Here is a 43,592-nt window from a genome sequence, read left to right as displayed (position 1 = left end):
CTACAATCGCAACCGAATTCACTCAGCGCTTGGCTATAAAACACCCCAGCAGATGGAGGATCTATTGTCTGCGTCAGTTGCGTAAAATAGTTCTTCGATTTGTGTCCAGTAACTTGACAGAGGTCCACCCCGTTGCTAAAAAGGATGGAGGAAAAGGGTTGGATTACGAGGGAACGGTCACGAATCGACGAACGTGTTGTGAACGTGTCTGTCACGGAAGCAGGAAAAGCGTTGTACGCGGAGTCAGAATGCATACCTGCTGAACTGATGGAGCGAATTGGGTTTAACGAACCAGAATACCAATTATTATTGTCTCAATTACACACTCTTTTACAACATCTAAGCTCAGTGTCTTCAGAGGATTAAGAGATCCTTGCTTGAGATTCATGAGATTGAAGTACCGCTAACAAAATCAACGTGAATGGAAGTGGTATGAAACAACTGCAAATCTACGTGATCCTGTTGACGTATCGCTGATCTTCATGCATGAAGGGATAAAGTCTTTTTTAAGATCAGCCCTCTTGAGTTTAACAAAGGGGACCTGTCTAAGGAAAAAGTAAATCACTGGTAGTATATACTTATTTTATAGGAATCTCAGACTGAACAGCGACTACATTGCCTTCTGAATCTGAAAAAAACGCCATTATAATCGTGTGATCACCCAATTTACCTATTTCATGCGGCGGTCCTTTAAAAACAACCCCTCGTGAAACTAGGTCATGATAAGCTCCATTAATGTCGTCCACCTTGTAATAAACTACTGAACTAGGATGCTCAAATTCAGAGTTCTCTGGTACAGCAAGCATCAAACGTACTTCACCACACTGAAAGAACGCCATTCCGTTAGTTTCCCATATGTATTCGAGTTCCAAAACATCACGATAAAATGTAATGGCTCTTGATAAATCACGAACAGTGACAGACATCTGTCCTACATTGCGTATGTTTCCCATGTCATATGTGCCTCCTTAGGCGATAAGTTATGATGTCAATTATCGAAACCCATCTTGAAGAATATACAAATATTTCCTTATAATCATCTATCCTATTTGCATACAGTTTCAAGTCGCGGGATTCGCCTTTTGCAAATAAGTGCTGTCTTAGTATCCCTTCGAACTTCATATTTACTTTCTCCATCACACGCCATAATCCAATATTGGGAATCTCATCCCATACTTTAATTCTATTGAGAACTACCTGTGGTTTATCACTGTTCAAAGTGATTCTGCTCTTGTACCGAAGGCCTGATCACTGCTTCGAATATGATGCGACAGGTCGGAAAGCCGTTCGTCTCTTCCCAATGCTCGATGGTTTTACATGGTATTTCTCGCATGATGAGAAGTTGAACGATATAACGAAAAACAACTCGATCATATGCATGTGCAAACATGTAGCCTGCGTCGTCTTTAGTAATTCTCCATAGAATAAGTCGTTCTGATTCCAAAGTTAGCATATACGCATCGCTATGCATGAGACTCTTCCTACAAGATCATTCTAGTTCTGTTATTCTTTTGCTTGTGTCGTTATACCGCTCGTAAAAGTAGAGCAAAAAGTATTCTCTGCAATGTACATCATCATACCACTATCGTCCGTCTGAAATGTGTAGAAATGCTATTGGAACCAATAGCTCTAATCATGATAAAATTGGAAGTTGGCAAAGATAGTAGGTTTGGATGTGACACTCACTCCTCTCCACCCAAAGGGGTCAAATGTACTTCTCAAGTTCAAGTTCATCATGAATTGGGATTTCGTAATACCCAACTTGAGGTATCGTCGGCTTCTTCTTACGTGCCTCGTCAATTGCGTTTGAATATACGGCGATTATTCGATAGCCACGTCGTTGATAAAACCGCAATGCATCTAAGTTATCATTCGAAGTGATCAACCACATACGACCTATACCAACTTTTTGTACAGCTTGTTCAATTGATGAAATTAATGCACTGCCCACCCCTAATCCTTCAACTGTAGCATTAATACTCAGCAATTCACATCCATCGGTATCCAAATGATACGTTGCCGCCCCTACTCGAATCCCGTCAACCCAAGCAACCACCGAATTTAAATTTCGAAAGTGATAGGTTGTACCTTTAGACACCATGGTTTCTCCGCCCCACTCACTAAGCCACAAGTTCATCATCCAATTGTGATCATCTTCAGTCAGTGGTGGAGCTACTTTCACATTCTTATTCAAATCCATACTTAACTCCCCTATTTTTCTTGAATCACTCTCAACTTTTTTGACCAACAGCTCAAGAGGCACAAGCTTGTCACTGATGCATATTCATGAACTGAACGCGTACTATCCTTCACGGATTTCGTCCCAGGCCATGGTAAGTTGACTAATGATACGATCATCAAATCTTCATTTCTGCAAACTGCTCCATAGGTTGTACTGCTTTTTGTTCATATCTTGATCCAAATGAATTTGGATCGTTCTTTCATGCTGGCAACCGAGCAACCTGATACATCTGCGCGTCGGATTCATCCAATAAACGAATATTTATAGTCATTATTTATAGATACGGCATCGTGAGCAATTCAAGAATGTCCTTGATGGCGCGTCCACGCTGCGCAGGGTGACGCATAGGCAGTTCCTGGTGAATTTCATAACGGTTCTTTCGGCCGTCCCGAAAGCGACTAATGTATCCAGCATTCTCTAGATCATCAAGAATACGTTGCACCGCCCGCTCAGTGATGCCTACAATCTCAGCAATTTCCCTAGCCGTTAAACGACCATTACGAAAAATACATAGCAAAACCTGAGCGTGATTAGTGAGAAACGTCCACTCTGACATAGCAACTGCCTCCACAATCTACTTACATGATAACTCCCATTTTATGATATACCAATCTAGGGTTTCGCGCTCGATGTGATAGGTGAAACTACGAGCTGCACGGTATCATGTAAAAACTCCCAGCACCGCATGGATAGCGCTAGGAGCTTTTACAAGCTTCATTCGGTCACGTAGTAGCGACGCCACTGTTTATCGATACCACGACGATTCAGGTTACCATTTTCGTCAATCTGGAAAAGGTGTATCCATGCATTCTCAACCAATTCCCTAACCATCTCATGGTTATCTATCACGACATCAATGGCACACTGCGGCGCCTCGATCAACACCTGGAGACGAATTGGCTCGTGCACCCACCGTGCGCCGTCGTGCAGAGACTGTAAAGCCAAGCCTACTCTCAAGTCTCCGCCATTGCCTTCAAGTACGCCGATCGAACCTCCCACCACGTTGTGCAGGACCTTGTTACCACTGCCGAATTGGATATTATCGACCATTGAACCGTAGTATTGCATATTGATCCAGTTGGCCACAATCATAGGTGCAGTCATAATCAGTTGTAATGTCTCAAAGTTGACGTCGTTGTGCCAATTGTACTCATGCAAAAACACGCGGCCAGCCAGATCGCAGTGCGCAGTGCGGATTCGCGGAGCTGCTATAAAAGCGGCATTACCGGCCAATGCCCATTCTGGGCGCAACTGCGCCCAGTCGCGAGTGCGTCTACGCATATCCGCGCGGATCGTCGGCATAGGCAAATCGCCAATTCCCAAAAGAGTTGCACGCTCCATACGGGTCATCTGTCCTGCAGCTTCCAACCACTGGCGTAATTGAACCAAATCCTGAGTGTGCGAAGACGGCGCATGCTCGGTGTTAAACAAAAATAGCTCATCAGTGGTTGTATCATGCAAACCAGCTATGAAATATGTGTCTGCAGGAATTTCGATACCCCTTTGCGAAAGACCGCGACGAGTCAATGGATCATTTAGCAATGCGACTGCGATACGAGCACTGGCCTCCCCTGACTGACCAGCGCAGGCGCCACAATCAAGTCCAGTAGCCTGTGGGTTGTTAACGGTGGTACTACCATGCCCAACAAACAACACCAACCGTGCAAAGTCTCGGATCATCCCCATATTCCGCAAGACCAACTCCGCCACTGCAGGGCGATCAGACTCGGGAATCCCCGTTGAACTGCCATCTGAGCACGTTCTTGACCCCACTGCCTCAGTTGTCAGCCCTGGGCCTAAACGATCATACACTCCAGCATGTAGACCCTTGTGATCTGGGTTCGGTACTGGGCGGGTCCATCCCATGCTGTCACTTACGAGCTTCGTGGCAGACAATAAACCAACTGCCTCGACGAACGAAAAACAGGATGACGCTGAGGTTTTAAAGGTTTTCCAGGCACTGGCCACGCGTAATCGTGTGTGACGCTGATCAATCAGTTTATTCGTCTCCCGCTCATCTGCACTATCTAGTCGCTCGCAGATACGATAGGCGGGATTGAACAATATGGGAAGATGTCTATGGCCCTCAACAGCTCCAAAAGGAACATATTCCATCATGATACCAAAAAATCCAGCGAAACCGAGTGTTTCAACTCTTGGGGCAACCGTTTCAAATGCGCGTCGGTACACCTCCGACCGCACGTCAATACAAAATACCGCCTGCACGTCGGCTCGCCCGTTCCTTTGCGATGTACCGTCAGCAACGATCAATGACGCCGCCAATTGTCTTCGATAGCCTGCCTCAAATGCTGTTTGTAACACAGCATCAATCTGGTTCCCGACATCTTCATCATGACCTACAGGCCTTGTGGTCGCCTCTATTGCCTGATGCCAATGCGTCTTAAGCGCTTCACTGTAGCACAACTTATAAAGCAAGGCGTCCCACGCAAGACGTATGGCAAGCAAATCGCGTATCGATTCGTCGTGACTTTTTTTAAGTTCCGCCTGCCAGCTTAAGTAGCGAGTCCATCCCGCCCAACCGCCTACGCTTAATAACGTCGCATATAGATAATCATCGATTGCAAAAGGCGGTATGGCGAGTTCTTGCAACGCCCAAACAATGGTGCCTTGTGCGGTATCCGGCAAAGCCTTCGTCGCATCGCCCATACCTCGTACGCCCATCGTCCAGGGACTCTTATCGATGCGCATAAATTCTAGCCAGCCGCTATAAAGCGACTTGTCACGCCAAGGCATGGACCACAGCGCTTGCCCCTCGTCAAAATAGGCGGCACAATATTGACTGATTCGATCGACGACAAAATTTGACCAGTCTTGCTCGTCCAATTCTTTGAGCACGTCCGTAAGAAGAGAGAGTGGCGACACCGACAGTGGGGTCTCATGAGCAAGTACCTGCTCAAAGTCTAAGACGTCCCATGAGCTTCCTAATTCCTGTAGCGCCGCCGCCAAATCGGCGCTTGTGATACGCCCGTTCGCCATCTGCTCGATGTAATAAGCACGGGGCATACACAATCCTACACCAGTCATTCGCTCAAGTGTTTTGTGTGCCTGCCAAAACGATTGATCACTTAGTCCAACATAAGGGTTAACAGCCACAAAATGTTTGGCCGGCCACAAAGGTGCGATCCGTTGGCAGACCGCCTCCACCTTATTCATCAGATTGGTTCCCTGTGCGTTCATCACGTTCATGATTTCACCTCCTGTGCACGACCTTTGCTTGTAGCCTGAAATGGTGCGGACGTGCGGACTGGCCAGAAACTCCGTACCATCCGTGTAATGAACATATCAATATAGAGGTCGTTGTAGAGATGCACATAAGTTGCCTGCCAAAATGGATGATTCATCATCCTAGGTAGCATCTGCTGGATAAGTAAGAGGCCCATAAATACAGCGATAATCAGTCCTAAGAGTGCGTCCTGTAAGACGCCTACTGCTTCTTTGGCGGTAGGCAAGCTCCCACTAAGCACTGTTGTAGACAGCGAATCAAGGCCAAAATAGGCAAGGGAAACTAGTGTACTGAGACCGATCATTGTCAATAGTAATTTGCTTTTCCCAAATTCATCTATATTCAAAGCTTGCAACAGCAATTGAGAGATGGCCACGGTCAAAATGAATCCCATGACAATCAGCGCAGGTTGTTCTAGCAATGGCATTCCAAAAATTGATCCTATAGCTATGGCTAACGGCGTTGAAACTGCAAGACTTTGAATCACTTGCCATACTGTCGCAAAGCGGGATATCGCAGGTAACTTAGGTGATCGATAATAATCGACCACGCTGCCAGACGATAAGAAAGCATGCGCCTTGTAGACTGAATGCGAGACAATATGCAGGACCGCAAGGCTATACAGACCAAGACCACATTCCATCAGCATGAAACCCATCTGCGCGCTGGTTGAATAGGCAAGTGACCCCTTAATATTGGTTGACGTCATCATCATGAGAGAAGCAACCATTATGGAGATCAATCCCACTAGAATCAGTTCATCCCCTGCCCATCTCACCCGTGATATGATAGGAATCATGCGCAGAATCAAAAATGCACCAGTGTAAATGATGCCAGCATGTAATAACGCTGATACTGGTGTCGGTGCTTCCATGACCTGAATAAGCCAGCCGTGAAATGGAAATTGCGCACTCTTTAGGACTGCACTCAAAACGATAAGACCACTTGCGATCTGCAAGGTTTCCGGTAGCTGTCCGTGAGTTGCTGCGAGTGCCTGTGCGATGCTGGCGAATTGCGACGTATGAAGTGTCCGAATGATGAGCATGAAGCCTACGCCAAGGCTTGCATCCGCAATCCGGTGAAGCAGGTATTTCTTACGAGCGGCAAGCACCGCGATAGGGCGTTCTCCATAAAATGCCAGCAACGCGTGCAGAAACAGACTCGTGACAACCCAGGAGATCCAAAAACCCCATATATTACCTGAAAGAATCAGTGTTAAAAATGCCCCCAACGTGAGACTCAGCCACCGGTGGAAACGCCCTTCATGTGTATCGCCATCCATATAGGTATACGAATATCGAGCGACAATCAGGCCGACAAAGGAAACAAGCAAAAGCATAATCACCGTCAAATCGTTGACGTCGACGCTAATCGCTAGTTGACCCATACTCGCTGGCATCTTCATAGAGAAAAAAGTTACGGATTGATTCTTTCCCAATGAATAGGTCACTGCCGCCAAAAACGCACACACCAAAGCGAACCACGCGGCACCCCTTGTCCATCTTCTCATCAGACGGACGTGGCGGTCAGCACCAATTCCAACCACAAGACCAACCATGAAAAGTGGCCAAGGCGATACCAGCATGAGTATGGCTGTTATCATAGTGGGAACAGCTTGCATAGTAATAACCCCTTATCTATTTGCTATTAACTGTGGAGCACCAAACCAAGGACTAGTCGCTTTTCATAACTGATTGTCACTAAGACTACAATTACTCCGAAAATGGTTGTGACATCAAGGTAACGAAGTTCGCTAAAAAGTTTTCATCATATACCTACTATCGTTTCAGATAAACATACGACATTTATATCGTGATTTATAATTCCAATTTATTATACGAGACATCTTGCAAAGATGCAACGTAAGTTACCATGAACGAGGCAACGACTCCTATAATCTCATTGCTCACCCATATAAAATCAGATATACTCTCTAAAGTAGATCATTTTGGAAAGGAGCGAGGGCAAAATGCGTGACTTACAAACGATTTCTCAAAAAACACAAGTATTGTTTGTGCATTCATTTGCCCGCGCCATCCGGTTGCAGTTGACACGGTAAACTCTTACCGACCAGCCGTGGGGCAATCGTCCCTCCGGCTTATAGTTCAGGTCGCAGGGACATCCCTGCGACTTTTTTGTACGCTGCCCCGGATCCGCGCGGGTCCGAGGAGAGACACCTATGTTTAGAACTTTGCACAGAAATATAAAAATTCGCCTGTTTGTCGGTTTCCTATTCAGTATCGCACAAGCGACAACCATGCCATTCATGGCCATCTACTTTGCCAGCACCATCGGAGAAGCAGTTGCTGGTCTACTACTGGCGATCGCAACTATGGGTAGTCTCCTAGCCAGTTTTGTCAGTGGGTACTATTGCGACAAAATTGGACGCAGACCCATTATGCTCTTTGGCGAAGTGGTTTTCTTCGCCTCGTATGTACTGATGGCCGCGGCCAATAGCCCCTGGTGGAGTTCGCCTTGGGCAACGTTTATGGCGTTCCTAACAAGCACCATTTGCTTCGGTCTATATGTTCCTGCGGATGACGCCATGCTTCTTGACGTCACCGATGTTGCTGACCGACCTGTCGTTTACGGCATGTTCTATTGGATGTACAATTTGACTCTTGCGATTGGATCGAGCGTGGGAGCTTTTCTTTTCGAAGGGCATAGGATGCTCCTATTCACTATAACCGGTGTAGCGATTCTCATCACCCTTTTCACTACGATCTTCTTCATTCAAGAAACGCACCCAGTGACGGACGCACATTCATTAACCCATCCTGTTCACGCAACATCTTTATTCCATGTCTACCGTCGCGTATTTAACGACCGACGCTTTGTGCTCTATCTGATTGGTGGACTATGCGCGGCAACGCTCGAAGCTCAATTGAACAACTACATCGGTATACATCTAGCTAAAAACATGACAACAACAACCATCACGACTCTGCACCATATCTCCTTGCGCGTAGATGGCCTGAAAATGGTTGGACTGCTTCAAACCGAAAATACCATCCTTGTTGTCTTACTTGCCACTTTAGCCATCCGCTTTGTAACAAGACGAGACAGACGGCGTACACTTTTCGCCGGACTCGCACTAAACGCCATTGGCTATGTCCTGATGGTTGTCTTCACCAATCCATATATTCTCCTTGGCACGATGCTTGTGGCTACCATTGGAGAAGTGATCAACACGCCCATTCGACAAGCATACTTGGGCGAACTCGCACCAGAAGAAATGCGTAGCTCTTACGCCGCGATGAATGGTGTGTCCTTTACTGCAGCGCGGCTTGTCGCATCACTCGCCGTTGTCCTTGGCGCCATAGTTCCACATTGGACTATGGTTGGCATTACTGCACTGTTCGGCTTCACCGGTATCATGCTACTTAGGATCGTCGCCAACCAACTGCCCCGCTTTCAGCCGCGTGATCCATTCACAGACAACATTCCCACGACTACATCTTCCCAAACATGACATGCATAAAAAACGCCGCTAGAGACCCAGTGTCTCTGCGGCGATGATTCAGATCAACATCATACCGATCGTCCTCAACTGCGATTGTTATCGCGTATCGATGAAAGCGCATGATTCATAGCTTGGATGACATCATCACACCACATATCAAACGCATCATCCTCGACTTGGTACTCAGGATGGGCCAGGATGTTGGCAACCGTTTGGTTTATCCCTTGATTGAATCGAGTTGTTGCGACAAACTGTGGAACAAGTCTCTTCAACTTAGAAAGATCAAAAACCACAGAATTCGCCTTATCACCAAGCAACGTACCACTAAAGTCTACTGGGCTGCAGCCAGCCAAAAATTCCGATGGGACATGAACTGCATTCAATTTCACGCCAAGGGCATCGGCAATGATTTCGTATATTTGATTCCACGTCAACGTTTCATCAGACGTGATGTGAACTGATTCGCCGATGGCATGGCTGTTGCCCATCAATCCAATAAAACCTTTAGCAAAGTCACTATTGTGTGTCATGGTCCACAATGAAGTTCCATCGCCATGAATGATGACAGGTTTGCCCTCTAGCATTCGTTTCGCTACCTGCCAAGATCCCCGTTTGCCATGAACGCCAAGCGGAATGGAACGATCATCATAGGTATGGCTTGGCCGTACAATTGTAATCGGAAATCCGTTCTCTCGATACTGTTTTAACAAGTAGTCTTCACAGGCAATTTTGTTCCTCGAATATTGCCAATATGGATTGGATAAAGGCGTTCCTTCTGTAATTCTATAATCAGACAAAGGGGTCTGATATGCAGATGCGGAACTGATAAAGATAAATTGTTTCGTCTTCCCATGAAACAAGCGGAAGTCTCTTTCCACATGAGCGGTCTCAAATGCAATAAAATCCACAACCACATCAAATTGCATATTTTCAATTAGTTTCGATACGCTTGCTTCATCGTGAATATCAGCTTGCATGTTAATGCTGCCAACTGACACGGAATCACTTCGATTCCCACGATTTAAAAGATACAGTTCACATCCTTTTGCTAACAATTGCTTCGTAATAGCAGAACTAATCGTCCCTGTTCCTCCAATAAATAGCGCTCTCATAATTCCCCTCCATGATTGTTACCTATCTATTTCATCAAACCATTTTCGATAGATGTCGTCAAATGAAAGAGTGTTTCAGAGATGATGAATGTAGCACTATGTCAGCTAGCCGTGAAGGGAATGAAACCCTACTTGTCGAAAGAAGTACAAGGTATCAATGAATACATATTATGCAAACCTTGAAACAACCGCATGTATCTACGCTACTAAGGAGAATATCATGGAATCTAATTTTTCCCTACTAGAAGCATTTAAACAAACTCAACACCAGGTAACTCATCACGGCAAGAGGAATATTCAAGTACTACAAGATGTATTGAGTCATTTAGACGGTCAACTCGAGAGTGATATATACGGAAAAGGAACGATTATTGAAGACTTCCAGACCAAAATAGCTACCTATTTAGGAAAAGAAGCTGCCGTATTCTTCCCCTCAGGGACTATGGCGCAGCAAATTGCACTACGAATTTGGTGCGATATGAGTGGGAGTAAGAAAGTTGCATATCATCCGTTGTGCCACATGGAAATTCATGAGGAAAACGGATTAAAAACATTGCATAACATTGAGTCCGTTCTTTTAGCTAATAAAGATAGATTGATCGACTTACATGACGTTTTAGAGATGGAGGACGATGTAACTGCTCTACTACTTGAACTACCTCAACGCGAGATTGGAGGACAATTACCCGACTATACAACACTTGAATCCATTTCTACATTATGCCATCAAAAAGGAATCAAGCTTCACTTAGACGGTGCAAGATTATTTGAAATCCTACCTTATTATCAAAAGACGGCCGCTGAAGTTTGTGATCTCTTTGATAGTGTCTATGTTTCATTTTACAAAGGCATCGGCGGAATTGCCGGAGCCATACTTGCAGGTGAACAAACCTTTATCACACAATCCATAGTTTGGAAGCGTCGCCACGGTGGGGATCTCATCAGTCTCTACCCTTATATCCTTAGTGCTGATCATTATTTTGAACAGAGAGTACATAAGATGACTCAGTATTATGAAGGGGCAAAGGAACTAGCTGCTTATTTTAATCATTGCCACGGTATATCTACGCGGCCTTTAGTACCTGTTAGCAATATGTTTCATGTTCATTTTGGCTTTAAAAGAGAGCAAATAGAACCACTACTCATTAAAATATACTCGTTAACAAGCATCGGCTTTACAGGTAAACTTAATGAAATAAGCAATAATGAATGCTCCTTTGAAGTAAGCATTGGTGACCAATACGATAATATTTCTAAAGAAGCATTACGCACAGTGTTTGACATGTTGGCTACAGAAATGACATTGTTGCAATCATTGTAGCTGTCTCGTCTCTTTGCACTACAATGATTTAACTCCATTACCATTCAGCATATTCCAGCAATAAGCGGGTAATAGGATGGGCTTGTCCTCCCATCCCAACTCGTCTTTTGACCTTTATGATTCTTATGAATTTATAGTCATGACAGGCACATATTGAATATAGCACATGAAAAATGGTGGACTGTCTCCAGCCCACCATTTTTCATGTGCTATAAAACTTATGTATGGTCGGAGTTACAGGATTCGAACCTGTGACCTCCTGCTCCCAAGGCAGGCGCGCTACCAAGCTGCGCTAAACTCCGATAATAAAAGATCAAATTCATGGTGCGGGTGAAGGGACTCGAACCCCCACGGTTACCCGCCAGATCCTAAGTCTGGTGCGTCTGCCAATTCCGCCACACCCGCATCTATATCTGATGAGCCATGCTGGACTCGAACCAGCGACACCCTGATTAAAAGTCAGGTGCTCTACCAACTGAGCTAATGGCTCAGATTCCATGAAGCCATCTGGCTGGGGAGGAAGGGATCGAACCTTCGAATGACGGAGTCAAAGTCCGTTGCCTTACCACTTGGCTACTCCCCAATTTGGGGTGAGCGATGGGGTTCGAACCCACGAGTGCCGGAGCCACAATCCGGTGCGTTGACCACTTCGCCACGCCCACCACATCATATCAACTGGCAGGGGCGGCAGGATTCGAACCCACGACATGCGGTTTTGGAGACCGCCGTTCTACCAGCTGAACTACGCCCCTATGTATTTCGTCGCATCACTGTGAAATAATGCTCCATCAATATACACTGACAGCACTACAAAAGTCAAGCAAGTACAAGCAAAAAAATAAATGGTTTTTTAATACAAAAAACCAACGCCCATGATCCATGTCTATTTTCACAGATTATCCATTCGTCTCTCCATAAGTAGTCAACTATTGCATTGACGTTTCGCTATCTGATTCAATATAATGAATAAGATTACTCAAAAAAATTATTTCCAAGCCTAGGGGGCAACCTTCTTGTCCGCCGACTTCATTGATTTAATTGCATTTTCTCTTTCGTTTGCTTTGGTGTATATATTAGTTCCTTTCATGCGCCAACTAGCACTACAAACAGGATTTGTTGATATGCCAACGGAACGAAAAGTTCATAGCACCCCACTCCCCATGTTAGGTGGAGCAGCTATGATCATAGGATTTATTACCGTGACTATTGTCGGTCATCACTTCCTTTTCGCATTACGGCTAGATAAGCCGTTTATAGGTATGATTATCGGTGCATCTCTTATGTTTTTAATTGGCATGGTGGATGACTACGCCAAGACCAGAAAACATGATTTTCCAGCTTGGCCTAAGTTTCTTGTACAAATCATAGCCGCTGGTTTACTCGTATACTGCGGCGGTGTAATTCGCGGTATACAAGACCCAATTCACCCAGCGTATTATCTTACATTTCCAGTGTGGATTGCAGATTTCCTAACAATCTTTTGGATAATTGGTATTGTAAATGTCTTTAATTTTTTAGATGGTTTAGATGGTCTGGCAGGCGGTATTGCCATCTTTGCAAGTGCCACTATGCTTATTGCATCATTAGTTAAAGGAGATGTCTCTTCGGCACTCTCAGCCGCTTCCCTCATTGGCGTTATATTAGCCTTTTTGCGCTTTAATTTCTATCCGGCACGCATTATCATGGGTGATGCAGGCTCAACATTTATCGGCTATGTTTTAGCAGCTATTGCAGTTACAGGCGCGTTTAAATCAGCAACAGCAATCTCAATTTTTGTTCCTGTACTCGCATTAGGGGTTCCTATTTTTGATGCCATTTACGTGGTCATCCGTCGAATGCTAGAACATCGTCCTGTATATAAAGCAGATCGTAGCCACGGCCATTATCGTCTCATGGCAGCCGGTTTCAGTCAGTTGCAAACAGTCAGCTTAATATACTTAGTATCTTTAGCTTTCTCTGTCGTCTCCGTAGCTCTTGTGTTATTTGCTCGCTAAAAGATCGAGAAGTAATGGCAGATGTGTCTAAGTATAAATAAAAGAAGCTAATCATGTAGATGATTAGCTTCTTTTATTTATACTTAGAATCGTTCATAACTAGTGGAGGGGGTAGGATTCGAACCTACGAAGCTTTCGCAACGGATTTACAGTCCGCCCCAGTTGGCCACTTTGGTACCCCTCCGCATGGAGCCAGCGACAGGAATCGAACCTGCGACCTACTGATTACAAGTCAGTTGCTCTACCATCTGAGCTACGCTGGCATTTCAATCACGACAAGACATAATATATCATAATACAAGTTCTAAGTCAACATGATTACATCAATTACACAGCACGTTATTGTAGCAATGTCTCTATAGCAACAACGTACTGTGTACTTCTGATGTCCTATCACACGTGCAATTTTTTGCAAATACGATATTCACTCAGCATTCATAAAGTTACCTTACGATTGAATTTCTGTTTCATATCGAACGTTGCGAGTGGGTGTAAAGGTGGAGACAGCATGTTTATAGATGAGCTGTTGCTTGCCTTCTGACTCAATAACTACTGTAAAATTGTCAAACGCTTTAACTAGTCCCCGTATTTGAAACCCATTCACCAGGTAAACAACAACTGGAATGCTTTCTTTGCGGATCTGATTTAAAAAGTTATCCTGAATATTAATGATCTTATTTGTCGACACAAAGTTGCCCCCCAGATGCACAAATATATCTTATTCATACGTAGGTTTTTTTCTGATACCATCCCTATTTATGGACTCAAGGATAGTAGATACCACACTTATCTTATCATCATTTGGCCAATTATACCACGAAATACGCGGATCAGCCCGGAACCAAGATAACTGTCGTTTAGCATACCGTCGACTTGCTTGTTTAATTCTTATAACCGCATCAGAAAAACTAACGTGACCTTCAATATAATTGACCAATTCTTTGTAACCAATAGCCTGCATAGACGTGTGTTGTGCAGTACATCCCTTTTTTATGAGGGTCTGTACTTCAAAAAGTAATCCTTCATCAATCATCTGATCTACTCTCTGATCTATACGTGCATACAGTACTTCACGCTCCATATTTAAACCGATAACTAAGGGTACAAATGGCGATAAAGAGTTTGTGCTACGGTGATTCTCGGCAACAGGCTTCCCTGTCAAAAGATTAATTTCAAGTGCTCTAATCAATCTTTTTTGGTCATTAGGATGAATTCGCATAGCTGATACAGGATCAAGTTGTTGTAACCATTCATGTAAAACCTGTATGCCATGCTCTACTGTTTCTAACTCAAGTGTACTTCGCAATGCCTCATCACGAGTAGCCGGTGTAAAGTCCAAATCATCCAGAACAGATCTAAAATAAAGACCTGTACCACCCACCATAAACGGAACTTTCCCTCGACTCGCAATATCCCTGATGATCGGACGAGCCATCCTCGCGTAATCATACGCTGTAAAAGTTTCTGTGGGGTCCACCACATCAATCATATAATGTGGCACACCTTCACGTTCTATAAATGGTAACTTGGCCGTACCAATATCCATTCCCCGATATACCTGCATCGAGTCAGCCGAAATTATTTCACCATCTAAACGATGTGAGAGTTCTAAACTAAGACCTGTCTTACCCACTGCTGTAGGACCTACGATACACACGATAGGGATCTGTGCATATTCCTCCATCTACCTGCCCCCTTCTTACCATACGTGGTATCTCTAAAGTGTTCGCTTAAATTCCTTTTCAAGTTGACTACGCGTAATTCGAATAGCAGTAGGACGTCCATGTGGACAAGTAAAAGGATTATCTAACTTTTGCATGGCTTCAAGTAAAGCATCCATTTCTTGTCGATCCATAGTTGAATTAGCCTTTATGGCAGCCTTACAAGCTCGTAAGATGACTTTATCCTCAAGTTCACTACGAAATACAGAAGTAGTTCGATCTTCCAGCACATCAAAAATAACATCATGAGCTAATTGCTCTATATCTAAACCCTCCCAAATAGAGGGCACATGTGTAATGCGAATGACATTTTCTCCAAAAGGTTCAATCACGAGCCCAAAAGAAGTCCATTGTGCTTGATGTTGAAAGAGCAATTCAATCTTAATCACATTTAATTCAAGCGTGATTGGAACCAGTAATTCCATTGCATAATGATCCTGTTCCCTCATTTTTTTACGAAATTTCTCATAAAGCACCCGTTCATGTGCCGCATGTTGATCAATCAGGTAAATATCTTCTCCATCTTCTGCAACAATCACAAGCTTTAACACCTGCGCTACCGCGCGAAGTTGTGCAACAGGAGTAACCACTTCTTGAGGATATCCCTCACTAGCAAATAAGTTCAGTGCTACTTGCGTCACAACATCCATTGAAGCCGCATCTCTTTTATCTAAAGGTATTGGTGCCTTCGTAGCATTGGTGTAGGCAGTACCATAAGTACTTGGTGTGCGATTTGTCCCAAGCAAGCTTCTTCCAGACATGGATGGTGAAGTTTCCGCTACTTGTACACTTAGAGATGCATTTTCACTTAACGTTGGTAGTGCATGATGGTTGTGTAATGATGTCTCTACGCCTTTCCCACTAGCAGACAAACTCTGAACAAGACCATCTTGTTCAGTAATCGTACCCTTACTCAAACTCTGCACAACGGGTGAGCCTGACGCAACCTTTAAGGACTGTTTGACAGCTTCCGTAAGCAGTACACAAATATCACGCTCTTCACTAAATCGCACTTCCGTTTTACTAGGATGCACATTGACATCCACCAGAGTAGGAGTCATAGACAAAGCTAAAGCCACAACAGGAAATCGCCCTTTAGGTACCAATGTATAATATCCATCAAGAACGGCATTGCCTAATGCAATATTGCGAATTGGCCTGCCATTCACAGAAAACCACATCGCATTTCGCGATTTACGTGCAAATTCAGGTGCAACAAGTAAACCAGCAATAGCGTAATCTGGCGATTCAATACATAAACCAAACGTGGATTTAGCTAAACTGAGTCCATAGATGGATGCGAAAGCAGATAATAGTTGACCATCACCTGGTGTTTGTATAGCTACACGATCGTCAATTTGCAAACGAAAGGAGATATCAGGTCGTGCCATAGCTGCCCGCGAAACAACATCTACAATATGTGTATTTTCTGTTTGTAATGAGCGCACAAATTTTAAACGCGCTGGCGTATTATAAAATAAATCTTGCACTGTAATACGCGTACCTTGAGAACAGCCGATAAACTTTCGTTCTAACAATTGTCCTGCTTCGTAGTGAAGCAGTTGCCCCTCTTCAGAGTGAGCTGTACGCGTCCGTACTGTCACTTTACTGACCGCTGCAATGGATGGCAGTGCTTCTCCCCGAAAACCAAGTGAACGCATTTTTGTCAAATCTGTCAACTCACGCAATTTACTTGTGGCGTGACGTAAAAATGCTGTTTCTACGTCTTCTGGTTCTATCCCAACACCATCATCTTGCACTTCGATTAGTGTTAATCCGCCATCGCGCGTTCCAATGTGAATTTTTTTAGAACCCGCATCAATCGCATTCTCCATCAACTCTTTAACAGCCGCGGCAGGACGCTCAACCACTTCTCCTGCCGCAATCTGGTTGGCAACTAAATCATCTAGTACGTGGATCAATCCCATGGTCGATTCCCTTTCTGATACGCTCCTGTAGTTCATATAAATAAATCAACGCTTGTTTAGGGGTGAATTCGTCTAATTGTAAATCCATTACTTCATTCAAATATTCCTTATACAAAGCCTGTTTCACATCTTGCATATCAGGAAATGCAAACTCCATCTGTTGAGTTGTAGAAGCTATTTCTTGGACACCACGCTCAAGTTCAGTCAATATTGTTCTAGCGCGTGCTGTTACAGACTCCGGTAACCCCGCTTTTTGCGCTACTTGTATGCCGTATGAACGATCTGCAAAACGCTCAACGACTCGGTGTAAAAACACGATCTGATGGTCATCCTCTTTTACAGCCACTGATAAATTAAATACTCTTGGTAATCTTCGTGGAAGCTCAGTTAATTCATGATAATGAGTTGCAAATAATGACCGCGCACCAATCCGATCATGCACATACTCTACGATGGCTTCCGCGATACTCATGCCATCATACGTCGCAGTGCCACGTCCGATCTCATCAAAAATGAGCAGACTATGATCAGTTGCCTCATGTAAAATCTCAGCGCTTTCAGTCATCTCCACCATAAATGTACTTAAACCAGCAGAAACATCATCCGAAGCACCAATTCGAGTAAATAACTTATCTACAATGCCGATTTGCGCAAAAGCAGCAGGAACAAAACTTCCTATTTGTGCCATGATTACAATCAACGCTGTCTGTCTCATATAGGTGCTTTTTCCACCCATATTGGGTCCAGTAATTAAAGCAATTTGCCTCTTGTCATTAGATAACAGAACATCATTTTCAATAAATCCATCGACAGCATGCCTTTCTACAACAGGATGCCGTCCACCCTCTATTTTCATGTTACAGCTATGGTCTACGATCGGTCGCGTATAGTGATATGAAATAGCTGCTTTTGCAAGTCCTACAAGTGCATCAAGCTGGCCCAATGCATCTGCGGTCTCTTGGATCTGACGCAACTGTGCACGCGCCACATCCACGATTTCATCAATTAAAGCAAGTTCAAGTTCCGCTAATTTTTCATTTGCTAGTACAATCTCGTACTCTCTTTCACGCAACTCTTTGGTCACATAGCGTTCTGCAGACGTCAATGTTTGTTTGCGTTCATAGTCGTCTGGAACCAGATGAGCATTTGCACTAGTAACCTCGATGTAATAGCCAAAAACGCGATTATATCCGACCTTTAACGATTTTATTCCCGTACGGACACGCTCTGCTTGTTCTATCGATAGAATATGCGCGCGTCCACCTTGAACAATCGCACGAAGCTCGTCAATCGTTGTGTTAGCCCCCTGTTTGATGATCGCTCCATTCTTATTGTTGTCTAAGACCTCTTCCGATAGAATCGAACCAATCATTTGCGCAAGCTCTTGGCATTCATGTAGATGTTGAATAATTCCAGCAAATATTTCACTTACTGAGTCTGTTGCTTGTATATTTTTTTTCAAAACCGCCACCACTTGCAAAGACTGTGCCAAATACCATAGATCACGTGGAGACACTTGTCCAAATGAAATCCGAGAAACAATTCGCGTCAAATCATACATTTCCTTTAATCCATTTTGTAGTTCACCTTGTAACAGAGGGTTTTTCACTAAATGCTCTATCATATCTAGCCGTTGCGTAATGATGGAGAGATCATATAACGGATGCTCCAACATTTCGCGCAAATACCGACGCCCCATCGCATTTGAAGTGAAATTTAACGTATCAAATAATGTCGCATCTTTTCGACCTTCTGTCGCTGGTCGAATGACTTCTAAGTGGCGGATTGTACTTGCTGTCAATTCCATAAATCGATCTTTACCCATAGCCTCTGGAAGCTTCATATGATCAAGAGAACGTTTACTTGTATGTTCGAGATAGGTCACAAGCAGCTGACTAGCAGAATAAGATTCAAATGAATGATCTGCATCTTCGTGTGCAGGTACCTGTGAATAAGCTATATTGGCTCGAACAGAATACTCCTTTAGATGCTTTGCGCAAGTTGCATATAACTTATCATCAGCTACTACTTCCGAAACTTGCATCCGTTCAAACCAATTGGTTAATGCAAGATAATCTCCTTGTTTGATCCATACATTCCCTGTTAATGCGTCCGCAATCGCACCTTCCACTATACCCTCTGTTAATTCCACAAAAGTCGCAATAAGCGGTCGATACGTATCTTGTCGAACAAATTCATGTGCAGTTCCAGGTGTGATTAACCTGATGATCTCACGCCGCACAAGACCTTTTGTTTCTTTTGGATCTTCCACTTGCTCACAAATAGCCACTTTAAAGCCTTTTGCCACAAGTCTACTAATATAATTGTCTGCTGCATGGTAGGGCACCCCGCACATGGGCATTCTCTGATCCCCGGATCCACGCCCCGTTAGAGTCAAATCCAGAATCGAGCTTGCAATTTTCGCATCTTCATAAAACAACTCATAAAAATCTCCTAAACGAAAGAAAAGCAGCGCGTCTTCACACGTCTGCTTGATCGTTTCATACTGCTCCATCATTGGAGTGCGCTTCGCCAATCGCATCGCTTCCCCTCACATCTAAAGTGCAATCTCTATCTATCCGACGGATCTTAGTCCATTATGCCGTAATCACTTGTGGTGAAACGATCGTTCCACGTAGCGTCCAGGTTTGAGCGCCATCAATACGCACCCATACCGTTTCATGAATGAGCTCTTTAGGTGCATCAAGTAAAACAATTTTATTCGTACGCGTACGGCCTGCAAGGACATGTTCATTTGTTCGACTGACGCCTTCAATCATCACTTCAACCATGTGCCCTAGTAATTTTTCATTATGCATACGAGAGATTTCATTTTGAAGATTCATCAACCGATTCAAACGTTCTTTTTTAATCTCTGCGGAAATCGGATCCTCATAGCGTGCTGCGGGTGTTCCAGGACGTGGAGAATAAATGAATGTATACGCCGTGTCATATGACATTTCTTGTACAAGAGCTAACGTCTGCTCAAAATCAGCCTCTGTTTCTGTTGGAAACCCAACAATCAAATCTGTTGTTAAAGAAACATGAGGAATGGCAGTGCGGATTTTTTCTACTAACTTGGCGTAATATTCCCTGGTATATCCTCGATTCATTTTACGCAAGACATCATTACTTCCTGACTGTACAGGAAGATGAATGTGCTCACACACTGTTTTTGTCTCAGCAATAGCTGCAATCACTCGATCAGAAAAATTCCAAGGATTTGAAGTCGTAAATCGCACACGTTCTACCCCATCCACACCGCCAACTGCTCGCAAGAGATCAGAAAAGTCTGCGTCGCCAAGATCAATCCCATAGTCATTTACGTTTTGGCCAAGAACAGTGATTTCTTTATAACCAGAATCAACAAGCCCTTTTACTTCTTCCACGATGCTAGAGAGCGTACGACTCCGTTCACGTCCCCGCGTGTAAGGCACGATGCAATACGTGCAGAATTTATTACATCCGTATTGAATATTTACCCATGCATGAATTCCATCCTTACGAGCTTTAGGCAGATCATCCAATATATATTGAGCTTTATCCCATACTTCCAGCACGGTTTCCTGACTTGCGCGCGCCGTTTCAATCAACTCTGGTAAGCGATGGAGGTTATGTGTCCCAAAGGCTAAATCAATCCACGGATACGTTTTTTGGATTTTTTCCTGAACAGCTTTTTCTTGTGGCATACAACCGCATACCCCAATAAGTAATTCTGGATTTAGATGTTTAAGCGGTCTTACGCGCCCGACTTCGCCAAAAACCTTGTTCTCCGCATTTTCTCTTACTGCGCAAGTATTAAATAAAATAAGATCTGCTAGAGTCTCGTCATGAGTCGGTTCATAGCCCATCGTTTCTAGTAACCCTGCCATCACTTCAGTGTCATGTGCATTCATTTGGCAACCGTACGTACGAATCATATAGCGTTTTCCTTTGTAACTACCCACTAACTCTTTACGGACAGCATCAGTCATAGCTCGTAAGTCAGTCTTTTCAATCACTGGACGCGTTACTTGAATGGCTAACTGATCCAGCTCTTCGATATGGTTACTCACTCTCACACTTCCTTATCGCGCGATTCTTCATATCACCTATTGTACACAAAGCAATAGAATGCGGCAATTTATACACAACAAAGGAGAGAGCCTAGCCCTCTCCATCTAATCGTTATAGATCTTACTACAAGCATATCCATTTTATCAATCATCAGCACCCGCATGTGCCGTATGGAACGAGTGTTTTATGAACCCGCTCTCGCAGGTGGGCGACTAGCATGTCGGTATTTGACTTCCCTTCAAGAGGGCTTGCCAGCACGAGATGGAATCTGTCTCCCCTTAAAACACATACGGTTCAAAACAAAGGTCCCGAATACGAACACTGCAGGTGATGATTATCATAACAAGAGTATGCCCAGTAAGCAACCCGTAAAATACTCCATTTTTAAGCTAAATGATGTAAACACTGGATCAACCGTTTCTTCGCGAGTCGTTCAATAGAAGGCTCATCAAACTTCATCGGCTTTGCATTTGCCTCAAAAAGAACTGGACTTCCATCTTTCATGAGTCCCATATCAATAGATAGTTCTGACCAAATACCAGGAGATGTTGCAATAGCATCTGCAGCTTTCACAGCAACATCACTGGCCTGGTACAAAACGTACTCGGCACGTTTGCCATATAGGTCTTTTAATACATCTTGTGGTTTTGCAATTTCTCCGCCATTGGGTACGTGAGTAGTAATTCCTCGTGCGGGTCCAATTCTTACACCTGCCCCAGTCAAAGCAAAAGATGCATTCGAATCTTTATGCAAAAGTAACCGCAGATCAAACCGCCGTCCACGGTAGTGTTCTACGGCTGCCTCTTCTTGCAAAAGATAATGCTGGCCCCATCTGCGCGTTAGAATCCAGTCAGACAATTCTTTGTAAGTAAAAAGGCCATGACGCACACGCCTTCCCTTTTGTTGTTCAAGCACTTCAAAATGTTGTCCGTGTTTAGCCATGTGGAAAATTCCAATTCCTGCTTTCCCTGAAATGGGTTTAAGATAAAGCCCATCATACTCACCAGTGCTTACAAAGTCCAAAATATCTTCCGCATGTCTGACCACATGACTTCGAGGAGTACATGCTGCTAGATCTGTTCTGGAATCCCATAGAGCAGCAATCTCATCTTTACGTAGAAAATGCGGATTGGTGATCTTCCTCCCCTGACGCTCCAACTCATGTATGGTCTTCTTTACAACATCCTGATTTTCTAACACCCGAGTTGGAATCCTGTTATATAAAACTTTTGGGAATCCAACGAAACTTTCTTTTTTAAGAGACCCTTGTTGGGAATACCGATAGACCGTTACTTCTCGCGGACATACATTATAGATCGCGCAAGAAATATCCTGACTATGTGCCGCTTGAATGATTCGCCTAAAATTAGATACATTCCCACCAAGTACATCAGGTTTACGACTTGCCGTTAAAATACCGATTGGATCCTTTACTGTCTTTCCAATCATCGTAGTACACCTGCCATAGATTGATGCATCACAAGCCATCTGGCATAGAGTAAAATAGCTTTGCGAGACCATTGCCCAGCACTTCGCAAAGATGGATGTGAAAAAATAGAGCGCCCCGGTTTTGCATTTGCCTCAAAAAGCACCATTCTACCATCCGTAGCAATCCCCATATCGAGCCCCAATTCTCCTAACGAAACATCAAGTCCACTTGACAACTTTTGACTTATAAGACTAGCTGTCTGCTCAATTTCATTACGCACTGCATCTACGCGATCACCATACCAACTGCGCAATACAAAATCTCCATCTTCCACTCGTCCCCCACTGTGTACATGAGTGGTAATACCTTCTGGATGACCGACTTTTGCTCCAATACCCGCCACTTTCCATTCATGATCTGTTAACCTATGGATATGAACGCGAAAATCAGTTTTACACCCTTCATATTTAGCCAATGGAATCGCTTCTTGCACAATAAATGGCATATTCCCCATGCGTGTACGACAAGCTTCTACACAGTCTTCTGGCCTCATGAACGTAAGAGCATGTAGGCCAGATCCATCACGCGTTTCCAGCTGGTAGTGACCATTTACTTTAGTAGCTCTGCAAATCCCTTCACCAAAACTCCCACCGATAGGCTTGATAAAAACACCTTCGTACTGTTCCAACCACCGAAGAACAGTATTCGGTTCCCAAAGAGTCAACGTATTAGGTAAAAAAGATGTAAGTTCATCATCCGTTCGCAAAATCTGATCCATTTCGCGTTTATTAAAAAATCTTTGATTAAAATAGGGTATTCCTTGTTCCCTTAGCCAATGCTTCGCCAACTTCGTTTCTTCAGCCGACTCCTCTTTACGCGTAGGTATTCGATTGTAAACAACATCAGGCAAAACATTTTTACGATCCATGAGTAGTTGCCGTGGCGTCATAGAATAGGCAGTCACATCCATCGCTTGCGCGGTGCGCAACAATGCCCTGATATATGGAGAGCGCGTATTATGCTCTCCCGTTAAAATGGCGAATACGAAGTTTGACGACCTATTCATGTAGTCACTCCCCCTCTCACAGATGAAGACGCTTGCTTTTTTTTACGCTGTGTTTGCTTTCGCACTGTAGATTCAGGCATAGCAATCTGCCATGCCTTTCGCACATCAATGGATTCATCCCACACTTCATCATTGCGAATCATAGTAAAGATCAAGTCAATGGGTTCACGATATCTGACATAACTTGCGGTTCTCTTCACATTTGCATAGACCTCTTCCGCTATAGGAAGCAAATAATCACGATCATTTCGATAAAATGCCTTCATGCGCATGGCATCGTGTAAATCAATATAAGGAAGTTCTGCATGGTGGTGTGCAACTACATAAGCGAGCGCAAGAGCCCCGAGTGCAATATTTGGATCTACAAGAAAACTAGCAGGCGTTCGATACTCAAATCCGCCATATGATTTGTGCCGAATATCCCCTAAAAACCCATACTTAGGACGCCTTCTTAGTGCACTGACAGGGTCTTCAATCAACATTAGCGGCATACCAACATAAGCATCTAAACAATTGACAAAGCGCGCTGTAAAAGGAATTCCACTAAAATGGATATGTCCACCAATCGGAAATCGTTCAAATGGTGCACTTCCGGCTACCCATACTGGATAAGGTGTTGCAGACAAAGAAATAGCATCTTTTAATACACGCTCTATGTTTTGACATAATCCCTCTGGTGTGGGTGATGGAAGAGGACGGATTTCACCTAATGGGCGACGAGACCGATCGCCATTTAAAGTTCGATCATCACAGCCCACCTTACCCTTCAAAGGAAAGTATCTAGATGCTGGTATTAACTTGCCATGACGTGATTTCAACATGAATTCCAGATCAGTTCCTAGCAATACTCGGTCTACTTCCGCACGATTATTGCGTTCCTCTTGTGTCATAAACTCATTGATTGCCTGGGCGTAAAGTTGTAGTAGACGACCTTTACAAACCGGAGAGGGTGACACATCTAACACAATAGGGCGACCTTTTGGTCCAATCCCAATACTCACAAGACCGAACTCCAGTCCCACAGCATGCATTGCCCTGACAGCTAACAAACTCACTCTTCTTGCCTCATCATCAGAATCAAAAACCACTTCTGTATAATGATCTTGAATTTGATGAATTCGTTTGCTAAGCCAAACGGATTTTCCTTCTGTTCGAAAACACGCTAGCGCCCGCAAATTAAATACAGGAACACGATAGGTTTTAATTAATTGATTCTTTGTTTCTGTTTCTTCATCGCGGTTTGTAAATCTCGGACAATTCACGCCAGCTCTTCGTAAAGTTTTAAGAAGCGTTCTCCGTGAATCTGCGATAAATAGTGCCTCACGGCGATTAATCGTCCATTTTCCCCGATCCTGATCTTCCGTGTTGCCAAAGCGGATGACTGTGTCATCCGCACCTACACGCCTGATTTCTTCAATTGGCACTAGTCTTGGCACTTGGACGGCCAAACGCTCTGCAGACATTTGACCGCTGTGTAGCAAATAGTACGTCACAGTGCATGGCGCCTCCCTTCACCTCTGTCTGGCACTCGCAAGTCCCAGCGCGAAGCGAATCGGTCGCAGGAATGATAAATCAACGAGTTGTTCAGAGCCGGAGCTGGTCATCGGTGTCTTCCAGGGTTTTGAATTGACTTCAATTACATAAATTTCTCCTGTTTCACTGACTCCAAGGTCGATTCCCATTTCACCAAGTATGCGACCCGATTGTTCTTCAATGCATGCAGGAATCAATTTTTCCAATTGGCGAATGGTTTGTTTTATATCTGAAAGTGAAACATCTTGATCAAAAGTTAGCGCAGATAGTGGAAGTGCTTGACCTCCAGTCGCCAAATTTGATGTAAAATCCCCTTTGGCAGCCACACGAATATACATTTTTGTGCGCTTCCAGTGACCTTGTCGATTCTTTTGCACCAATAAGCGAATGTCAAAGGGACGTTCTTCAAATTGAGCAAGTGCAATTCCTTGCTGTACGATATGCGGATTACGCGTTAAGCGCGCCCTAAAGTGCTGATAGATTGATTTTGCATCATGTACTTCTACAGTCGTTCCCAAACCTTGCTTCGTTCGTAAAACAGCCTGCCAGAGTTCTCCCACACGCTGTACTCGAATAATCCCAATCCCTAAACTGCCATGAATGGGCTTAATAAAAACCGTTTCATGTTTTTGTAGAAAGATTCGCAAGGTTTCAGGTCCTGTAACTAATGCCGTATGAGGTACATGCATCCTTAATTTAGGAACCATTGCAAGCCAGGAATGCACTTCCCATTTGTCAAAATAGCCATCATTAAAAATGACTGAAACCTGTTTTAAATACTCTCTGGCTTGTGTGAACGTTTTAGAACGATCGTAACTTCTTGAAATAATTTGATCATAGATGACCGGAGGAATAGCTAGATCTGCTAGGGCAACGAGACGTTGCCCCTCCGTTGTACGATTAGCTAAGATATACCCGCGTAGACGTTTGCGTTGTACATCAATGTTCGCTGGATCAAATACACAGGCAAATGCACCTTCCCGAGCTGCTGCCTCAAGATACCTCAAGAGCAATGGACCCTGTTTCCCTTGAAAGATGCCACTTACAACACGCGGTCTAGCCATGACCCCTATCTGTGGTACTCGAAGTTGTCGAGTCAACCCACAAAGCGATAATAAAGGTTCTGACGTCACTGCTGGTCAGCCTCCTTTACGCCGCGCAAAAAATCAGTACTGAACACAGCATATTCAAGAACACGTTGAAGTGACAAACGTCGCAACTCAGGATCGATACGCCGATACATTTGTCTTCCAGGACATGGATTAACTTCAAGAATAAACGCTCTACCTTGTCGATCGACTGCAATATCTACGCCTAGTTCCACGAGTGCCACATGTTGATTAGCAATAGCGTGAAAAGCGGCAATAGCAGCTGTTTGACCACGTTCTATTGCTTGTAAAAGCAAAGCCACACGATGGTCCGGCATGCGCTTTAGCAAGTCTTCAATCGACAACGGAATAGCTCCTGTATGCAAATTTGTGGTTACCGATTCACTCGGTGCTACGCGAGCAACAATGGCTGTGCATACAGCTGAATCCACCCCTTCTGCACTAGCTTGAATCAGGTATCGCAAGTCAAATGGTTCATTGCTCATCGTCCTCATCATGTGTACTGTACGCTGGGCGATAAATGGAGTTGACATCGTCAAACGCACAAATCGCCGCAACAGATCTTGATCAGTCGCAAGTACTTCTCCATGCGCATAATTAAAACGATCAGAATTTGCCCGTGTGACGATATATCTTGAATTTTCTTCAACAATCCTTACAATTTGTTGACCTTGTGTACCCCGCACAGGTTTCACATAGACATCGCCTAACTGATGAACAGCTTTAATGAGGTCATAAGGAGATTGAATTAGAGTGACAGGTAATAAGAACGGTAACACCGCTTGTGATTTGCTTAACATCGTATGCAACAACCATTTTTCACTTTGGGTCCGCGGCAAAGTACCAATCACTGATTTGTTCGTTAAAATCATTTCATCAACGTCCATTTGCTTTCGAAAGCGAAGAGGACGTTGCACAGCACGTCTCCATACAAAATCTGGCCACGGACAGATTTCTAGACGCCATCTACGCTTTGAAGGATAGTACCGATATCCAAGCGTCTGACGCTGTTCATACTGTAAATGACCAGGAGTCACAACAAATAAGTCCACACCTTGATTTTTTGCGATCAATGCCATTTCGCGAAATAAATTGGTTTGTGGTCCAAATAAACTCCGTTTCCCAGGTAGAGCGTAAATAGCTATACTGGGACCAAAATATAACGCACTTCCACGCCTTTGCTTTCTTACACAATAGTCAGGTAAATGCAAGAAACGCTCTGCCTTTTTAGAAAAAGCAGGGCGTATAAGCGTGTTTTGTTTCACTTTCAGCGAGCGCAATCCATAAGTGATAGTCTGTAATTGTTGTGATTTCGGTATATTTTGCGGGATCACATTCCACGCTCGACGACGTACAACAGCCTTTCTCGGTGTTTTTTTAGCTAGCCCTGTCATCAGACCGCACCTCACACAAAAAGGGGCGCACTGCGCCCCACAAGTTAATTACTATTGGATGTGCGGGCGATCTACAACCCAGACTCGTCTTCGAGTGAACTTTCATCGTCGAAGCTCTCTTTTTTGTCAGTAGGTTCACACGTTAGCACCCAAATTTTCGTTTGGCCAACCACTTCAACTGATAATTCAAGTTCAACACGCACAGCGATTTCTGCCCCGTCATCGACGATCGTCGCATCCAAGCAATTCGGCTGTTGAACCATTTGAACGGAGACCACCAGGTCGTCGCGGAAACAGTTTGGATCTAATTCTTGCAGGGCGATATGTTCAACATAGGGCACAGTATCCTTGGCAACCGCCGTCTCACTGTTACCGTTATAGGAATACCATACGTTAATATCAAATCGTCCATGAACTTCAATCGTATCTCCTGCCAATGTTGCTTCGCAGGAATGATTCATCACCCAGCAACCGCCAATCGTCGTGGGGCGATTAGCAGGGCGAATCGTATACGTGGACTGGGCGTATTTGCTCCCTTTTCCACATACGGCGCTGGTGATAATCTCGCGGCATCCGGTATCTTTGGCGAGCATCACTCTGTGACCTCCTCTGAATTGTTGCATCATTACCATTGGGCGAGAGTACAACCGTGATAACAGTCTAGCCCGTTTCTGTACTTCCAACAGTATGCCGGCTGACCCTTTTTGGTGAGAACGTGTAGGTTCTCACCTGCGCCCACAGTCAACACATCGTATGCATAATGGAACCTTCCCGACACGAAAAAAGCGCCCATTTCGGGCGCTTTATCAACCTATAGCTTTATTTATACAATTTTTTGACGACATCTGCCTTGTTAACTGTGTGGAAGCACCTGAGAATATACCCGAAGCCAATTCTCTCCTGCCACCTTAGCTAACACCCTAGAGCCATAATTTCGCTCGATTTTTTGCAATAAATGAGGGTAATCAGACCCATTTCGCAGATCCCTTAAGGTCGTCTCTATACCATCAAAATCAGAACCCAATGCAACTGCATCCTCCCCAGCCACATTGAGCAGATGATCTATGTGTTTTAGTAAATCGTCTGTTGTTAACACTTCTGAAGAACCAATGAAACTGGGTACAAATGTAGCACCAATTACTCCACCAGAAGCTGCAATCGCACGGATTTGATCATCAGTCAAATTGCGGCGATGTGCAAAAACTGCCATCGCGTTACTATGAGATGCGACTACAGGTCCCTGATAAAGATCGAGAACATCCCAAACTCCACGTGGAGCAAGATGTGAAACATCCACAACCATACCTAATGTACGCATCGTTTTAACAACGTCTCGCCCAAATTGGGTCAACCCTGCACCGCGCGACTCGCCAACTCCATCTGCAACACAATTAGATCCATTCCAAGTGAGTCCAATGAGTCTTACGCCCAGTTGAAATAATGTGTATAACACACTCATCCGACCATTTAGAGCATCTGCACCCTCTAAGGATAAAATAGCGCCCTTCATCTCACTGTGCAGTACCCTTTGCATATCTTGCGTTGTTAGTACTGCTTGTATTGTATCAGAGCGTTCCACCTCACTGCGAAACCGATGAAGTGAGTCTAGTACTTTAAACAGTTGTTCAGATGCTGTTACATCTGGTTCGATGAATGTGACAAATACTTGAAGATCAACACCACTAGCTTGTAAATGTCGATAATTTTGATGTAATGCATTATCCTCATCATAAAAAGCAAGCTTCTCTTCACCCATGCGATATAAAATATCTGCATGGCCATCAACCACCCATTTTCCGTTAAACACCCAATCCCCTCCCAAGAATCCTTTGCCTATTCCGTAATATACATACGTTCTATAGAAGATGCCATACCATCATCACGTAAAGTGATAAATACAGCAGAAAATTGTCGCGCTCCATCTGCCACTTCATATTTTGCTGGCATTTGATCAAGAAATCTCTGTATGACCACATCGCGTTTCATCCCTAGGACACCATCTTTAGGCCCCGTCATTCCAACATCTGTAAGGTACGCAGTTTTTTTCGGCAAGATTCGTTCATCAGCTGTCTGTACATGGGTATGCGTTCCTACAACAGCAGAAACTTTCCCATCGGCATAAAAACCAAATGCAATTTTTTCTGAAGTTGCCTCACCGTGAAAATCCACAAAAATATGTTTTACATCATGCCCTAACTCGTCTACAATACGATCCAACGCGCGAAATGGACAGTCTGATAATCCCATAAATGTCCTTCCAATTAGACTCACTACAGCAAAACGATGCTTGCCAACTGAGCATACTGTATAGCCCCGTCCTGGAACACCAACTGGTAAATTAGCGGGACGGACAATTCGATCATCATGAGCAATGAGCTCTTGTGCCTCTTTTTGATCCCAAACATGGTTACCTAATGTCACTATCTCTACACCACAATCATATAAAAATTCAACGCTTGCGGAAGTAATACCACGACCATTCCACGCTGAATTCTCCGCATTTGCAATGACAAGATCGACATCATGAGTAGCCAGTAACTTAGGCAATACTTCCTTAACGTACTGTAATCCTGATTTCCCCGTTACATCGCCAATAAATAATACATTCACCGCTTCACACCCTTATGTATGGTACACATATGATTCATCAAATGAAGTAGAATGAACGCCACCATCCCTCAATAAGAAAAATAAAGCAGCCCATAAAGGCCGCCCTATTTTGCGTATTCTACTGCCCTTGTCTCACGAATGACGGTGACCTTGATCTGACCAGGATAATCCAATTCACTCTCAATTCGCTTGGAGATCTCCTTAGCCACCCTAATCGACTCAGCGTCGTCAACCTGCTCGGGTTTAACAATAATTCGAATTTCCCTACCTGCTTGAATCGCATAAGACTTGTCCACGCCACTAAAAGAGCATGCGATTTCTTCAAGTCTTTCTAACCTCTTCAAGTATACGTCTAATGACTCTCTTCTTGCTCCAGGCCGAGCTGCAGATAATGCATCAGCAGCTCCCACTAATACTGAAATTGCAGAAGTATATTCCACATCACCATGATGTGCTGCAATCGAATTAATGACAACAGGATGTTCTCTATACTTCTTTGCCAATTCGACACCAATTTCAACGTGAGACCCTTCGACTTCATGAGTGATCGCCTTACCCACATCATGTAATAAGCCACCACGTTTAGCCAAATTCACATCAAGGCCCAGTTCAGCTGCCATCAATCCAGCTAAGTGTGACACTTCGATGGAATGTTTTAAAACATTTTGGCCATAACTTGTGCGATACTTCAACCGCCCTAATATTTTAATCAAATCAGGGTGCATACCATGTATCCCCGTTTCAAAGGTAGCCTGCTCCCCTTCTTCACGGATTCTTTCATCAACTTCACGACGAGCTTTTTCTACCATCTCTTCAATACGAGCAGGATGAATTCTTCCGTCAGAAACTAATTTCTCAAGAGCTATTCTAGCAACTTCCCGACGAATCGGATCGAAGCCAGAAAGTATAACTGCTTCTGGAGTGTCATCAATAATCAAATCGACCCCAGTCAGCGTCTCTAAAGTACGGATGTTTCGACCCTCACGACCAATAATACGACCCTTCATTTCATCACTAGGTAATGCTACAACCGAAACAGTCGTCTCAGCTACATGATCGGCAGCACATCGTTGAATGGCGGTAGCAATAATTTCTTTAGCTTTACGATCCGCTTCTTCTTTTGCCTGCTGCTCAATTTCCTTCATGAGTTGTGCTGCATCATGTTTACACTCGGAACGTACCTGAGCTAAAATCAATTGTCTTGCATCACTTGCCGTCAACCCAGAAATCATCTGTAATTCATCAGCTTGACGCCTTACCGAGTCTTCAAGCTGAAATTTCAACTCTTCTACCACTTTTTCTTCACTAGCTACAATCTCTAATCGTTTCTCAAGTGACTCTGCCTTGCGATCTAGCGCTTCTTCTTTTTGCAGTAACCGACGCTCTAATCGTTGAACTTCCATTCGTCGTTCACGAAGTTCACGCTCCGCATCATTGCGGATGCGGTGACCTTCTTCCTTAGCCTCTAATACTGATTCCTTAAGTTTACTTTCCGCAGTTTTTTTAGCGGACTCTACAATTTGTTCAGCTTGCGCTCTTGCACCTGCAAGAGACATCTCCACAGATTTGCTACGAACTCGTATCCAGAACAGCATTCCTCCGCCCACCACTGCAGCTGTAACAAGAATCGCAACGATGAACATAATGGAGGATATCATTTTTTCATCTGCCTCCCACCCGTATCCGAGAGGGACGCTGAGTAACATTCAGAAAATCATCATAACACTGAATGCAATGTTTCAAACCGCTATTCATCACATTTCAAAAACAGCAGGTATACGCACAGAAAAGTATACGATACGTACCAATCACTGTCAACCAATAATCAATTGATCATCATCCTAATAATTGGTCGAAAACTTTATGTATCGTACTAGCGCTATATCCCTTTCTCCCAAGGAAGGCACCTAAAATCGTCTTTAATTTTCGTTCTCGTTCTTCAGGAGGTAATTCTTCGTGTTCTAGTTTGCGTTCAATTTGTTCAAGCTTTTTTCGTCCGGCCTGCAACGCTCCGCGAAACTCATCATATTCGCTCACTTGTAATGCTTTTATAATTTGGTCCTTCGTCACACCACGCCGTAATAATTTAGCAGTCAAGGCCATTTTACTCGGCGTGTTGACTGTTTTTTGCGCCGCAGAAACAGTCGTGCTGATCAATTCTCCATCGTTAATCGCCTGATACTTACGCAACCATGCAAGCGCCTCTAAGGCAATCGTAGGTGTGTAATTTTTCTGTTTCACCAAGAACTGAAGCACTTCTGCCTCAGTTCTAGCTTTTCGTTTCACATACACTACAGCGTCCTCAATGGCCTGATGTGTAGCATCTTCAATACGAAGTAGCTCTTGTACCCTTTCATCACATACATTGCCAATTCTAAGACCAATCCGTTCTACACTCATCACTAAGTAGGGACCCACTATCGTTCCATCTTCCAAATGAATAAAAAGACGTTGCACATTTTCAGGATCTCTAACTAGTTGACAAACACTTTTATCTTCCATATTCAACCATCCCGACATTCTCTATGCATTTTATTCTTCAAAATCAAGATCATCTTCATCTTCTGCAGAATTGCCAAAATGAGTTGGTGCCGTCATCGTTTCAATGGTAATTGATTGTTCGCGAATCTTTGCCTCAATCTCTGCGGCAACATCCGAATGCTCCTTCAAATACAGTTTTGCATTCTCTTTTCCTTGACCAAGGCGTTCATCACCATATGAATACCACGCACCACTTTTTTGAATAATCTCTAGCTCAGTACCTAAGTCGACAATACTCCCTACTCTTGAAATGCCCTCACCGAACATAATGTCCACTTCGACTTGTTTAAATGGGGGCGCTACTTTGTTCTTCACTACTTTAATTTTTGTCCGACTACCTACAAGATCATTACCCTGTTTAAGCGATTCACCACGGCGAACTTCTAAGCGGATCGTGGAATAGAATTTTAAAGCTCGTCCACCTGTTGTAGTTTCTGGATTGCCAAACATGACGCCTACTTTTTCACGAATCTGGTTGATAAATATGGCAATCGTCTTGGACTTGTTAATCGCTCCACTCAACTTGCGCAATGCCTGAGACATCAACCGAGCTTGTAACCCAACGTGCGAGTCACCCATCTCTCCTTCAATCTCAGCTTTAGGAACCAGTGCCGCCACTGAATCAATAACAATAATATCTACTGCACCACTCCGCACCAATGCCTCAGCAATTTCTAGTGCTTGCTCACCAGTATCTGGCTGTGAAATCAGCATCTCATCGATATTTACACCGAGTTTATGGGCATATAAGGGATCAAGGGCATGCTCTGCATCAATAAATGCAGCTTGTCCACCCAGACGTTGGATTTCAGCGATCGCGTGTAGTGCAACGGTCGTTTTCCCCGATGACTCTGGACCGTAAATTTCGATAATTCTACCACGTGGATATCCACCAACACCAAGTGCAATATCCAAAGCCAAAGAGCCTGTGGACACCGTTTCGATATTCATCGACGATGAAGCCTCACCCAAACGCATAATAGAGCCTTTACCAAACTGTTTCTCTATCTGCTTTAACGCCAAATCTAATGCACTTTTGCGATCTGCCATACTCGAAACACGTCCTTTATAAGTTTATCAAAATAAAATGTGAAACTGTCTGTTGTCATATAGAGGTTGTTCAAAAAGGGGTCAGAACTCCCCGGCGCATGGCAGCGTCAGCGCCAAGAACGCTCCCTCACGTACCCAAAACGTACGCTCAGTCCACATTCTTGGCTTACTTCCTTGCACTGCATGGGTCTTACCTGCCCCCTTTTTGAACAGGCTCATATAGTAGCATTCATCACGTACTCCACTACGCCAGAAAACAGAAGATCAGTACGTTCCCAATAAAAATGATAGTAAGTATATTGTACTCGTCTATTGCCAAAAATACAAACGTTTGTTCGTGTATATTCTAAAGTAAATAAAGTTATACAGCAAAAGGAGTCGCTGCACCACCATTCGCGCAACGACTCCCCTCCGCTTATTTTTGTATACTCTTACGCTTTGTTAAATTTGCGCATCGATCCGTCACCAGAACGTGGACGAGCTGGCTCTAAATTAATCCGCATGCCATTCACACGTGCCTGACGCAATGATTCAAAAACAAAGGGAGCTGACTCTTCTTCCACTTCAACAAACGTAAACTTCTCAAAAATATCAATTTTCCCAACAGTATTACTTGGGATACCTGACTCTTCTGCAATCATGCGCACGATATCGCCAGGAGACATTCGAGCACTCCGGCCAATATTAACAAAGAACCTCACCATGCCAGAAGCTGCACCCGTATCGCCAAAATCGTACTTTTCCGTCTCATCGGCTTCCAGTTCACCTGCAGAAGCTAGTTTTAAGGCGGCCGCTGCAAGGTCGATCGGATCTAATTCATCAACCAATTTTCCAAGCACAGCACGATAGGAGGCAAGTCCACCACTTTGCACCGTTTGCTGTAAACGATCGCGCCAAATCTCCGCTTGACGTTCCGCTACATCTGCAAGCGATGGGACTTCACGAGCTTGTATAGTTGCTTTAGTTTCCCGTTGGATTGTTTTTAAGAGTTTAAATTCTCTTGGAGTAACTAAAGTTACAGCTAATCCACGACGTCCTGCACGACCTGTACGGCCAATGCGGTGAACATATGCTTCTGTATCTTGTGGAATGTCATAGTTAAATACATGCGTGACATTACCAACATCAATTCCTCGCGCAGCTACATCGGTTGCGACCAATAATTCAATATCACCTGTACGGAACCGTTTCATCACTCGATCACGTTGTGCCTGACTTAAATCACCATGTAATCCATCTGCTAAGTAGCCTCTGGAAATAAGTGCTTCAGTCAATTCATCGACTCCACGCTTTGTACGGCAAAAGATCATGCCAAGTGTAACATCTTCACTATCAATAATCCTGCACATGCTATCAAGTTTTGTGCGCTCCAACACTTTATAATACACTTGATCAATCAGAGGCACAGTCATTTCTCCACGAGCCATCTGTACATGCTCTGGGCTTTTCATATAGCGATTCGATAGACGCTTAACTTCAGCTGGAATTGTCGCAGAAAAGAGAAGTGTTTGTCGATCTTCTGGGATCGTCTGCAAAATAGACTCAATATCTTCGATAAAGCCCATATCGAGCATTTCATCTGCTTCGTCTAATACAACCGTCTTTACTTTATCCAACTTCAACGTGCCTCGGCGCAGGTGATCAAGAACGCGCCCCGGTGTTCCTATAACAATATTGACGCCTTGTTCTAATGCACGGATTTGATGTCCAATTGATTGCCCACCATAGATCGGCAATGTCCGCACACGTTTGAATTTAGCAATTTTACGCATTTCTCCAGCTACCTGTATAGCTAATTCACGTGTAGGCAGCAATACAATAGCTTGAACAAATCTACCAGTGCCTACTGCTTCTACTAGCGGAATACCAAAAGCAGCCGTTTTACCCGTACCTGTTTGAGCTTGTCCGATTACATCTTTTCCTTCTAAAATTAAAGGAATACATGTGGTTTGAATCGGAGATGGCTCTTCATAGCCCATTTCATCAATGGCTTCTTGTAATTTTTTGCTTAATTGAAATTCTAAAAACGACGTCATCCAATCACCCTCATCATCTAATTAACTCTTGTAAAAGCAAATACATTGCTAATTTTGCTGCCCTTATTCTTACTTGCATTCGGTTGCCAGAAAAAACTCTACGCATAACCTTTACCCCATCGGCGGAAGCGACTGCTGTATACACTAAGCCAACAGGCTTATCTACTGTAGCTCCACCAGGGCCAGCAATGCCAGTCACACTGACTCCGTAATCTGTACCAAGCGCTGCTCGCACACCTTGCGCCATCGCTCTTGCGACCTCTTCACTTACAGCACCGTGTTGTTCGAGTGAATTCTCTGAAACTCCAAGGATCGCTCTCTTGACTGCGTCAGAATAGGATACGACAGATCCCAAAAACACCTCAGAACTACCGGGTAAATCTACAATCATAGAACTAAGCATACCACCCGTACAACTCTCAGCAAATGAAATGGTTTTTCCGCGTTCTTGCAGTTCATGAAACACTACTTGAGCAAGAGATGTATCATCAAAGCCATACACATACTGCCCCAAACGCTTCATCAATTCTTTTTCAACTGGCGCAATCAATGCTATAGCTTCTTCACGCACAGCCGCCTTTGCAGTCAAGCGCAAAACCATTTCACCTTCAGATGCCAAAGGTGCAAGTGTGGGGTTTGTTTGTCCCCTCATCATGTCTTGCAGCATCGATTCAACATCTGATTCTCCAATTCCATACAGGCGCAAAACCCGACTATGGATCACAGAAGAACCCGATAGAACTGCTATTTTAGGACGAACCGACTCTTCAAACATTGGCCGCATCTCAAGCGGGGGGCCAGGCAACAAAAAGAAATGGTGACCTTCATGGCGCACATACTGTCCTGGTGCTGTTCCACGCGGATTGACGAGGAATTCGGCATCACCAATTTGCAAGGCCTGTCTCCGGTTGGTTTCAGATGGTTCTTTATTCATACGCAAAAAATAGGGCAGTACATGTTCCTCATACGCTTGTGCAGAAAAAGTCAGCGGAAGATTACACGCCTCAGCTACCGCATCACGTGTGACATCATCACCCGTTGGACCTAGTCCACCAGTCAAAATCACTATCTGCGATCGCGCCATCGCTCGCTTGATCAGCGCAGTCAAGCGATCCACATTATCACCCACTGCAGAGTGATAATAAACTGATACACCCAGTTTAGCCAATTCTTCAGATAAATAGCGCGCGTGAGAATTATCAATTTGACCGAGCAGTATTTCCGTTCCGACTGCAATCAATTCTGCAGAAAGCATCTTTTGCCAACTCCCTTATCACTAACGAGTGGCCTGACGTTATGACTGCGCGCCAAGTACATGCCTATTTTTCATGAAATAATCGATACCACTAATAACTGTCATGATCGCTGCCGCGTACAGAGTAATCACATCAAACGGGATCCCTATATAGGAAAAGGGGAAATCACCGATCATAATTTCAACCAGAGCAATCATCTGTAATGCTGTCTTCCACTTCCCAAGTCCGCTCGCTGCAATCACTTCACCTTCAGAGGAAGCGACAGCACGCAATCCAGTCACAGCAAACTCTCGCGCAATAATAATAATCGCGATCCACGCTGGAACCTTTTGCAATGCCACCAAACAGATCAATGATGTAGACACAAGCAATTTATCTGCCAACGGATCCATGAATTTACCGAAATTAGTAATTAACTTCCTTTTGCGAGCGATATATCCGTCTAAGCTGTCTGTACTGGCGGCAATTATAAACACGAATGCAGCAATGAGTTCCCCACCCGAGATGATACGTCCACCTGTGTACACTTGAAATAGTGGAATGCGTACCAGCAAAAACAGCATGACAATTGGAACCATGATCATTCTGGCTATAGTAATGCGGTTAGCCAGATTCACCTAGACGGCCTCCCCCACAAGATCAAATTCAAATGCATGCGAAATGCGAACCGGAACAATCGTACCAATCTGCAAATCCCGACCCGTCACGTACACAACACCGTCAATTTCTTTAGCATCAAACGGTGTTCTACCTACGTAGATCGAATGATCATCTTGGTCATAACCCTCAATCAACACCGGCACCACATCACCTACATGACGACTCATCCGAGCCGAAGCGACTCGTCGTGCAGTTTCCATCAATTCACTTGCGCGTCGTTCCTTTACTGAATCATCAACTTGAGTTGAAAAGGTGGCTGCTGGAGAAGACTCTTCTGCAGAGTAAGTAAATACCCCTATATGGTCAAATCCAATCTCTTCAACAAATAGTTGTAATCGTTGAAAATCCTCCTCAGTTTCTCCAGGGAAACCTACAATGAACGAGGAGCGCAATACCACACCAGGAATTCGATCTCTCATCTTCGCTACTAACTCGCGAATGTGCCGTTGCCGTCCAGGACGCTGCATGGCTCGCAAGATATGATCCTCTGAATGTTGCAAAGGCATATCAATATATTTAACAACTTTTGGCAGTATGCGAAAAGCTTCAATCAGATCATCAGTAAAATATCCTGGGTATGCATAATGCAAACGAATCCACTGCAAACCATCAATATCATTTAAAGCGCGCAGTAAATCTGGTAATTGTCGCTTCCCATACAAATCTAATCCGTATTGTGTTGAGTCTTGAGCAATCAAATTCACTTCGCGTACACCCTGTGCCACAAGTTGCTTCGCCTCAGTCACGATACTTTCAATCGTTCGCGAGCGAAACGTCCCTCTCATCTGTGGAATCACACAAAATGTACACTTATGATCGCACCCTTCTGCAATTTTAATATATGCAGAAGGTCCACCAGAGGTTTTACGCGGTGTAAATTCATCATAAATATAAACAGGATTACCCGTCCACTTAGGACGCTCTCCATTTTTCGCCTGTTCGATGAGTTCAACAATGCGTGGAAACTCTCCAGTACCCACAAGTCCATCAATCTCAGGAATCTCCAAGAGCAGTTCTTCTGCGTAACGTTGTGCCATACATCCCGCGACAAGTAGCTTTTTACCTGGATGCTTGTCTGCCGCTAGACGTAAAATGGTATCCACTGACTCTTGCTTTGCTGCATCAATAAACGCACAAGTATTCACAATGACAACATCCGCCAAATCCGGATCATCAGTCATGGTATACCCTTTTTGCTCCATCAAACCGACCATAACTTCTGAATCCACCGCGTTTTTTTCGCAGCCTAAAGTTACAATCGAAACGCGTTGATTTGCCATCGATATCTTCCTCCACGTTACAGCAAGACAAAAAAATGTAGCGGAATTCGCCGCCACTTTCCATGTACCCATTTCACTCTTATAAATTATAGAGTGTTACAGATCAAGTGTCAAAACTTATTATTTGAAACAAGCCTCATCGGTAATTGACATACTGCAAATCTGCCGCTAAATCTTCGCCTTTTAACGTTTGTATCACCATTTGAAGATCATCACGACTTTTTCCCGTTACCCGTACTTGATCCCCTTGTAACGTTGCCTGCACCTTTAGTTTAGAATCTTTAATGATTTTCACAATCTTTTTTGCTACATCTTGCTCAAGACCTTGTTTAATGCGAATGGTCTGTCGCACTGTCCCCTTGGCAGCAGGCTCAACCACTTGATAATCTAAACTTTTCAAAGAAATTCCACGTTTAATAAGCTTAGTCTGTAAAATATCAATCACACTCGTAAGCTTATATTCGTCATCACTCACAACGACAATATCTTCATCGCTCATGTTGATCTCACTCTTACTGCCCTTAAAATCAAAACGCGTCTGCAATTCCTTTTGCGCCTGATGAACCGCATTAATCACCTCTTGCACATCAGCATTTGACACAATATCAAACGAAGCTTCCTTCGCCATCAGAACACTCCCCCTATTTTTTCACAAAGGAATACGTATATCCTCCAAGTGCTGATCGAACAAGCGGTACAGGTAATCCATTGATCGTCATGGAAATATTTCTGCTAGCCCCTGCGTCAATCGAAATAGAATGAACTGCAGTCCATGATTGAGTCTGACCAGGTGCCACAATTGCACTTGTCACCAGCATTTGTCCGTCGCCAACAACCTGAATCCAGCACTTACCTGATACCCCGGTAACAGATAGTTGTAATGGTGCGGTGCTTGCCACTTGAAATGAAGTAGAAAGTGATGTGTTACTAACCTCTGTTAGGACCACTTTGGGTGCTGTTGGTATACTCTTTTTCACATGTTGTTTACTAATTCCTTTAGCTTTTGTAGTACCCGCCGTCCCATGAGCAGTCGATGTAGTCACAGAAACCGCTGACTTGGTTACTCGCGGCTGATTCATAGCAGTTGTTATGACCACAATGAGCGTTAAAACAACTACGCCAAGTGCAAGTATGCCCATTTTGTTTTGCCACGGAAACCGTTCTTCTTTTCTACCTACTTGAGTCGCCCTTTGCCGTCTATCGGCATGTACTGTTTGTGACTGTTTACGTGCGGTCCCCGCTACAAAATTTGGTGTAGAACGATACACAGCCTCATCTGTTGTATTACCCTGCATGGCACCTTCCTTTTGGGCCAAATATTGAGCCGTGAGTTTTGCACCATCTAACCCTAAAAAATCTGCATAACTGCGAATAAACCCGCGCGCATAGACTATACCTGGCATAATACTGAGATCGCCTTCTTCAATCGCCTGCAGATAGCGACTGCGGATCTTTGTCGTTTCCACTACCTCTGATAGTGTCATATTGCGTGACTCACGTGTTTGACGCAAATAATTACCTAGTTCACGCAACGCAGCACGTTCTTTTCCTACCTCATCACGCGTGCTTCCCAATCCGTTCTCTTGCAACGGAATTCCTCCTTAAACTCATTCCAACTGCATTATCCCTCCATCAATGGATCTTCTAGCGCTTGGTAAGTAATCTCTTCATCCATCGAGTTGCGCAATTCAACGACACGATCAAACAAATTCCATGAAAACTCAGTGCGCTGTACAAATAAATCCGGGTGTTCAATAATTTTAGGAGCATTTAATCGCAATACCCGGCGCACCAACCGCATATGATCCTCGTTTCCTCTCATTGTCGACACAATACCATCAATGATATACACGTGATCATCTGTACTTAGCTCATCATCTGTAAGATCTGTTCGTAAAGTTTGCTTCAAAAGAGTAGATGATACAAATGTCCAGCGTTTACCTGCATAAACACTAGCGGCCACCATAGACTCCGTCTTCCCCACACGCGGCATGCCTCGAATACCCATCACCTGATTCCCCGATAGCTTTAAATGCTCACCGACGAAGTCAACTAATAGACCTAAATCATCACGCGTAAATTTGTATGTCTTATATGGAGCATCATCTACTTCGCGTTCAATCAATTTCCCATGCTTTAATGCAAGGCGATCCATTAAATGTGGGGGACGCAGTGCGGTAACGATAATATTATCCACTTGCGAGAGCATGGCTTGAAGCGTGTCAATACGCGCCGGATCATTGACTTGAAGTAAAAATCCTCGTCTTCTATCGTGAACACCACTTACCGTCACAATATTGATCGAGAGCATACCCAGTACAGAGGCAACATCACCTAGCAATCCAAAGCGATCTTTCTGAATGTGATATTCAAAATACCATTCTCCTGATTCAGCCAATACATTCACCTATCCTTTCGGACTTCCCGAAGTTTTAGTAGTACCAGTGGTGTTTGTTTTTTGTGAAACAGAAGAGCCCACAGAAGTTGGCTGTTTTGATGTTGTAGGCTGTGACCCTGATGTTGATGTCGTTGTTGAAGTAGTGCTTGTCGATGACGGTGTATTAGTTGTTGTAGTTGACGATGATGTTTTGGCGACAGTCCCTTGCTTCTTAGTCGATGGAACTGTTTGAATGCTTGTCGCCCCCTGGCCACTTGCAGATGGTGCAGTAGGCACCGCCGGAGGAGTATGGGCATTAGATGGGACTGGGATCAATGCATTTGGAACTGGCAGGTGCATAGACAATGCCTGTTGTACAGTTGGAGCCGCAGATGAAAATTGACTAGATCCAATCGTACCTTCAGTTAAGAGATTCTGATAAACACCTACACCCTTGGCGCCTTGCCAACCTATGTATCCTGATAAATCGGTAAACTGCCCACCTGCCGTCTCAATGATAGCTGGCAACGTGACATCAGAAGATAAATCTTTTAATACAAGGGAAAGTCCAGATGCCAGAAAAGTACTCGCTGCAACCTTACCTTCTTGTTGTCCATAACTAGGTGAACTCGCTCCTAGATTGATGTCAATCACAGGTACCATAGATGTTTGTACCGCTTGTTTCACCTTTTGTGAAAGAGAACCGGCAACAACAATAGCTCGTACAGGAGTTCCAGTTACCATCAACAACTGCTGTGGAATACTACCACTAAAATAAACAGGCAATGCAGTCGAATACGCACAATGCATACCAGAAGAAATGGCAGATATCACATCGGTGTTTATGATCGTTGAAGGTAAATTGCCAAGAATGATCCCAACTGGTTTACCATAACCATGAATTCCACCTGCCATATAACCAGCTATGGAAGACAAAAATCCGACATTCGGTATGACCCATGTAACGTTAGTTGGAGGTGCAGAGACTCCCGTGTAACCAATCCACACAAAATGAGTATCTGGCATACTTAAAGCCAATGATTGGTCACTTGCAGATGGGTTGAGGAATACCACAACTTTTGCATGCGTTGCTTGTACATCTTGACGAAGAAGCGCCTGATGCGCAGGCTCCGTCAAGCTAACTGTTGTAATACCGTTTTGCGATTGTCCTAGCACTTGTGCAAGTCCCGGTTCTGATAGAACACTTGATGTGCCTACAACCACAACATCTGTCCGTTTTGTATTGGCAGTTAGCGTACGTACATTCACAAAACCGCACCCAGTTACCCCAATCGATAGCATACATACGGCCGCTGCCGATATCACGCGTCGAACATTTCGCAAAATGACTAAATCCCCCAAAGTATAGCGAGTTTTCTAGATGATGACCTTAAAAAGTTGTGTATTGTGTTCATTATTGTACCATGATACACATTGCCTGCAAAACCATAATTGATTTATTTACTTGCGAGACTCGCTGTAAAACCTCATAATAGACAGTGAGGTGTGGACGATGAACTCCAATCATGAGCATTACTCTGTAGCACGTGCCTTTTATCAATTGGACTTTTACTTAGATGCAATTCATGCACCTTTTACAGTGAAAGATTTATATCATAGCGCTTATGCGGAAAAAAGAAAAAACCACTATGATGATAAGTGGCTTGATCACTTAGAAGAAGATAGTCATATCAGAGACAGTCTAGAAGATTCGTTTACGGCACATACGATCGTAGAAACATTGTTAAAAACGGGACATGAAGCTGTTTTAAGACAGCTAATTAAACATCTACGTAAAGAACGTATACACTTCACACAACTGTATATCTCTGGTGCAGGTCGAAAAAAACCATAAAATCATGAATTCCATGAAGAGCAGATTAAAAGACTCTTAAGGCTGTTGATATTCAGCAAATGCTTGTTGTGACATTGCATTGGTATAGCGATCTATGGAGGCCAGATCATGGGTCAATTGCTCGCCCTGATCTGGTGCAAAAGCACTAAGTGTCAACGTTTTTGCCTCTTGATCGCCCAATCCAACTGCCATAACATAGCGCCCTTGCTCCTCGATGTATACAGAAGCAAAATCAACCTTGATACCTGGTATACGATAAGCTGCAAGTAGATAGCGTGTAGCATCATCTGATGCCGTCAAGTACGTATGTGGCAA

Annotated in this window: 37 protein-coding genes, 8 tRNA genes and 1 other RNA gene (1 of these 46 cut by a window edge); 5 read left to right on the top strand and 41 right to left on the bottom strand. The window is 44.0% G+C overall.

From position 1 onward, the window contains the following. The first annotated feature begins 132 nt into the window (after nt 1–132). Nucleotides 133–366, top strand: coding sequence for a MarR family winged helix-turn-helix transcriptional regulator (locus tag MM817_RS09795; RefSeq protein ID WP_241714257.1), 234 nt, complete (start codon nt 133–135; stop codon nt 364–366). A gap of 212 nt (nt 367–578) precedes the next feature. On the opposite strand, the gene MM817_RS09790 is transcribed toward MM817_RS09795, so the two are convergent. From MM817_RS09790 to MM817_RS09765, 6 genes are all read right to left on the bottom strand, one after another. Further along, entirely contained in the window at nt 579–953 is a 375-nt protein-coding gene (locus MM817_RS09790) for a VOC family protein (protein ID WP_241714254.1), read from the bottom strand. A gap of 254 nt (nt 954–1,207) precedes the next feature. Beyond that, nucleotides 1,208–1,471 (bottom strand): hypothetical protein, encoded by a 264-nt coding sequence (locus MM817_RS09785; protein WP_241714252.1) that lies wholly within the window; start codon nt 1,469–1,471, stop codon nt 1,208–1,210. A 234-nt stretch (nt 1,472–1,705) separates the two neighbouring features. Then, nucleotides 1,706–2,200 (bottom strand): GNAT family N-acetyltransferase, encoded by a 495-nt coding sequence (locus MM817_RS09780; protein ID WP_241714250.1) that lies wholly within the window; start codon nt 2,198–2,200, stop codon nt 1,706–1,708. A gap of 316 nt (nt 2,201–2,516) precedes the next feature. Then, nucleotides 2,517–2,798: a helix-turn-helix transcriptional regulator gene (locus MM817_RS09775; protein ID WP_241714248.1), complete on the bottom strand. Its 282-nt coding sequence runs from the start codon at nt 2,796–2,798 to the stop codon at nt 2,517–2,519. 158 nt (nt 2,799–2,956) lie between these two features. Continuing rightward, a complete protein-coding gene (locus MM817_RS09770) occupies nt 2,957–5,407 on the bottom strand; it encodes a YbcC family protein (protein WP_241714246.1) in 2,451 nt (816 codons plus the stop codon). Nucleotides 5,408–5,445: 38 nt separating this feature from the next. Next, the gene (locus MM817_RS09765) at nt 5,446–7,107 is read right to left on the bottom strand and encodes a proton-conducting transporter transmembrane domain-containing protein (protein WP_241714245.1); all 1,662 of its coding nucleotides are present in this window, start codon (nt 7,105–7,107) and stop codon (nt 5,446–5,448) included. Between the two features lie 558 nt (nt 7,108–7,665). On the opposite strand from MM817_RS09765, the gene MM817_RS09760 reads away from it, so the two are divergent. Next, a complete protein-coding gene (locus MM817_RS09760; RefSeq protein WP_241714242.1) occupies nt 7,666–8,958 on the top strand; it encodes an MFS transporter in 1,293 nt (430 codons plus the stop codon). Nucleotides 8,959–9,032: 74 nt separating this feature from the next. Here the strand turns inward: MM817_RS09760 and MM817_RS09755 are convergent, their stop codons facing one another. Next, nucleotides 9,033–10,061, bottom strand: a complete 1,029-nt coding sequence (locus tag MM817_RS09755; RefSeq protein ID WP_241714240.1) for an SDR family oxidoreductase — start codon at nt 10,059–10,061, stop codon at nt 9,033–9,035. A 220-nt stretch (nt 10,062–10,281) separates the two neighbouring features. Between MM817_RS09755 and MM817_RS09750 the strand changes: the two genes are divergently transcribed. After that, a complete protein-coding gene (locus tag MM817_RS09750; protein ID WP_241714238.1) occupies nt 10,282–11,382 on the top strand; it encodes a threonine aldolase family protein in 1,101 nt (366 codons plus the stop codon). A 225-nt stretch (nt 11,383–11,607) separates the two neighbouring features. Here the strand turns inward: MM817_RS09750 and MM817_RS09745 are convergent. The 6 genes from MM817_RS09745 to MM817_RS09720 all read right to left on the bottom strand — a co-directional run bounded on the left by MM817_RS09745 (nt 11,608) and on the right by MM817_RS09720 (nt 12,134). Next, nucleotides 11,608–11,684, bottom strand: a tRNA-Pro gene (locus MM817_RS09745). 20 nt (nt 11,685–11,704) lie between these two features. Next, nucleotides 11,705–11,787 (bottom strand) — tRNA-Leu (locus MM817_RS09740). Between the two features lie 12 nt (nt 11,788–11,799). After that, nucleotides 11,800–11,872, bottom strand: a tRNA-Lys gene (locus MM817_RS09735). Nucleotides 11,873–11,890: 18 nt separating this feature from the next. Beyond that, nucleotides 11,891–11,965 (bottom strand) — tRNA-Gln (locus tag MM817_RS09730). 3 nt (nt 11,966–11,968) lie between these two features. After that, a tRNA-His gene (locus tag MM817_RS09725) sits at nt 11,969–12,044 on the bottom strand. Nucleotides 12,045–12,058: 14 nt separating this feature from the next. Further along, nucleotides 12,059–12,134 (bottom strand) — tRNA-Trp (locus MM817_RS09720). 261 nt (nt 12,135–12,395) lie between these two features. Here MM817_RS09720 and MM817_RS09715 point away from each other — a divergent pair. Continuing rightward, nucleotides 12,396–13,376, top strand: a complete 981-nt coding sequence (locus MM817_RS09715; RefSeq protein WP_241714236.1) for an MraY family glycosyltransferase — start codon at nt 12,396–12,398, stop codon at nt 13,374–13,376. A 103-nt stretch (nt 13,377–13,479) separates the two neighbouring features. Here MM817_RS09715 and MM817_RS09710 read toward each other — a convergent pair. The 27 genes from MM817_RS09710 to MM817_RS09580 all read right to left on the bottom strand — a co-directional run bounded on the left by MM817_RS09710 (nt 13,480) and on the right by MM817_RS09580 (nt 42,766). Then, a tRNA-Tyr gene (locus tag MM817_RS09710) sits at nt 13,480–13,560 on the bottom strand. Nucleotides 13,561–13,563: 3 nt separating this feature from the next. Continuing rightward, nucleotides 13,564–13,639 (bottom strand) — tRNA-Thr (locus tag MM817_RS09705). Between the two features lie 185 nt (nt 13,640–13,824). Next, entirely contained in the window at nt 13,825–14,064 is a 240-nt protein-coding gene (hfq, locus tag MM817_RS09700) for an RNA chaperone Hfq (RefSeq protein ID WP_241714234.1), read from the bottom strand. 30 nt (nt 14,065–14,094) lie between these two features. Next, entirely contained in the window at nt 14,095–15,060 is a 966-nt protein-coding gene (gene miaA / locus MM817_RS09695) for a tRNA (adenosine(37)-N6)-dimethylallyltransferase MiaA (RefSeq protein WP_241714232.1), read from the bottom strand. A 33-nt stretch (nt 15,061–15,093) separates the two neighbouring features. After that, complete coding sequence (gene mutL, locus MM817_RS09690; protein WP_241714230.1) at nt 15,094–17,025, bottom strand: DNA mismatch repair endonuclease MutL; 1,932 nt, start codon at nt 17,023–17,025, stop codon at nt 15,094–15,096. After that, nucleotides 17,000–19,561, bottom strand: coding sequence for a DNA mismatch repair protein MutS (mutS, locus tag MM817_RS09685; protein ID WP_241714228.1), 2,562 nt, complete (start codon nt 19,559–19,561; stop codon nt 17,000–17,002). Before mutS ends, mutL begins: the two co-directional genes overlap by 26 nt. Before the next feature lie 61 nt (nt 19,562–19,622). Continuing rightward, nucleotides 19,623–21,080, bottom strand: a complete 1,458-nt coding sequence (gene miaB, locus MM817_RS09680; protein ID WP_241714226.1) for a tRNA (N6-isopentenyl adenosine(37)-C2)-methylthiotransferase MiaB — start codon at nt 21,078–21,080, stop codon at nt 19,623–19,625. Nucleotides 21,081–21,231: 151 nt separating this feature from the next. Then, a non-coding RNA gene (ssrS, locus tag MM817_RS09675) (6S RNA) lies at nt 21,232–21,414 on the bottom strand. Between the two features lie 51 nt (nt 21,415–21,465). Beyond that, a complete protein-coding gene (locus tag MM817_RS09670) occupies nt 21,466–22,530 on the bottom strand; it encodes a YheC/YheD family protein (protein WP_241714224.1) in 1,065 nt (354 codons plus the stop codon). After that, entirely contained in the window at nt 22,527–23,576 is a 1,050-nt protein-coding gene (locus tag MM817_RS09665) for a YheC/YheD family endospore coat-associated protein (RefSeq protein ID WP_241714222.1), read from the bottom strand. The genes MM817_RS09670 and MM817_RS09665 overlap by 4 nt, the downstream gene beginning before the upstream one ends. After that, a complete protein-coding gene (locus MM817_RS17265; RefSeq protein ID WP_241714220.1) occupies nt 23,573–25,069 on the bottom strand; it encodes a putative amidoligase domain-containing protein in 1,497 nt (498 codons plus the stop codon). Before MM817_RS17265 ends, MM817_RS09665 begins: the two co-directional genes overlap by 4 nt. An 18-nt stretch (nt 25,070–25,087) precedes the next feature. Further along, nucleotides 25,088–26,242 (bottom strand): YheC/YheD family endospore coat-associated protein, encoded by a 1,155-nt coding sequence (locus MM817_RS09655; protein ID WP_241714218.1) that lies wholly within the window; start codon nt 26,240–26,242, stop codon nt 25,088–25,090. Beyond that, the gene (locus MM817_RS09650; RefSeq protein WP_241714216.1) at nt 26,239–27,612 is read right to left on the bottom strand and encodes a YheC/YheD family protein; all 1,374 of its coding nucleotides are present in this window, start codon (nt 27,610–27,612) and stop codon (nt 26,239–26,241) included. The genes MM817_RS09655 and MM817_RS09650 overlap by 4 nt, the downstream gene beginning before the upstream one ends. A gap of 71 nt (nt 27,613–27,683) precedes the next feature. After that, a complete protein-coding gene (gene cotE, locus MM817_RS09645; protein WP_241714280.1) occupies nt 27,684–28,205 on the bottom strand; it encodes an outer spore coat protein CotE in 522 nt (173 codons plus the stop codon). Between the two features lie 260 nt (nt 28,206–28,465). Further along, nucleotides 28,466–29,419 (bottom strand): dipeptidase, encoded by a 954-nt coding sequence (locus MM817_RS09640; RefSeq protein WP_241714215.1) that lies wholly within the window; start codon nt 29,417–29,419, stop codon nt 28,466–28,468. Between the two features lie 26 nt (nt 29,420–29,445). Next, nucleotides 29,446–30,222, bottom strand: coding sequence for a TIGR00282 family metallophosphoesterase (locus MM817_RS09635; RefSeq protein ID WP_241714213.1), 777 nt, complete (start codon nt 30,220–30,222; stop codon nt 29,446–29,448). A gap of 104 nt (nt 30,223–30,326) precedes the next feature. Next, on the bottom strand, nt 30,327–31,817 hold the full coding sequence (gene rny / locus MM817_RS09630; protein WP_419723382.1) for a ribonuclease Y: 1,491 nt from the start codon (nt 31,815–31,817) through the stop codon (nt 30,327–30,329). Nucleotides 31,818–32,058: 241 nt separating this feature from the next. Next, entirely contained in the window at nt 32,059–32,724 is a 666-nt protein-coding gene (locus tag MM817_RS09625) for a regulatory protein RecX (protein WP_241714209.1), read from the bottom strand. A gap of 30 nt (nt 32,725–32,754) precedes the next feature. Beyond that, the gene (gene recA / locus MM817_RS09620; protein ID WP_241714207.1) at nt 32,755–33,813 is read right to left on the bottom strand and encodes a recombinase RecA; all 1,059 of its coding nucleotides are present in this window, start codon (nt 33,811–33,813) and stop codon (nt 32,755–32,757) included. Nucleotides 33,814–34,244: 431 nt separating this feature from the next. Further along, entirely contained in the window at nt 34,245–35,849 is a 1,605-nt protein-coding gene (locus MM817_RS09615) for a DEAD/DEAH box helicase (protein ID WP_241714196.1), read from the bottom strand. A gap of 13 nt (nt 35,850–35,862) precedes the next feature. Beyond that, a complete protein-coding gene (locus MM817_RS09610) occupies nt 35,863–37,104 on the bottom strand; it encodes a competence/damage-inducible protein A (protein ID WP_241714195.1) in 1,242 nt (413 codons plus the stop codon). A 39-nt stretch (nt 37,105–37,143) separates the two neighbouring features. Next, nucleotides 37,144–37,722: a CDP-diacylglycerol--glycerol-3-phosphate 3-phosphatidyltransferase gene (gene pgsA / locus MM817_RS09605; protein ID WP_241714193.1), complete on the bottom strand. Its 579-nt coding sequence runs from the start codon at nt 37,720–37,722 to the stop codon at nt 37,144–37,146. Then, a complete protein-coding gene (gene rimO / locus MM817_RS09600; RefSeq protein WP_241714191.1) occupies nt 37,723–39,045 on the bottom strand; it encodes a 30S ribosomal protein S12 methylthiotransferase RimO in 1,323 nt (440 codons plus the stop codon). 136 nt (nt 39,046–39,181) lie between these two features. Further along, nucleotides 39,182–39,673 carry a YajQ family cyclic di-GMP-binding protein gene (locus MM817_RS09595; protein ID WP_241714189.1) on the bottom strand — a complete coding sequence of 164 codons (492 nt, stop codon included), beginning with the start codon at nt 39,671–39,673 and terminating at the stop codon, nt 39,182–39,184. Nucleotides 39,674–39,686: 13 nt separating this feature from the next. After that, the gene (locus MM817_RS09590; protein WP_241714188.1) at nt 39,687–40,634 is read right to left on the bottom strand and encodes a helix-turn-helix domain-containing protein; all 948 of its coding nucleotides are present in this window, start codon (nt 40,632–40,634) and stop codon (nt 39,687–39,689) included. 32 nt (nt 40,635–40,666) lie between these two features. Then, a complete protein-coding gene (locus MM817_RS09585) occupies nt 40,667–41,443 on the bottom strand; it encodes a DUF3388 domain-containing protein (protein ID WP_241714186.1) in 777 nt (258 codons plus the stop codon). 9 nt (nt 41,444–41,452) lie between these two features. Further along, on the bottom strand, nt 41,453–42,766 hold the full coding sequence (locus MM817_RS09580; protein WP_241714184.1) for a hypothetical protein: 1,314 nt from the start codon (nt 42,764–42,766) through the stop codon (nt 41,453–41,455). 169 nt (nt 42,767–42,935) lie between these two features. Between MM817_RS09580 and MM817_RS09575 the strand changes: the two genes are divergently transcribed. Then, the gene (locus tag MM817_RS09575; RefSeq protein ID WP_241714182.1) at nt 42,936–43,277 is read left to right on the top strand and encodes a hypothetical protein; all 342 of its coding nucleotides are present in this window, start codon (nt 42,936–42,938) and stop codon (nt 43,275–43,277) included. Nucleotides 43,278–43,313: 36 nt separating this feature from the next. Here the strand turns inward: MM817_RS09575 and MM817_RS09570 are convergent, their stop codons facing one another. Further along, nucleotides 43,314–43,592 carry the final stretch of a hypothetical protein gene (locus MM817_RS09570; protein ID WP_241714180.1) on the bottom strand. Its footprint extends 348 nt past the window's final position, so the window shows 279 of its 627 coding nt (coding positions 349–627); its start codon lies beyond the right edge, outside the window; it ends in the stop codon at nt 43,314–43,316.

The sequence above is a fragment of the Sulfoacidibacillus ferrooxidans genome, from assembly GCF_022606465.1.
Taxonomy (GTDB): Bacteria; Bacillota; Bacilli; order Alicyclobacillales; family SLC66; genus Sulfoacidibacillus; species Sulfoacidibacillus ferrooxidans.
The sequence above is the reverse complement of the archived record's forward strand: the minus strand, read 5'-3'. Positions and strand labels throughout refer to the sequence as shown.

Excerpts from the sequence above, each read along its gene's own strand:
- MM817_RS09615 (WP_241714196.1), bottom strand. The coding sequence starts at position 35,849 with ATGACGTCGTTTTTAGAATTTCAATTAAGCAAAAAATTACAAGAAGCC.
- miaA (WP_241714232.1), bottom strand. The coding sequence starts at position 15,060 with ATGGAGGAATATGCACAGATCCCTATCGTGTGTATCGTAGGTCCTACA.
- rny (WP_419723382.1), bottom strand. The coding sequence starts at position 31,817 with ATGCTGTTCTGGATACGAGTTCGTAGCAAATCTGTGGAGATGTCTCTT.
- recA (WP_241714207.1), bottom strand. The coding sequence starts at position 33,813 with ATGGCAGATCGCAAAAGTGCATTAGATTTGGCGTTAAAGCAGATAGAG.
- MM817_RS09665 (WP_241714222.1), bottom strand. The coding sequence starts at position 23,576 with ATGAATAGGTCGTCAAACTTCGTATTCGCCATTTTAACGGGAGAGCAT.
- mutL (WP_241714230.1), bottom strand. The coding sequence starts at position 17,025 with ATGGGATTGATCCACGTACTAGATGATTTAGTTGCCAACCAGATTGCG.
- MM817_RS09765 (WP_241714245.1), bottom strand. The coding sequence starts at position 7,107 with ATGCAAGCTGTTCCCACTATGATAACAGCCATACTCATGCTGGTATCG.
- MM817_RS09625 (WP_241714209.1), bottom strand. The coding sequence starts at position 32,724 with ATGGAAGATAAAAGTGTTTGTCAACTAGTTAGAGATCCTGAAAATGTG.
- MM817_RS09785 (WP_241714252.1), bottom strand. The coding sequence starts at position 1,471 with ATGCATAGCGATGCGTATATGCTAACTTTGGAATCAGAACGACTTATT.
- rimO (WP_241714191.1), bottom strand. The coding sequence starts at position 39,045 with ATGGCAAATCAACGCGTTTCGATTGTAACTTTAGGCTGCGAAAAAAAC.
- cotE (WP_241714280.1), bottom strand. The coding sequence starts at position 28,205 with ATGCTCGCCAAAGATACCGGATGCCGCGAGATTATCACCAGCGCCGTA.
- MM817_RS09595 (WP_241714189.1), bottom strand. The coding sequence starts at position 39,673 with ATGGCGAAGGAAGCTTCGTTTGATATTGTGTCAAATGCTGATGTGCAA.
- MM817_RS09670 (WP_241714224.1), bottom strand. The coding sequence starts at position 22,530 with ATGATTGGAAAGACAGTAAAGGATCCAATCGGTATTTTAACGGCAAGT.
- MM817_RS09775 (WP_241714248.1), bottom strand. The coding sequence starts at position 2,798 with ATGTCAGAGTGGACGTTTCTCACTAATCACGCTCAGGTTTTGCTATGT.
- MM817_RS09650 (WP_241714216.1), bottom strand. The coding sequence starts at position 27,612 with ATGACAGGGCTAGCTAAAAAAACACCGAGAAAGGCTGTTGTACGTCGT.
- MM817_RS09575 (WP_241714182.1), top strand. The coding sequence starts at position 42,936 with ATGAACTCCAATCATGAGCATTACTCTGTAGCACGTGCCTTTTATCAA.
- MM817_RS09780 (WP_241714250.1), bottom strand. The coding sequence starts at position 2,200 with ATGGATTTGAATAAGAATGTGAAAGTAGCTCCACCACTGACTGAAGAT.
- MM817_RS09790 (WP_241714254.1), bottom strand. The coding sequence starts at position 953 with ATGGGAAACATACGCAATGTAGGACAGATGTCTGTCACTGTTCGTGAT.
- MM817_RS09610 (WP_241714195.1), bottom strand. The coding sequence starts at position 37,104 with ATGCTTTCTGCAGAATTGATTGCAGTCGGAACGGAAATACTGCTCGGT.
- MM817_RS09750 (WP_241714238.1), top strand. The coding sequence starts at position 10,282 with ATGGAATCTAATTTTTCCCTACTAGAAGCATTTAAACAAACTCAACAC.
- MM817_RS09755 (WP_241714240.1), bottom strand. The coding sequence starts at position 10,061 with ATGAGAGCGCTATTTATTGGAGGAACAGGGACGATTAGTTCTGCTATT.
- MM817_RS09760 (WP_241714242.1), top strand. The coding sequence starts at position 7,666 with ATGTTTAGAACTTTGCACAGAAATATAAAAATTCGCCTGTTTGTCGGT.